This is a genomic window from Streptomyces sp. NPDC057565, assembly GCF_042801455.1.
GTDB lineage: Bacteria > Actinomycetota > Actinomycetes > Streptomycetales > Streptomycetaceae > Streptomyces > Streptomyces yanii.
This window is the reverse complement of the sequence record NZ_JBHVFU010000065.1, coordinates 1-43319: the sequence shown is the minus strand read 5'-3', so window position 1 is coordinate 43319 and position 43319 is coordinate 1. Positions and strand designations below refer to the sequence as shown.

The window sequence follows — 43319 nt, the reverse complement described above, 5'->3', positions numbered from 1 at the left end:
CACGCTCACGCAGTTCGTCGGAGTATTTCCGGGGGGCAGCCATGACGGGGATCCTTCCGGGTCTTCGATGTCTCCATCAAACCCAGGGCGATTCAGGGGGTACTCACCGCGCGCGAGCCCAGCCAACAGGGGAAGCGAGGGAGCCTCGGTGTCGGCCATCAGGGCGTCCAGGCCCAACTGGACCAGATAAGCGTCCGAGGGGCGCTGCCAGGGTTCCATGTTCAAGTCTGCAGCGGCCATGCGGATCAGGCTGATCGCTACTACTGCGTCCACGTTGTCGCCCCCTCGTCATCCTTCCGTAGAGGGAAGTCCTATCACCGAGAGCCCGGCGGTTGATCAGGTGGCCAGCAATACGCGCTTGCGTAGCAGGCTGAAACCGGCTCGGCCGAACATCTGGCGCTTCAGCATCTTGATGCGGTTGACATGCCCTTCGACGACGCCAGAGTTCCATGGCAGCGTGAGGCCGGCGATGACGGCGTCGCGGTCGCGGTCGATGCCTGCGGCGAGGGTGTGGAGGCCGGGCAGGTCGTCTTGGCGGACCGCGTCGAGCCACATAGCCCAACACACTGGTGAGGGCGAGGTACAAAGAACTCAGCAGGCACCTCACCAGATGAGAACGCCCCCACCCATCCCCTCCGCGCGCCTGGCAGCATCCTCGATGTTCGCCAACCTCTCAGAGATCTGGCGCTTGAGTTCCTCGACCGTCCTCACAGCCGGACTGCCAGCAACGATCTCCTCAAGGTGCTCGCGGAGCAAGGCACACTCACGGCGGAACTCCGGCACCTGGCCGGCCGCGACCTGCAAGTCGGCGTCGGCCAGGACCGGAAAGAACGTGGCTCCCAGCGAACGAACCACCTCCGAGCCCCACACAGAGGTACGCCAACGCTCGAATCCAGCCAGATCAGAGCATCCCTCCGGAACCTCCAAGACCTGCCTCTTGCCGTCCGCGTCAACGACGAAAACACTCACCAACAGACTCATGGCCGAAGTGGATCACACCCGCCATGCGGCGGTCCATGTGATTCAGCACCCTGGGCCGGGGAGTCAGCGCCGACGACGTCACACCCGAACGGGTGAAGTGCAGAGAAGCACCTCGACGCTGAAGCGAGACAAGGCCAACGTGCTGCTCATCGCGATCGTCGCCGCCCTCGGCCTGGACCGCCAGGCGCTCGTCATCAACTGCCTCGGCATCCGGGCCGCCGAATCCCCCGCGCGCAGCAGGAAATTGCCGCTGTCCATCGACGCCCGGACCAGCAACGGCAAGCGGCTCGTACTGACCTGGCACCCGATCTTCGCTCTGTCCGACACCGAGATCTGGCAGGAGATCGCAGCCGAAGGTCTGGAGTATCACCCGGCCTACGACGCTGCGTATGCCGAGGCGGGCGATCTGCCCTGGATCGGTGATCGCCGCGGGCAAGGGGTGTAGCGGTCGGGCGTTCGCGATGCCCTGGTGCGGCCTGTGCTCGTTGTAGAAGGACTCGAACTCGCGCAGGGCGTGCAGGAGATGGCGCTGGTTCCAGATCAAGGTTCGGTCCAGGAGCTCGCGGCGGCAGGTCTGCACCCACCTGTCCATGACCGAATTCATCCCCGGCATCCGGACCCCGCTGAGCACGACCTCGATCCCCGCGTCCTTCACGATCGCGTCGAACAGCTCGGGGAACTTGCCGTCCCTGTCCCGGATCATGAAGCGCGCTCGGCAGCCCGCGTCCTCGAGGTCCATGATGGGCGTTGTCACGTTGTCGAGGGTGTTGGCGCTTGGCGGGGCGTCGGGGCGTGCTGGGGTCGGGTTCCGGTTCCGCGCTCAGGCCGTGGCGGGCCGGCCGGCGGTGCCGGTGATCTGCTCCCAGATCGCGAAGCGGACGGTCATTTCGGCGCGGTGGTCGGTGGCGGTCATCAGGTGGCGTCGGGGCCGGAAGTGGGGTGAGATGCCGCTGAACGCGGACAGGAACCGTTGGGCTCCGCCGACGCTGCGGAAGCCCTTCATGGCGCGTTCTCGTTGCCGGGTCGGCTGGTGGGAGTTCTCGGCCCGGTTGTTGAGGCCCTTATCGGAGCGGTGCTCGACGGAAGGCATCACCTCGCGGTGGGCGGCCCCGTAACCGCGGAGCTTGTCCGTGACCACCACCCGCGGCACCGAGCGGGTCTTCTTGAGGAGCTTGCGGAAGAAACGCCTGGCCGCGGCCTTGTCGCGTCTGTTCTGCACGAGGATGTCCAGCACGTTGCCGTCCTGGTCCACCGCGCGCCACAGGTACTTCAGCTCACCGTTGATCTTGATGAAGACCTCGTCCAGGTGCCATGTGGCGCCGGGACGGGGACGTCGGCGACGCAGCGCGTTGGCGTAGGCCTGACCGAACTTCAGGCACCACCGCCGGACGGTTTCGTAGGAGACGACCACGCCGCGCTCGAGCATCAGTTCCTCGACCTCCCGGAACGACAACGGGAACCGGTGATACAGCCACACGCAGTAGGAGATGACCTCGACCGGGTACCGGTGCCCCCGGTACGACGGCGACACGGACGACACGCGCAGTCCCCTCCCCGATACGACCTCCACGAAGATCATCCCACGCCGGTCAACCAACGTGACAACGCCCTTCTGAGGCCACGTCAGCCGACTGTGTCGTAGCAGGCCCGGGCCCGGGTGAAACGGCCAGCGGCCAGGTCGTCCCGGCGAATCACCCAGTGGACCCTGCCCAGAAGATCACCGTCGTCCGCCCCGATCTCCGCGAGCAGCACCCAGTCGCCCGGGCCGTGGTCGTAGTCCGTGACGGGATCGTTGTTCCAGACCCAGGGGTAGCCGCCTATCTGCACCGATCCGCCCGTCTGTACATCGTCGGAGGTTTCCCACCACACCTCGCCCATCTCCTCACCGTGCGGGAACTCCTCGGTGTAGTCGCCGCGGTTGGGCAGCGAGGGATCGATCACCAGATAGAGATCATGGGCCGAGTGGACCTGCGGCGGCCACTCATCGCCCGGACCGCGTTCGGAGACTGGCCTGCCAACCGGGACATAGACGAGCCGGGACCAGTCGCGTCGTGTCCACGGGGTAGATTCAGATGTGTCCGCGAAGAAGAGCAGCGTGCCATCCTTCGGCAACGGGAGGTCCGTCGCGCCCGGTGGGATGGCCGCGAGGTCGACCGAGGCGAGGAACGGCAAGTCCGGCACGGGCTCGTCCTCGGGCATCGGCGGCAGCCCGCCGAGCCGTCCGACCATCGGGCCGTCAGTCGGCTCCCCTGCGCCCAGCATCGCGCACGGACGGACGGTTGCATCGAGCCACCGCTCGACCTCGTCCTGGGGTATGCCCTGGTCGCGGGCTAGGTCGCGGAACGGATCCATCGATCTCATATTCACAGAATATCCAGGGGCGATCATTGTCCGCCTACCAGGCGGCCGCACCGATCAATCCGGGTGGTCTCCGTTGCCACCCAGGTTCGCAACCATGCGCCACGGACCTGGCCGGCAAGACAGTCACACGTCGGTGCACCGGAAGTGGACGAGGAAGGTGCGGAGCGACACAGCGGGACATCAGGGCCACTTGTCCTCGGCTGACTCGTCACCACCGAGATGTTCAAGAGGCCCTGCTGCTATGCACGGCCGAGCCTTGATCGCCCGAACGAGTCCCGCTTGGACGACAGTTCGAGCAAGCCCCCTGCCTTCCGGTTTGGGAATCGCTTCTAAGAACCGTGCCCCGCACTTCGTCGAGGTGCACGGGCTATGTGTCGTCAGGCATCCGACTCGGCCCCGGCAATCCCGGTGTCGGTGTCGGTCGAAGGGGTTGTACGGGCGGAGGGGCCAATTCCGTAACCGTCCAGCGCACGCTCGATCACACCGCCTCCCCCGTACGTCACCTGCTCCCCGTGGCAGGGAAGGATGAGCCCACCATCCACCCTGCGGCCTGGGGCGTTCTCCCTCCGGGCCTGGTACTCAGAGGATCCATCCTTGATTCACCACCGGACGGCGACCCTGATTCTGGCGCTCTCGGGACTGATGCTCTCGGCATGCGCCTCGGGCTCACCCGCGCGACCGAAAACCGGCCAGCAGGTGGTCCGCGACCGGCTGGCCGCAGCCGACGACACCCCCTACTCGGCCGCAATCAAAGCCGTCACGCAGTCCGGACCCAGACGACTGCAACTCATGGTCGGACGGATCAACCTCAACGCGCCCTTGACGGGGCGCACGACGGACAAGACCGAGCAGTACACCGAAGACGTCGTGATCACCCGGCAGAAGGTGTACCGGCGTGCAAGCGGCTCCCACGGTGTGTGGCAGGAGTTCCCTGCGTCGGCGGCCAAGGGCGGCATTCCCACGGACCGGCTTCCGCAGTACGTGCACCTCATACTCGGTCACAGCGGCTCCGTGCACCGGGGGAGCGAACCCGTCCGTGTGTCGGCCCGCCTCACCCCGAAGAACATCGAATCGGTCGACAGAACCGTCGGGCGCAATCTGCGCCCCGCCACCGCAATCGACGCCGACGTATGGATCGACAAGGAGGGCCGAATCGTACGCGTGCGCCAGGACATCCACTTCGCGTCCGACCCCGACATTCAAAACACGCTCACGCTCACCGATTTCAAGAGCCCCGTTTCGGTGAGCGCACCGGTCGCAAGGTGAGCATCATCCAGGTCGCGGCGGGGTATTACGGCAACACCGTAGGCGTCCGTACGCGCAGCCACGTGCGCGCTCGCTCGTCGCCGCCTCGACGTCCTGTGGGCACTCATCCGCGACCAACGCCAATGGACAGTACGGCCGCCTCAACCGGAACCAGCCGGCGCATGACAATCACGTCCCTGTCGGCGGGACGCGGAAGCCACACCCGTCGGGGTCATTCCCGAGCGCCTGCCGTAGGTTCCCGGCCATGGACACGAACAGACAGCCCGATGCGATTGAGCTGATCCGGCTGGCCGACCCCGGCCAGAGCGTCAGCGTTCGTCTGCGTTCGACCGAGCCCACCCTCGAAAGCCTGGGCGTTCGGTACTACGACGCGGAGGCTGTCGTCACGAGCGGCTTCGTGAACGGAACTGTCTACCTCGGGTTCGACTCCGAGGACCTCTCGGACTGGGGCCGGCTTCTGGACGCCATCGAGGAGGCCGACCTCAACGAGCCGTTTACGGCGGACTGGCCCCGGTCAGGCCGCACCGCCTACCTCCGATTCATTTCCGACGACCCCTACGTGGTCGAAGTCCGTGACAGCACCAGCACCCAGATCGTCGTCTCCGTGCCGTTCGACATGGGCGACGAGTGGATAGCCGAATCCAGGGAGCGTCTGGCGGCGGTCCGAGCCGCTCTTGGCGTTGGTGCAGAGGATTACCGTGGCGCACGTCCCTGACCGCGAGCTCGCCCTCCCGCACCACACTCCGCTGGGGACGCTCGCGGTCGCCGGGGCCTGGTGGCTCGTACGGCGGATGACGGCCATGCGGATCGTGACCTCCGTGCTCGCCGTCCTCGTCCTGCTGGCTGGTGGCGCCGCCCTGTACCGCGTTGGGCCAATGCTGGCTTTGTCCACGAGAACGAGCAGCAAAAGTTCACCACTTCGGGAGGCGCCTGGGCGTCGGCAGATTCGAATGGTCGGTGAGTGTCGACAGCGTCTGGCGTCGTGCTCAGGCCCACCAGTCGTTACCGGAGTGCCAGTGCCGCACCCACTCCTCAAAGCCCCATGCCTCGTCCGCGGGCACCGGGATCGCACCGACGTCCGCCACCATCCAGACCTCGCCGCGGCGGGATCCTGCAGTCAGCAGAATCCAGAACGACTGCCCGTCTTCAGAGCCGAGAACGACCGAACCTTGGGTGTACACGGTGTTGATGCGCGGGTCGTCGTCATCGACGGTGTCGTCGTCCTCCCATGGCCAGGCTGCTTCAAGAGGGAACGGTTCTCCTGGCGTGCGAGGGCCAAGGTCCGGCCAGCTCGCCGGCAGCCACCCGAGGGGCTGCAGGCCACCGTCCTCGGCGGGGCCTAGGCTTGAGCCGTTACTGACCTCTGTGACGAATGTTCTGTACGGCTCCGGAAGCGTCACCCGGTTCTCGGCCTCCCACGTGGCGACGCCTTCCTGGCCCAGCGGGGGTTCGCGCCACTCCGGCGCGAACGCGGAACGCAGGAAGTCGACTGTGGCGTCATCAGGACGCTGATCAGGTGTAGTACTCACGGGAACATGCTGGCAGAAGAGACCACCATCCGTTCTCGCGTCCCATCACTGCCCCAGGCAGCGTGCTGGCCTTCTCGTGAACATCGAACAGGCGGCGGCAGCAGTGCCTCCCGAAGTGGTGAACATTTGCTGCTCGTTCTCGTGGACAAAGCCAGTTCGGTGCATCCGCCGAACGGGACAGCGACCGCCCGTTGCTCGTAAGCCGTTGAGGAACAGGGCATCGAGCTTCCGTGCCGGTCGGTGACCATCAGACTCATGGTCTTGACGGCCTCTCGCTTGCGCTCGAAAGAGACACGTAATGGTGGGCTCGGGTATTGGAACTCTCGGAATGCCTCTGCCGGGGACACCGCAGGCGGGATCACAGGTAGTCGAAGAAGCGGATCCACCACGTCGGGGGGTGCTCGGGCGGGTAGTAGGAGACGAGGTCGCTGACCCCGTCGTATCTCGTCCAGAGCAGGTGCTCTGAGATGACGGTGTAGCCGAGGGCTTCGAGTTCTTCCCCGACGCGGAGTCGGTCGGTGGCGTGAAAGAGCTCACGCTCCTCTTCCTCGTTGTAGCTCCCGGGATTGCCCAAGGTCACGACGGCCAGGTTCCCGAAGTTGCTGATGGTCACCGTGATGTGTTCGGCGCTGTCAGCGGCGGTTGCCGGGATCACGACTGTCCCGTGGTGGCTGGCGTCCTGGACCTGGCGGTCGACGGTGCAGGTGCACTGGAACCGCGCGTCCAAACGGGCTGCGAGCTGCTCAAACCGGGCTCGGGTGGTGTCGTGGTCGTAGCCGCGGGGAAATTCCATGTGCTGCGGGTCATCGAGTTGTCGGAGCAGAGCCCAAGTGCTCTGGTCATCGAGGGGCATGTACGTCTTCTCCTTGGAGGTGGCGGGTGGCGCGTTGGCTGATCTCTGCTGCGTAGGCGGCCCAGTCTCCGGCGGCGGCTCGCTGCCGCGACCCGCGCGCTCCTCTGACCTCCCGCCTCGCGCCGGGACGGGGTCACCGCATCCGCACCACCGTGAGCGTTCCGTGGCGGCCCGATCCCTCCAGAATTTCCACCGTGAGGTCGGTCTGGATCCGGGTGTATGTCTCGCGTTCCGTCCGTCGCTCACCCATCACCTCTGCACCGCTCAGGGCGGCGGTACCGATGTGTGCGGCGAGGACTGGTTCCAGGCGGGCCGACAGCCTTACCTGGCTGTCCTCGTCGCCGACCACCAGGGCCAGGTGATGCGGGCGGTGCCTGGGCCCCGTGAACCCGACGACCAAACCGTCGACGGTGTCAGCGTGGCGGACCTTCAGCCACCCACGGCCCCCTGACGGGTACGCGGCCGCGCCCTGCTTGGCCACCACTCCTTCCAGGCCCTGCTCCTGGAGTGCCTCATACCAGTATTCTGCTACGTCTCTATCGTCGGTTGCCGGTACGGGCTGGATCGGCGGGCCGACCTCGGCGAGCAGTTCAAGGAGCAGGGCGCGCCGCGTCGTGTAGGGGAGAGGTCGGGTGTCGCCGATTGCCGGGTCGGGGTGCTGCACCAGATCCCAGCAGGCATACGAGGCCGGGTACCGGGCGGCCAGCGCACGGGCCCGGGTCACGGACGACGCGGCCCTCGACTGAGCCGCTCCGAAATCGAGCCGCCCATCCCGCCAGATCACCGCCTCCCCGTCCAGCACCGTGCCCGGCCGCAGCGCCATGCCGGCCAGGGCCAGGTCCATCCAGTACGGCGTGACGACCCGGCCCGACCGGGCGTACAGGGTGACCGTGTCCTCGGTCCGCACCATGATCATCCGATGCCCGTCGAATTTCGGCTCGTACCACCAGCCCAGCCCGTCCGGCAGTACCGGTACGGCACGGGCCAGCGCCACGCTGATCGGGAGTTCCACAACTTTCATGCTGCAACCAGGCACTGATCACAGCGCGCCGAGTGCGGTGTCCGGCCGGCACACCTCGCAGGCCTGAATTCCGTCGGCGAGGGCGGCGAGGGCCTGCTCCCGGCTGAGCGCCCGCAGCTGCTTCCCGGCGGCGAAACAGTCGCCGCGGTGGACCTCGGACCGCGGGGTGCCGACACCGACGTCGGTGATGCCCCAGTCCGGAAAGGGACGCGGGCGCCGTTTCTCGCTCTCTCGTTTCTCGGCCGGCGCCTTCCCCTGCTCGCTGTCGCGCTGCCGCTGCGGCGCCCGCCGCTCCTGGCCCTGCCGTTCTTGGGCTTCGAGCTGCTGGATCCGGCCCCGGGTCTGGCGCAGCTGCCAGTCCAGCCACTCCTGAAGAGCCCGGAGCTTGTCGAGGCGGGACATCGACGCGGGGTCGGACACGGCTACGCCGCCTCGGCCCCGGCAGTTTCGTGTGCGGGTTTGAGCGCCATCCGCGCCGCCACCACGCCGCTGTCCAGGGTCGCCCAGTACGGGTGCGTCGCCACTTGGGTGCTCAGCCGGAGCAGCTCCGCCTGGTACCGGGCCACCTCTGCGGTCTGCTCGGCGGAGTAGCCGGGGCTGTCGGCCTTGCCGGAGCGGAAGCTGGTGTACAGCTGCCTTTCGCTGTCCCAGCCGGGCATCGGTTCGGCCGACCACGGGAGCGTGGCGGCGTATTGCTCGTATGCGGCGCGGGTCTGGTGCAGTGCGAGCTGGGCGTCGCGCAGGTCCTCGGGGAAGTCGTACGTGGGCACACCAGAATGGTATGCGTGTTCGATTTTCGAATGCGAGAGGCGCGCTGCCCATTCCTTCGTCGGCTGCGGGCAAGCCTGCGAGGACCGGCTTGCCCGGCGTCTGTAAAGCTTGCCTGGTATCTGTAAAGAGAGTGTGGTGGCGTCGCTTCCGGCCCCTGACGTCACCGCCCACGGGGGTAGCGTCCGATCGTGGCGATTGCCCCGGAACCGGAATGGCCGGCCTTGCCTGAGATGTCTCCGCCGCATCCCGAGATCACCTCTATAGGGTGCGCTCAGTGCGGGACGCAGATCGCGGGTCTCGATGGCCGGTACGCGTGTGCGGGTTGCGGCTGGGTCAACGACTGGTCCGCGGGCTACAGTCCGCTCCCTGGGACCGGGCGCCCGGCGTGAACTCTTTCGGCAGCGGAGCTCTGCTGGTCTGGAGCCGATGTGGGAAGCATGGCTGCCGACTGCCCGTGACGCGGGATACCGGACCAACGGATCCGTGGTTTCGTCCCGCCCCGCGGGAGCCTCCGGTTTAGGCCGTTGACCAGCGCTTTTTCGGTGTTGCGCTGGGTTGCATGATGACGTTCAAGCAAGTCAGCAAGGGCTCCGCATACAAGTACTACGGGCGTGAGGTGGCGGTCGGTGACGGACGTCGGCCGCGGGGGAGGAGCCTGGAGCAGGCGCAGGAGGAGGCGGGTCTCCTGCCGGGTGTGTGGATGGGCCGGGCGCTGCCCGCGGTCGGCCTGGTGGCCGGGGTTCGGGTCACCGAGAGGCAGATGCGGAACCTGTTTGGCGAGGGCCTCCACCCGGAACGCGGACCGCATCGTTGCCGGCCGTCTCGCTGCCGGCGGCGGTCCCGCGGCGGCCGCCCGGGCGGCCCGGCTCGGATACCAGGTGCAGAAGTGGTCCGGGGCCGATCTCGTGTTTCGCCCGCCGGGCAGCGTCCAGGTCCTGTGGGCGCTGGGCACACAGCCGGTCCGCCGGCTCATCGAGGACCTGCAGACCCGCGTCACCGACGAGGTCCTGGCCACCGCCGAGACCGACCTGCTGTGGGTACGCGTCGGTGCCGACAGCACCGTGCAACGCGCCCGTGCCGGTGTGATCGCCGCCCGCTTCCGCCACTACGAGAACCGCGACGGCATACCGCTGCTCCACGATCACGTGGTGCTGTCGGTCAAGGTCCGCCGCCAGGACGACCGGTGGGGCACCCTGCACACCCGCCCGTTCCTCGAGTACGCCGTCGCCCCCTCAGAGCTCTACAACCAACGCCTCCTGGAAGAGATCTGCCGCGCGCTCGATCTGGCGACCGCGCCCCGCTACCCGACCGCCGGACAGCGGCCCGTGACGGAACTCGCGGGAATCCCCGAGCAGCTCATCGACTGGGCCGCCACCCGCAACAGAGCCCGCCCTTCAATCTGGCGGCGGCTCCGGTGATCGAAGCCAAGGAGCTCGGGGAACTGCTGGGAGCCCAGGTGGTGCGGATACCGAGAGCTGTGGTCCGTACCGCACTGGCTGCTGCCTGGCGGATACATGCCGTCCCGGCCTCTCCATATCTGTTCGACGCGGTGCTTTGACTGCCGGTCCTGGACTGCGCTCATTTGACGCTGGTTCTGACGAGATGTCAGGTGTGGCCGCTCGGCGCCCGGCGACCGCCAACTGCTCTGCCTCACAGCCGCGATCGCCGCCGCTACGTTCGCCGTCCGCTTTCAGTACCCCTGGACACCTGGATACTGGTCCTGGACTTCCTCCAGGTCGAACCGGCCCGGTTCCCGCAGTACGCCGCTTTCTTCACCCTCGGGCGTCCTCGCCGACCGTCACGGCTGGCTCGACTGCTTCGACGCCCGCACCGGCTGGCCGGCCGTGACTGACTGGCGGCTGGCCACGTTGTTCCGGAAGGCCCTCATTGGCGGCGACCGCCTGACGCGGGAGCTGTCGGCAGATTCGTAAACCGTCTACGTCGTCCATCGCCTGCTCGTGGTGACCCTGCAGTACTACCTGGCGGGGCGCGGCCTGTCCGCGGCCGCCGCATGGGGCATCGTCTCCGGCACCGCCGTATCGACGGCTTCGCTGCTCGCGGGGGCTGCGCAGGATGCCGGGGTGCTGGCGGGTGCTGTGATGCTTGCGCTGCCGGTCGCTCAGTCGTCCTCGTCCTTCTTGTGCTTCCCGTGCTTGTTTCCCCTCTGCTCTTGCTCGGTTTTCCGTTCCGGACGATCTGCGGTGCTGGTCGGCAGCGATGCGGTGGATGAAGGGTCGGACGGGAAGCCGGTCGGCTCCTGAGTCGTTGTGGGGTTCGTGGTGCCGGGCGTTTCGGTTTGCGGGGCCTCTGCCGAACTGCGGCCTGGCGAGAACCACAGGATCCCGGTGAGCATCGCGGCCAAGAAGGTCACCACCCCGGCGGCCACGCCCGCGACCTTCGGCCGGTGCGCCACGAGTCCGCGGATCCCCGGGCCGACCCGTCGCCGAGGGCCACCTGCTCGACGCGTGTGCCTGGCGGAGGAGGGCAAGGCGTAGGTGGTCGCGGGGCCGGCCTCAGGGGTGTGCGGCAGCCGTCTGGAGGGGGCGCCATGTCCTGGTGACAGCGTGGATGCGGTCTCCGTCGCAGGGGCAGGGGCAGGGGCAGGGGCGGGTAGCGGCTCGGGTCGGCCCTGCCAGGCGCCGGTGGCGAACCAGTCAGCGACCTGTTGCGCGGTGGGCCGGTCCTCGGGCTGCTTGGCGAGGAGAGCGAGGAGGTAGTTCTCGAAGGCGGCCGAAATTTCCGCGCCCAGCTGCCGGGGCGGCACGGGGGAGGCGTCCAGGTGCTGGTGGAGGATCGCGACAGCGGTGTCGGCCTGGAAGGGCGGGCGGCCGGTGAGGAGCTGGTAGAGCACACAGCCCAGGGCGTACACGTCGCAGGCCGGACCGGCGGGCCGGCCGAGGGCACGCTCGGGGGCAAGGTAGAGGCTCGTGCCGACGATCTGTCCCGTCGTGGTGAGGGCGGCGGCCGGATCGTCGACGAAACGGGCGATGCCGAAATCACCGATCTTGAGTGTGCCGTCGGCGTCCAGAAGGAGGTTGGCGGGCTTGATGTCGCGGTGCACGATGCATTGCTGGTGGGCGGCGGCGAGCCCGGCGGCTGCCTGCGCGGCGATCCGCGCCACCTGCTTGGCGGGCAACGGGCCGGCGGTGGTGAGGTGGCGGGCGAGGCTGTCGCCCTCGACCAGCTCCATTACCAGGAAGAGACGGTCCTCGTGCTCGCCGAAGTCGAAGACGCCCACCACATGGGGGTGGCTGAGTCTCCCCGCGGTCTGTGCCTCCAGGCGGAAGCGTGAGGCGGCCGTGGGGTCCGTGTCCTGGGGAAGCAGGAGTTTGACGGCCACCGGTCTGCCGAGGGTCTCGTCGAAGGCTCGCCAGACCTCTCCCATCGCGCCGCGTCCGATCGGATCGTGCAGCCGGTACCGGCCCGCTATCAGCACCTGTGTTTCATCCTCATGTCGTGAGACGTCTGGACGCCGCTGGCTGTCACTCACCACGTGGGCTCGGGTGACGGTAAGGGTTCCGCAACCGCCCCAGCCTACCGGCCGTGGCGAGAGGGACCTGGCGAGCCGCCGAGGGTGAGCACAGGCCGGCGAGGTTGCGGTGGGACGGAAGCTGAGGGTGGGCTTTCGGAGCCTGGCCTTGATGGAGGCGGGCTCTTGTCGAGTGGGTGGGCCGGGGCACACCTGGGACTACAGTGCGGCGTCGACGCCTATGGATGCAGGCCGTGGCCTCCAGATCGCTTCGGAGTTCTTCCTGCCTGCGCTGCGGGCGTCGGCCCTGCGCTTCGTGGCAAGGGCCGAGTGGCCCGGCTGGGCCGGGCCGTCATCATGTACCGCGCGTGCTGGTCATTGGCCCTCTGGGTGGCGACCGCCGGGCTGCGGTCCCGGGGTGGGGCTGCCGGCGGCTGCCGACCAGGGCGTCTGCGCTCTTGATCACTCTGGTCTGGCTGGTGTTGACCGTGCGGGTCATGCGGCTGGCCCCGTCCTGCCCGGCACCCGGTGGGGGCGGCGCGCCTGGGGGTGCGGGAGTTCGGGAGCCTAGTCGCCTGAAGCCGTGCCCGCCGGGAGGGCCATCGCCTTGCCGCCGCCCGAGGACCCGCACGGCGGCGCCGCGGCCGTGGGACCGCCGGTCCGTTCAGCCGGGCGTCACAAACCAGCTGGTGGGGGAAGAGCGGCAGGGCAGCTCGCCGCCTACTCGAAGCGGACCCTGCCCCGCGTGGGTGTGCGCCGATGCCACCGTGTCACTCCAACGACTGCCACGTCGCTGAACCGACGGCCGTACCTCGCGAGTCGGGTCGGACGCTGTCTAGGTGTTCTGTCCACGGAGGTTGGTGACAGGGTTCACGGCTGATTGATCTTGAAATGGGTGAGGGCCTTCTGGCCTGGTGTGGATTGCGACATCTGCACCGGCGACCAGAAAGGCCCTCGTGCCCCACCGTAATGCACCCCTGACCGAGACCGGACGGCTGCGTCTGGCCCGCTGCGTGGTCGAGGACGGCTGGCCCCTGCGCAGGGCCGCCGAACGCTTCCAGGTCTCCCCGACCACGGCCAAGCGGTGGGCCGACCGCTACCGCGAGCTGGGCGAGGCGGGCATGAGTGACCGATCCAGCCGCCCGCACCACAGCCCGCGCCGGACCCCGACCCGCACCGAGCGCAGGATCATCAAAGTCCGCGTGCTGCGCCGCTGGGGACCAGCCCGCATCGCCTACCTCCTGGGCCTGAACCCGGCAACCGTCCACCGGGTCCTGACCCGCTACCACCTGGCCCGCCTGACCCACCTGGACCGTGCCACCGGCCGCGTCATACGCCGCTACGAACGCGACCGGCCAGGCGAACTCGTCCACGTCGACATCAAAAAGCTCGGCAACATCCCCGACGGCGGCGGACACAAAACCCTCGGGCGCCAGGCGGGCCGCAAGACCCGCTCCGGCGCCGGCTACAGCTACCTCCACAACGCCGTCGACGACCACTCCCGCCTCGCTTACAGCGAGATCCTCGCCGACGAGAAGAAAGAGACCGCTGTCGCGTTCTGGCAGCGGGCCCACGCCTTCTTCACCCAGGCCGGGATCACCGTCGAACGCGTCCTGACCGACAACGGCTCCTGCTACAAGAGTCACCTGTGGCGCAACTCCCTCACCGCTCAGGGCATATCGCACAAGCGGACTCGCCCTTACCGGCCCCAGACCAACGGGAAGGTCGAGAGGTTCAACCGCACCCTCCTGGACGAATGGGCCTACGCGCGGCCCTACCGGACCGAGGCCGACAGACGTGCCGCCTACCCGGCCTGGCTGCACACCTACAATCACCACCGCGGACACACCGCGCTCAAGGGTCAACCACCCGCCAGCCGCGTCCCCAACCTCACGGGTCAGTACATCTAGGGCCGGCTGGAGGGGCCCTTCGGCGGCTTGGCTTTGGCGCTCGGCATGCCGTGGCCTTTCCCGGTCTTGTTCGCCTTCGTCGGCGACGAGGTGGCCGTGTCTGCTGAGCCCGTCAACTGGGCGCAGTAGGTCGCCACGTGCTGTTTGCCGCCTGCAGCACGGATGAGACGCTGCCATGCCGTGGCGCCCAGGGCGTGTCCACGGTTCTTGACCCTCTCGTAGGCACGGCAGTGCGCCTCGACGTCCTTCGTCGTTCCGGGGTGTCGGGAGGGGGTGGTCGGTGCCGTGCTGGGCCCGGAGGAAGGAGAGCTCTGTTCGCGGGGCGTGTGTGCCGGCGGAGTGCTGTGGCTGGTGCCGGTCTTGGGAGTGTCGTGCTGCCGCGTGTCCACCACGCCGATGGAGGCGAAGGCGATGCCGCCCAGCAGGGAGCTCGTCACGAGGGCGACCGCTCCGCCGCGCGCCCAGCGGTGCTTCTGGGGCCTCGGGCGCCAGTCGTCGCGGCGCCGGGTGCTCAGGGTCCGATCGCGTGCCTTGCGCGCGCTTTGGAATGCGGCGATGGCGGCCTGCTCCGCAGTGTCGTCCACGGGTTGCTGCCGCAGGGCCGCACTGATCCGTTCGGCCGTCCTTTCGGGGGTGGATGGGTCGTCAAGGTCGTTCGCGGGGCCGACGTCCTGAGGTGTTCCAGGGGGCGGGATGGCGTCGCGCCGACGGGCCTCGCCGCTCAACCGCTCATCCCCGTTTCGATCGGTGCTCATCTCGGTTCCCCCAGGGTCCGTGGCGCATGAGGTGTCAGATCGTCAGGGCGGAGCAGACGGGCAAGGCTCCTCAAACCGCGGCGGGCCAGCATCCGTACGACAGTGCGGGGCCTGCCCATCACTTGGGCGGCTGCACGTTCGTCCAGGCGTACGGCATGGCGCAGAAGGACCGCCTCGGCTTGGGCGCGGGGCAGCCGGGCGACCAGAGCCTGGGCCGTCTCGGCGGACAGCGTTGCTCCGGGCAGGGTGTGGGCGATGTTGTCCACGGTCGGCGGCGTCCAGGGGCTTCCCGGAGAACCGGGCGCTGCCCCGTGAAGCCGGAAGTGGCCCCGCGCATGCCGCCGGGCGATACTCGCCGTCCAACCGCGGAATCCGTGCCCGTCGCCGCGAAACCGTGGTAGCTCGCATGCGATCTCCCGCCAGGCAGCGGCGGCGATGTCCTCGGCGTCCTCGCCCGCGATCCCGCGCAGGTAGCTGAGCAGACCCGGTTGGACCAGCCGGTACAGCACGACGAAGGCGGCCTCGTCACCGTCCTGGGCCCGAACGACCGCCGTACTCAGCGCGGGATCATCGGCCGAAACGCGCTGAGCGTGCCCTCCTCGTCCCACGATCCGTCCCCCCACCGGCCAACCAACGCCCCCGGAGCGTACGACAGGTCGCATCGGCGTCCCAAATACTCGGTGGCCACTCCACATCACGGACACCGATCATGCGAGTGGAATGTTGTCCTTCGCTCTGCCCTGCTGCCGGCGACGCGTGCAGGGGCAGACCCATCACGGGGGGAAACGATCCTGTCCCTTGACTTGACCTCCCGGCACAGCTGGCAGATCCGCCGGTGCTCGGGCAACTGGCCGGTCAGTCGTCCGGGTTCTGCCGTGGTGTGCACCAACGCCTCGATGGCCAGGTCATACCGTGCCCGGGTCCGGCCGCGGGTCATGGCATAGGGGCGCACCAACGGGCTGTGGCCACCGCCCGCCCGTATCGCGTGGCCAGGCTGCCCCTGTTCCCGGGACTGTTCACGTCGCCCGTCCTGTCCTGGAGGTCAGGGTTTCGGTGGGGCTCCTGTTCACCGGCCCAGTCGTCGTGTCGCCGCGGCGGCATCAACGCGGCCCGGCTGCGTTCTTGGACAAGGAGGACGCGGAGTGGACCGGCGTGCTGGCGCAGTCTCCGGCCGGCCGTGGGCAGCGCCAAGCCGAGTCGGCAGAGGCTGTCTGTGCCCACTGTGGTTGCTGCGACGTCTTGTCATCGCATGCGGGGTTGTGCGGCGGATGGGGCTCACTGGAGGTCACTTTCTGTTTCTGATCTGGAGGGAGGGCCCTCCGGAGGGGCCCGACCGGTGATCCGGGCACGGATCAGGCGGTGAAGTCCTGCCGCTGTCTCGGTGGCTCCGACTGGACTGCTTCCGGCCCGATCAGTGCTGCCGCCTGGTGCAGCGCCTGTTGGGACGCGCGGTGGGCTTCTGCCAGAACGTCGCCGCATTCGCGTACCAGGCCCTCATAGATGGGCAGGTGATCGTCTCGGTCTGGGTTTCGTGTCACAGTGCCGGTCCTTCCGCTGCGGCTGGGCCACCTGACACAGCCCCAGGGCGGGGTTGCTGCGCGATCATCAGGGAGTCTCCGTGTCGGCGCGCTGCGGCCGGCACGAGGGGTCATGGGCGCTGCGACAGCGCCGAGTCATTGCTCCGCTGCCCGCGTACGACGGTGCGGGCTGCTGTCCGTACTCGGACGGATAAGAAGTTGCGAAGAGATAGTGAACGCCGCTGGTCCCTCGACCGGATGAGAGCCGAACTGGTTCATGCCTGGTTCAGCCGCGCAGCGATTCCATGGCCGATCAGCATATACATCACGGCCGGCAGGCCGTAATTGAGGATAATTCGCAGACCTTCTGTGTCCATCGTGAAAATGTCCTGTGACCACCAGGCCAGCAAGTCGGCCGCTCCGTGCACAAACGCGACGAAGATATTGGCCTGGTTGGCACCCAGTAGATACAGCAGGACCCACAGGGCAAGGCAGCCGGCGGCGATATCGGCGATCGTGCAGACAGCCAGAGCTACCCGCCGTGGGGCGCCTTGGCGGCGGACGGAGCGGGGTGAGCCGCCTTGGTGCTGGTCATAGGTCTGGTATCCGGGCACCGGGTCAGTACTGCTCACAAGAAATCCAATCTGGCGTATTGCGTTCGGCAGGGAGAGCGCCCTCTCGGAGGAACATGGGCCTTCTCGGGCGCACGGGTCGTTTGCCCGCTCCCTGTATGTCTGCGCCATGCCAGTGCCGTTGTGTTACACGTGCGCTGCGATATCCAGATTATGGGTACCTATTCCGGCACTTACTCAAATGTTTGTGCGCATGCTCACTTTTGCGGATGGTCAAGAAGGCTTCCGAACGTCACCGTCACCTGGCAACTGCTGCTATCGACAAGCACCTCACCCGAGATCCAGTACCTTCTGCCGGACGCGGCTGCTGGACCGCCATGCGGTGTGCTGGAGGCTGCTTGTTTCGGGGACGGTGAGCTTGCCGGAGGTTGAGGACCGGAGTCTGGCGATCAGCCTGGCTCCATCGATGGGAGCACGCTCAGCCTGCTCGGCGCGGCAAGCAGGCTCATGCTGACCACGGGCACGAGTGTTCAGATGACACGGGCGAGGCTCGAGCCGTACATCGCGGCCAGGCTGGGGTGATAGGTGTGTTGATGTACGGGGTCAGGCTGTAGGCCGTGGTTGTCCCCCCAAGCTTGTTGTGTGGAACAGTCATTGTGTGATCTGCGCCTGTGAATTATGTGGGCAGCATGCTGGCTTCGTGTAGATCATGTGACGGATCCAGCTACCCGTGGGTCACCCGTGACACTTCCGTCGTATCAACCGCTGAAGAGAGTGCCCCGAGTGGGGGCAGGCGCCTGCTCTTCGTGGGGGAGGTACGCGGGCGCCATCGTGCAGGGGCAGACCCGTTTCCCCCCCCCGTGACAGGTCTGCCCCTGCTCGCAAGAGCCCGGCCTGGGTGCCCGACCGACACGTGGCAGGGGCACCCAGGCCGTTCCCCGGACGGGCAGAAGGCCGTCCCGCATCGGAGAGTCGAAGGCCTGGCCAGTTTTAGGGAATGCTGGGAATGGGGCTGTCTGTGGCTGGGGGCGGGCCGAGGTTCTTCCCTCCCGAGCGCATGAGCTGGCCGTTCCAGCCGCGGTGGCCTGGTCACACCCGGTGTGCAGGGGCAGGGCGCGTCCTCCCGTGCCAGGCAGCCTGCCCCTGCTCTCCACATCGGCCGACACGCCAGTCCCCGGTCGAGCGGTAGGTGCGGCCCCGCCGCCCTGGGGGATGTACGCGCTGCGCACCGGGAGACGGGGCCGCAGACCTCGATACCCGGCCGAGGGGCATGGGAGCGAGGTGTGCAGAAACGTACAGCTGCTCTGTGTGGCTGTCGTTCCTCCCCAAGGACGAACCGCTGGCCACACGTTCGCCGGTAGTGATCATTTGCCAGTCGTTGGGTGACCGGATCGGTGGCGGTCTTGAAGGCGTCCGCCGGCGTCTGCCCCCTGATGAAGATCGTGGCCGCGCGGACGGCGTAATGGGCTGATCCTCGGGCAGGGGCGTGCGGTCGATGGGCACCGGCCGCCCAATGATCGGTGACCACTCCACGCAAGCATGCCCGTGGCCGCATGCCTGGAGGCGAAGCCGTGTCAGCCTCGGTCTGCGGTGCCGTCCTTTGAAGTCGCCCAAGCGGGTCGGGCGGGCGAGGTCGTCTGCCGCGGTCGCCGCCGTGGCAGGCCGGGGCGCGAGCCGGAAGCAGGGGCGGCGGCGCCCGGTCGCGGCGGACTGGGCGCGGGCACGGGCACGGGGGTGTGCTGCCCTGCGCTTTGCTCTGTGCCGGCGGTCGCCGAGCTGCGTCGTGGCGTGAAGTGGGCCACTTCGCTCGGGGGCATGCCGAGTAGACGCGCGGCGTCACCTTGGCTTACGTGCAGCTTGTCCACGAGCTCGTGAACAGCGGCGGCGATCGCCTGGTCCTCGGCGGCGACCGCGGCCGCCCGACGGTGCCGCGCTTCGGCTACCGGACCGAGCACGGGCTCGAGTTCGGGCACCACCATCTTCAGGACGATCAGGTCCGCGGGGGCCCCGACGGCTTCGGCGACGAGACCGCGCGCCAGGTCCTCCGCACCTTCAAGTGTGCGGCACTGGGTGTGGAGGTTGAGACGGGGAATGTCGATGGCCCACCACCGGCCGATGCGGCGCAGGAGGACTTGGAATTCGTCGCGGGGACTCATGGGCTCTGCCTCCTCTCCTTCCCGTCGCCTGGGACTATTGCCCACAGACTGGCACACGGCCCGCGAACTTCGAAAATCGTTCGACTGGGAACGGACCGGGTGCAGGCGTGGTCAGCTGAGGCACAGTCCGAGTAGACAGACGTCCGTCGGCGACGTCGGCACCCGTGCAGGGCGAGTCTGGGACGGACCCGCGTCCGTGCCGTTAGTGGGCGCGGGCGTCGACGGCTGTTGCGCCGTTGTATCGGAGCGGTCGGGAGCCGTATCTCCGGCGGAGGGGGCGGTGCTGTGCGGCTGCAAGGTCGGCGTCGCGGCCGGGCGGCCAGGCACGGCGGCCTCCGGCCGGTCGATCGGCGGCGTCGTACGCGGCGAGACCACGAGCGCCTGCTCTCGCGGGGCATTAGTCCTCGCCGACGGCTGCGGCTGGGACGCGGCGTGTGACGACCGGTGAGTACCCTGACTGGTCGCTGGCGCGGACGCCGAACGATTCTGCTCGGGCGTCTGCTCCTCCACGGCACCGATGCTCGGGTCGTCCGGTGCCACGGCCGCCTCGACCCGGTCGGCGGAGGATCCGTCCATCATGGCGATGGTCAGGCCGCCTCCGACGAGTGCGACAGCGCTGGCGACCGCCGCCCGGCGCTTGTTCTTCTTCCAGCGGACCAGCTGGCGCCGACGTGCCGCACGCCCCTGCCGCACAGGCGGCAAGTCCTCCACATCGGGGGCAACATGCGGAGCCACGCTCGTGGAATCGCTGGACTCCGCCTCGCCGTCGAGGAGCATGTCATGCCACGTGTCGGCGGTCGCAGTGTCCCGGTAAGCCGTTGTGGCCGGTGCGGTGCTCGCCATCGCCGGGGCCGACTCGCTGCAGCCGCCGTTGGCAGGCGGGGCGATGTCCGGAGCGTAGGCGCCGCACCCGGGGCACACCAGGGCGCCATTGAGATGCCGACGGCATGAGGAGCAGTAATCCATCCGCAGTCTTCCGGTCTTCCTGGTTCGACGCGCCGTCGGCCCACCTGGGCCACAGCCTGGTCACGTTCGCACATGTAATCGAGCAACCAGTAACGCTAACAAGGCTTTCGAAACACTGTGTGCAGCATGTGTGATGCTCCTGCGCGGATTCCTTATGTGGTGACGGGATAGGTGGACGTAACCTCGCCAAGTCCACCTACGGCGGCGACCCGTGCTACTCCGGCTAACCAGCCGCAGAGGCTCCGGCCGAGGGCCGCTTCCTCGGCGGGACGTATGGCGGGGCGCCCTTGGTCACAGACCGCAGGAGCCGCGGTCGAGGTGGAAGTACCGGGCGTTGGCCCAGCGACACAGCCGGATACCGACGATGACGCCGACGATGGTGACCAGGGCAGGCAGGTATCCGCTGGCGACCTGGATGATCGGGATTGCAGGGCACCCACCCGAGATCGCCCAGCCCGTACCGAACAGCACCGCGCCGGGGATCACGCCGGCGTGGATGCGCCCTGGGGTGCGGCGGACCCGCAGCAGAGCGAATGCGCACACGATGATCACCACGGCGCCGGCGAAGGAGAGGAGCATGCGCAGGTCCTGGAAGGTGAACATGCGGTTCAGCTCGGCGTAGTCGCCGAAGCCGATGTTGGTGACGGTATAACCGAGGGCCAGTCCGGTGATGATGCTGGCCAGCAGAATCGCGCCCCGGGTACGCATCAGATCACCTTCCACAGGAGGAACGACACCACGATGGCGGTGCCGAAGAAGACGGCGGTCGCGACGATGCTGACCGGGCGTAGACGGCCGCAGCCGCTGAGTCCGTGGCCGGAGCTGCACCCACCGGCCAGCCGAGTGCCAAAGCCGACCAGCACGCCTCCCACGAACAGCAGGGCGATCATGGTGGTCGGATTGGCGGTGACCAGGCTCCGGAAACCCGGGCCCATGTCGTAGCGGAGGTGGAACCGCCCGGAGGTGACCGCGGCAATCAATCCGCCGAGGAAGATCGATATCAGCAGGGCAGCCTGGGTGACCAACGGGGCCGGGCCCGGGCCTGTGGTCGAGGTGTTCTCACTCACCGTCGGTTCGACGTCCGTTTCGAGCAGCTGTGACTCCCCGTACGGAACCGGCGGAACGGTAGACGCGCCAGGGCCGGTGCCGAATTGCTCCGCTGTAGCTGCGGCGAGAGCGTCAACAAGAGCACGATCGTCGGTGAACTCCTCGTCCATCCGCTCGAGGCGGCGTTCGCGTCGCCAGTGCAACACGCGATCCCACGCGGACGACACCCCAAAAGAACGATCGGTGATGAGGGTGTAGTTGATCGTGACCAGAGCGAGCCCGGCAGCGCCGGCCCACCAGGGCCAGTAGCTACTCATGCGGGGCCTCCCATCCATTCGGAGAATCGAGCCCACCAGCCGCGCTTCGAGCTGGGCGCTTGCCGCGCGTGTCGAGAGGGGCGGGTATGAGGCTGGGGAATCTGTGGGGGCGGTGACGGTTGGTCATGCGTGACTGGTATCGGCGGAGATGCCGCCCCCCACTGAGTCACGCTCTCCGGAGCCGCAATCCCAGGTTCAGACGGCTCAGGTGGCCAGGCCGGCGCTGGCTGCGACCAAGACGCGCTCTCCGGTGACGTCGGATTGTGCCGTGGCGGCGGGGCCTGCCGGGATACCTGCCCTGGGTCGACAGCGCCGGACCGGCCCGTGTTGACCGCGTCTTCGAGATGTCGTGCGCTAGCCCCGTTGGGCAGCAGGCTGATCGGCACGCGCTCGCCGGTGAGTGACATCTGGTAGCGCGCACAGCCGAGCCACTGATCCTCGCTGTCGCAGTAGTAGTCGCGCCAACCTTGCAAGCTCGCCCTAAGCAGCGGGAACAGGGGGCATCCTACGGCGTGCGAGCAACCCACGTTGCTCCCTCCTGATCGGCGCACACCACCCACTCGGAGAGGGCGGTTGCCGTTCTCGATTTCATGCCCTTGCCGCGCCAGGTCGACGATCTCAGAGCGACGCGGTGACGGCCTGTCACAGCTACGGAGCTGTGTCTCCATTTCTTCGACCGGGCGTGATGCAACCACCGTTTCGGTGTCCCAGGCAACCTCAGGGGGATTCTGACCGTGACCGCTTGACATCACTGAGTGAGATATGCCTCGTGATGTTTATGCGTCTTTGTCTCTTGTATCTGAATATTTACGGTCGGCGGTGAGGCCGCTTGGGGCGTGATTGGACTTCGGGGCCGACCCTCGTGCTGGCGGTGAGTCAGTTGTTCTGAGGTTCTGAGAGGGTGTTCGATACCGTTTCATGCTGCCGCAGGCGGTTTCGGGCGGAGGTATTGTCCGATTTGACTCGGGCTCGCGGTCAGCCTGCTGACCATGGAGTTGACCATGGCCCAATGGATCATCGAACGGGACCGCTCCGGCAGCGCCTCGTAATCGCGGTGCAGACGCCGGTAGCGGCTCATGATCCCGAAAGTCTGCTCCACGCGCCAGCGGACCTTCTGGACCACAAAACCCTTCTGCTCCGCAGCACGCGAGACGACCTCCACCTCGATGCCCAGACCGGCGGCATGCGTGATCATCTTGGACTTGCACCCGGCATCCACCCACGCCTTCGTCACCGTGGGCAACTTGGCGGCCAGGGCATCGGCGACGAGTTTGCCGCCGTTGGTGTCCTGTACGCCGGCGGCCGTGATGATGAGAACCAGCAGCAACCCGAGCGTGTCAGTGGCGATATGCCGCTTGCGGCCCTTGATCCTCTTGCCACCGTCGTACCCTTGCGTGCTCTCCGGCGCATTCGGTGATGCCTTCACCGTCTGGGCGTCGATCACCGCGGCGGTCGGCAGGATCCGGCGCCCCTTCTTCCTCCGTAACTGCTCACGCATAGTGTCGTGAATCTCCTCGGTGGTACCGTCCGCTTCCCACGCCTGGAAGTAGCCGTAGACCGTGGTGTGCGGCGGGAAGTCATGGGGCAGATACCGCCAGGCCACCCCCGTCCGGGCAACGTAGAGGACCGCGTTGACCACCTCGCGCAGGTCGGTGGTGGGCTCCCGCCCCTCGGCCCGGGCAGCCCGCCACGCCAGCAACAGCGGCTCGATGAGCTCCCATTGATCGTCCTTGAGGTCCGAAGGGTAGGCACGTCGCTCAGTCACAGAATGATCGAAACCGATGACCCAGGTGTCGCGCTACGAGATCATGGAAACAGTCCGTCTCGCCGCAGCGCGGATCGGACGGACGGATAGGGGGGGTCCCCTATCGAACGCCCTCTCAGACAGAAGGTACGTAAGTCAGCGCGGTCGGGACGCCACCGTTGATGCCGTCGGACAGGTGCAGCAGCCCCCAGCGCAGGCCCGCCCCGTCCATCGTCACCCGCCACGAGCATCCCGATACTGTCCTGGCAAGAGACCTGGTGCCTCCCCAATTCATCTGGAGCGGTGACCTCATAGGGTGGCCATCCGGACGTTGCATGCAGTGCGCTGGGGCACTTAGGACATCAGGAGTGGGCCATGGACGCGATCGAGTCGGTAACGGCACTCTCTCGCCTCGTGCCGACTACGCATGGCCGGGACGAGGAGATCGACTGGAGCGAGGTGGAGGCGGCCTGGCCCTCCCGCTTCCCCTCCGACTATGCCCTCTTCATGCAGACCTACGGCGCGGGAACGTTCAGCGAAAGCGTCGTCGTCTTGCTGCCCACGCTGGGTGTCGATGGGTACCCGGGTGGGTCAGGCCTGGAGGACGAGACGGAAAACGCGCGCTACACGTGGGAGATGGAACGCGATTTTGCCGACTTCGATCTGGACCCCTCATCCATCGTGGCATGGGGCGTGACGTCGGGCGCCGATATCTACTGCTGGGTGACCACGGACGACAATCCAGACAGGTGGCCTGTCCTGGTGTGCGGGAGGCACACCAACCCGACCTTTCAGTTGCACCCCTTCGGGATGGTGGAGTTCCTCCACAGGCTTCTCGGCGATGCCTCGTTCCAGGAGCAGACGATCAGCGTAGTCCTGCCGGAAGAGGCGTCCTTCGTCAACTGGCGAGAGAAACAAAGGATCCGGTCGCCCCGCCCCTGACGCGGCCCCGCGGGCGTTGTCACGTTGTTGGGTGCGTGGGTGTCTGACGGTGTGTCGGGGCGTGGTGGTGCCGGGTGCCGGCCTGGGTTCAGGCCGCGGTGGGTCGGCCAGTGGCGCCGTGATCTGATCCCAGATTGCGAAGCGGACGGTCATCTCGAGGCGGTGGTCGGGGGCGGTCATCAGGTGGCGGCGGGGCCGGAAGTGGGGTGATATGCCACTGAACGCGGACAGGAACCGCTGCGCTCCACCGACGGAACGAAAGCCTTTCATCGCCCGTTCGCGTTGCCTGGTGGGCTGGTGGCTGTTCTCGGCCCGGTTGTTCAGGCCCTTGTGCGAACGGTGCTCGGCCGACGGCATCGCCTCGCGGTGGGCAGCGCCGTAGGAGCGGAGCTTGTCGGTGACGATCACCCGCGGCACCGCCCGGGTCTTCGTCATCAGACGGCGTAAGAAGCGCCTGGCCGCGGCCTTGTCCCGCCGGCTCTGGACGAGAATGTCCAGGACGTTGCCGTCCTGGTCCACAGCCCGCCACAGGTACTTCAGCTCGCCGTTGATCTTGATGAAGACCTCGTCCAGGTGCCACTTGTCGCCGGGACGGGGACGCCGGCGACGCAGCGCGTTGGCGTAGGCCTGACCGAACTTCAGGCACCACCGCCGGACGGTCTCGTGGGAGACGACCACGCCGCGCTCGAGCATCAGCTCCTCGACCTCCCGGAAGGACAGCGGGAACCGGAAGTACAGCCACACGCAGTACGAGATCACCTCGACCGGGTACCGATGGTCCTTGTACGACGGCGACATGCCCTCCACGGACGATCCCCTCCACCAGCAATCAACCCGAAGATCATCTCACCCTGCCAGTCAACATGACAGCGCCTACAGGAAGGGTGGAACCCAGATGCGCATGCCGAGTTGCCGATAGGCGTCTGCGTTATCGCGGATCGTCCACCAGTTCCGGCGGGTGAGTTGCAGAGAGGTCGACTGGCCGGGGTGGCGCTTGCCCAGGGCCGAGCAGATCTCTGTCAGGTCGGGCGGGAAGGCCAGGACGCCCGTCACGACGAACGCTTCGTAGACGACGAGCGCGTACCAGCCGACGCCGGGGATGCTCCGCACAGTGTGCTCGTTCGGCCAGTCGGAGAGAGGGTTGGCGAGGTACTTGACCTGTACGTACTCGCCGTCGGCCGATATCAGGTCGTATTTCGCCTGCACTCGGGATTCGGCGAGTCGGCCTTGCCACAGGGCCGCGACCAGGTGCTCGGCGAACTCGGCGAGGGGGTCCCGGTTCGACTGGCCGAGTCCCAAGGTCCCCAGCAGGGTTTGCCGCGCCAACCGGTAGGAGTCCAAGGCGCCCAACAGTTCGGATAGGACAGGACCACTCGGCGCGGGCCGAAGAACGCTATCGCTCACGCAGCCACTATTTCGCACCAGGCCGCAGGCCCGCCAGTGGCACTGTGACACCGGAAGAGTCTGGCCGTTGCCCGCTGCGGCGGCAGTCGGCCTGGCCGCGCTCGGCGACGCGGTGTTGGGTCACCAGCCGTGTACGGCCGCCTCGCGGGCCTTGTCGGTTCCAGCGTCTGCGGCAAGCCGACCGGCCAGGAGGCGATGCGGTCACCGGTCACGCAGGCGGTTGATCACCGTTTGTGCTGCGGCGAGAGCGTCCTGGGCAGCCCGGGCCTGGGTGAGGGTGGCCGAGCCAGCGCCCGTGGTGGCCGGCAGCGGGCGCCGTCAAGTTGGCTGGCTGAGTGGGATGATCTTCGGGTTGATCATGCTGGTGAGGGTTGTCCGTGGGGGACGTGTCGCCGTCGTACAAGGACCATCGGTACCCGGTCGAGGTGATCTCCCACTGTGTGTGGCTGTACTTCCGGTTTCCGCTGTCCTTCCGTGAGGTGGAGGAGTTCATGCTCGAGTGCGGCGTGATCGTCTCCCACGAGACCGTCCGGCGATGGTGCCGGAAGTTCGGGCAGTGCTACGCCGGCGCGCTGCGCCGCCGGCAGCCCCGGCCCGGCGACAAGTGGCATCTGGACGACGTCTTCATCAAGGTCAACGGTGAGCGGAAGTACCTGTGGCGGGCCGTGGATAACGTGACAGCGCATCCTGGACATTCTGGTGCAGAGCACGCGTGATGGCCGGGCTGCGAAACGCTTCTTCCGCATGCTGTTGAAGGATCTTGAGTACGTACCCCGTGTACTCGTCACGGACAATCTCCGCAGCTACGGCGTCGCCCACCGCGAGGTCATGCCCTCGGTGGAGCACCGCAGCTCGAAGTGCTTGAACAACCGTGCAGAGAACAGCCATCAGCCCACGAGGCAGCGCGAGAGGGCTATGAAGAACTTCCGCTCAACGGGTGCGGCGCAGGGATTCCTCGCCGCGTTCTCAAGGATCTCGACACTCTTCCGGCCCCGCCGGCATCTGATCACAGCGAGTGACTACCGTGCCGAGATGACCGAACGATTCCGCCTCTGGAAGACCGTCACCGGCGCGGCCGTGCACGCCTGAGCACCGTGCACGGCACGGCACCCGAGCGCCATCAGTACGCCACAACTCACCTGCCACACACGCAACTTGACAAGGCCGGCCCGGGCCGTGGAGGGCCAGCGGCGGCGCGAGGAACCGGCCCGGTGGGAAGCCACCTGGGAGTGTCCGTCCTGCCAGGCCGATGTCGAGCCCGGCACGGCGGGCCCGGCCGGGTATCGCCCCGCGGAGGGCGGGCTGTGCCCGGCCTGCGAACACACCGCCGCGAAGAGGTGCAGCAGAGCGTCGCCGCTGAGGGCGCTGAGGGCGCTGAGGACATGGCCAGCACAAATGGTATTTTTGCCCGCCTGAAGGCCCGGGCCGAAGGGCGGTAACCGGAGTCAGCGCGGCAGCGTGCCGGTCAGTGGTCGGACAGCCAACGGCCCAAGGGACACTCCCCTCGGTTTCGGTGTGTTCGTACGGCTTGCCAACCCAGCGGTGGGCAAGCCCCGGCCTGCTGGGCAAGCCGCCCAGCCACATGCCGCGCCGACTCATACTGCGGCGCGCTCTGTGATGCGCTGGTGGCACCGCTGCGCGCGGCCAGCCAGTTCGTCGCCCGCAGCAGGACGGCACCCGCCCCCGCGTCCCTCACACGCCGTCCAACTCCGCCCGCACCAGCCCCTCCCGCAGGGCGATCGCCGTCGCCCGGACGCGGCTGTCGCAGCCGAGCTTGTCGAAGATGTGCGCGATGTGGGTGGTGACGGTACGGACACTGAGCACCAGTCGGGCGGCGATCTTCGGGTTGGAGTCGCCCTCGGCGACCAGGGCCAGTACGTCGATCTCGCGCGGGGTGAGCCCGTATGGGATGCGACAGGGCCGCTCCGCCAGGACGGCGCAGTCGGGCGCGCCATCGACCGGCAGGGCCGAGCGGACCAGGTGCAGGTCCCGCCAGCATCCGGTGTGGTCCTGCCATAGTCTTCTGCGGTGGGACTCGCCCGAGGAGAGGAACTCGCGGGCCAGGTCGGCCATGCGCGGTTCGCCCGCGATCGCCTCGGAGTGCGGTCTGCCCGTCAGCGGGTGGTGCCGTCCGGTGGCGTCGAACGCCAGGGTGCCGCACCCGCGGGGCAGGCCGAGCGGATCGGGGTGGCTCAGGACATCGGTGACGTGGGCGAGCACCGGCGTCACTGCCCGGATCACCTCGCTGGTCCCCTCGTCGAACGCCTCCGGGTCGCGGGCGCTGAGGTGGAGCAGGCCGGTGTAACGGCCGTCGCGCAGGAAGAGCGGTGCGGTGAGACCGGCGCGCCAGCCGTAGGGGGCGAGGTGGTTCCGGAAGTAGGAGGTCTCGGCGAAGTCGTCGTCCGGCCCGTTCATCCGGGACGGACCGCCGAGAGTGATGACCTCCCGGAACGTCTCGGTCCGGGTGAAGTCCACGGCACCCACCTGGGGGTTCTCCGGTTCGTAGCCGTCGAACGTCAGGCTGCGGTGGTAGTTGGCGCCCGGATCGTACACGACCAGTTCGTAGGCCTCGGCCGGGACGATCTCCCGGAGCGCGGTCATCGCGTCGGTTCCGGCCGTCGCCCCGTGGCCCCGGGCGGCGCGGAAACCGACTTCGGCGAGTACGTCCATACGGCGGGCGCCCAGGCGGCGCACGTCGGCCCATGAGTCCATCGGCTCTCCCCGGTGTGGTGGCGGGAGGTTAGCAGGGTGCGGCCACCCTGCCCACGAGCCGTGTCCGCCCCGTGAGCCGGTCGTATCCGCCCTGTTAAGGACAGGTGGGTCGTATGTCCGGTCTCTGACCGCATATACGTAAGCCGGACGATGTCGCTGCCACCTCGATGTTTCCTAACGTCCGCCCCACGTCGATCGTCGAGAGGGGCGAAAGTGATCAAGGGGCTGCGCATCGGCCACTGGACCGACCGGGACGCGGGCACAGGGCTGACGGTCTTCGTCGTTCCGGAGCAGGCAACGGTGGCGGCGGCACCCCGGGGACAGAACCCCGGGACGCTGAACCTGGCTACCTACGACCAGTACGGCTGTTCCGACACGGTCGACGCCATCGTCCTGACCGGAGGCAGCTGTTACGGCCTGACCGCCGCGTCGTACCTGCAGAACGCGCTGGCCGAGCGGCAGCGCGGGGTCACGGTGCCTGGCGTGGTGTCCGCGGTGGTGTTCGACCTGGAGGTCGGGCGGGTCGACTGGCCCGAGCTGCACGCGGGCCACATGGCGTACGAGGCCGCCGTTGTGGCCGGTGAGGAGGAGGTGGGCACCGTCGGGGCGGGCACCGGCGTGACCGCGGGGTCCGTCGACGGGCCGGGCGGAGCGACCAAGGGCGGCTTCGGGCGGGCCTCGCGCCGTACCGCGCAGGGTCCGACCGTCGCCGCGTGGGCCGTGGTCAACCCGGTCGGCGACGTGATCGGCGAGGACGGCCGGGTGCTGGCGGGCCTGCGCCGCGACGGCCACTTCCACCGCGTCACCGAGGCGTTCGCCACCGACGTTCAGCCCGAGCAGGAGTGGGGCAGGGCCACCACCCTGGTCGTGGTCGCCGCCGACGCCAGGCTGACCAAACGGGAGGCATGGCGGCTGGCGCACGCCGGTCACGGCGGCATCGCACATGCGGTCACGCCGTGTGCGACGGGCCTGGACGGCGACACCTCGTTTGCCGTGGCCACTGGCGAGGTTGAGGTCCGCAACATGCTCGCGCTGGAGGGCGTCGCCGCTGCCGTCACCGCCGAGGCGATCCGTGACGCCGTACGGCAGGCCACCGGGCTGCACGGCGTACCCGCGCTGCGGGAACTGGGCCCGGAGGGCGACGCGCGTGTCTGAGGCGCCCTACACGCTCGTCCGCGCCCGCCGCGTCCACACCCTCGCTGACACCGGGACCGAGGCCGACGCGTTCGTCGTCGCCGGCGACCGGATCCTGGCCGTCGGCGACCGGCGGGACCTGCGCGCGCTGCATCCCGCCGCCGAGCCCGTCGACCTGGGCGACGGGGTGGTCGTACCCGGCCTGCACGACGCGCACGTCCACCCCACAGCGATCGCCGACGAGTCCTTCCAGGTGGACCTGTCCGCATGCACGACCCCCGAGGAGGTCGCCGCGGCCCTGCGCGACCGCGCGGAGGCCACGGGCGCCGGTTCCTGGGTGCTGGCCACCCGCTACGACCACGGCAAGTCCACCGGCGGACGCGTCCTGGACCGCGACGACCTGGACCGCATCTGTCCCTCGTGGCCCGTCCTGGTCATGCACATCGCGGGCCACTGGGCCGTCGCCAACACCCGGGCCCTCGAACTCGCCGGGCTGACCGACCACTCGGTGCCGCCGACCGGTGGCTCGTACGGGCGTGACGACGCCGGCCGGCTGAACGGCGTGCTGTACGAGCGGACGATGGCGCCGTTCGCGGTGGGTGGCGGCCTGGTGCCCGAGCCGGACCTCGCCGGCCGGCTGACCGCGCTCGGCGCGTTCCTCGGCAAGCTGAACGCCGCCGGGCTCACCTCGCTCTGCGACACCGACGTCAGCCCCCGGGGGCTGCGGCTGCTTCAGGAGGCCCGCGACCGCGGGCTGCTCACCGCACGGGTGGGCGTGCTCGTCAACCACGACTTCTTCGCCGCTGAGCGCGACCTCGGTCTGCGCACCGGGTTCGGCGACGCGACCCTGCGCTTCGTCGGCGTCAAGCCGTTCCTGGACGGCGCGGTCGGCGGCGGCACCTGTCTGCTGGAGCAGCCGTACGAGGACGGCGGCGGTCACGGACAACAGGTGCTCGGCGAGCGGGAGTTGGAGCGCGTCCTCACGGTGCACGAGGCCGGCTGCCGGCTCGCCGTGCACGCCAACGGCGACCGGGCGATCCGACTGCTGCTCGACGCGTTCGAACGGCTGCAGAAGGCGTCGGGCCGCCCGGTCGCGGGCCACCGCAGCGAGCACTGCTCGCTGGTCGACGACGAGATCCTCGCCCGGATGCGCGCACTGGGCCTGATCGCGGTCCCCTTCGGCAGCCATGTCGCCTTCCACGGCGAGAAACTGTCCGGTTACTACGGCGACCGGCTCTCCCGCATGTTCGCCCACCGCTCCCTGCTCGACGCGGGCATCGCGGTGGCGGGCTCCTCCGACTACCCGTGCGGCCCCTACGAACCGCTGCTCGCCCTGCAGTCCTGCGTCACCAGGCAGACGGCACGCGGCGAGGTTCTGGGCGGCGAGCAGCGCATCACCGCGGCCGGGGCCCTGCGGCTGTACACCACGGGCGCCGCCCTGGCCTGCGGGGAGGAACGCGACAAAGGCCGCATCGCCCCGGGGTTCCTCGCCGACTTCACCGTCCTGGCCGACGACCCGCTCCGCGTCCCGGCCGACCAGCTCTCCGCCCTCCCCGTCACGTCCACGTGGCTCTGCGGCCGCCAGGTGTGGCCCCGCCCCTGTGACCTTCCGACCTTCCGACAGGAGTTCCGACATGACACACAGCACACGCAGGACCCGCGCCACGCGATGTGCGTCGGCCGGGCTCGTCCTGGTGACGGCGGCCGCCTGCAGCGCCGGCCAGTCGGGCACCGGGTCCGCCACCGGCAAGGCCGTCGAGCTGGTCGTCGACACGCCTGCTGCCAAGGGTGAGGTCGACTCGGTGCGGTGGAACCTCGGCACGGAGCCGAACTCGGTGGACTGGATCTACAGTTACGACTACCCGCCCAACACCGTCATCGCCAACGTCTGCGAGAGCCTGCTGCGCCTCGGCCCGGACTTCTCGATCCGTCCCAACCTCGCCGAGAAGGTCGACCACCCGGATGCGAGGACCTGGGTGTACACGATCCGGCAGGGCGTCAGGTTCCACGACGGCACCACGATGACCCCCGAGGACGTCGCCTACAGCCTGCGCCGTCACATGGACTCCAAGCTCGGTTCCTACTGGGCGGAGGTCTACCGCAACGTCACCTCGGTCAAGGTGACCGGCGCCCACCGGGTGACGGTTAGACTGACCCGCCCCGACTCGCTGTTCAACCAGCTGATGGCGACGCCGCCCGGTGTCGTGGCGAGCAAGGCGTATGTCGAGAAGCAGGGGTCGAAGTTCGGCACCCCGGACGGCGGCCTCGACTGCACCGGCCCGTTCAAGCTCGCCAAGTGGACCAAGGGTCAGTCGATCACCCTCACCCGGTTCGACGGCTACTGGGACACCGCCCACGCGGCCAAGACCAAGAACCTGGAGTTCGCCTTCCTCGCCGACCCCTCGACCGAGGCCAACGCGCTGGTGTCCGGCGAGGTCGACGGCTCCTACAACATCGTCGCCACCAGCCTGCCCAAGCTGCTCGCCTCGGGGAAGGGCACGGTCTACTACGGCCCGACGACCTCCTCGATCAGCCTGGTCGTCTCCGGCCTCAAGGGCGCGCTGGCCGACCAGCGCATCCGTAAGGCACTCTCCCTCGCCATCGACAGGAAGGCGCTGCTGAAGACGGCGTACGCCGGACACGGGGAGCCGGCCAAGGCCGTCGTGTCCGACTTCACCTGGGGACAGGAGCCGGCCAAGTCCGTCTACCAGAAGGCCTACGACGCCCTGCCCTCGGTGGAGCAGGACCTCGCGCAGGCCAAGAAGCTGGTCCAGGAGGCCGGCGCTCCGTCCCGGCCGATCGTCATCGCCGCCAGCAGCTCGGATCCGATCAACGCGTTGATGTGCACGGAGGTCCAGGCCGCGGGCAAGCGCGTCGGCCTCGACGTGAGGATCAAGACCGTCGCGCCGGACGCCTACAGCTCCTTGTTCAGCGACCCCAAGGCACGCGCGGACATCGACCTGTTCCCCACCAGCTGGTACGGCGACATCGCCGACCCGCTGGACGTGTACGTGAACTGGCGCAGCGACAGCTTCGCGAACTACGGCGGCTACAAGAGCGCCGAGTACGACAAGCTGATCAAACGGGCGATCGGTGAGGACGACGCGGCCAAGCGCGCTGCGACCGTCGTACAGGCCCAGAAGACCGTGAGCGAGCAACTGCTCTGGATCCCGCTGCTGCAGACCCCCAACATGCTCTTCCTCAGCAAGCGCGTCACCGGCGCGCCCGCCACCAACGCCTACCTCTACTACCCGTGGGCCGCGCAGATCGGATCGGCGCAGTGACGAGATTCCTCCTGACCAGGCTGGGCGGGCTCGCGCTCACCCTCCTGGTCACCTCCTTCGTCGTATTCAGCCTGGTCCACCTGGCCCCGGGGGACCCGGCGTCGTTCCTGACCAAGGGCCGCTCGGTCTCCCCGGAGGCCATGGCCGCCCTCCGGGCCCAGTACCACCTGGACGACCCGTTCTTCGAGCAGTACGGCCGCTGGCTGGCCGGCGTCCTGCACGGCGACTTCGGCCGTTCGGTGCAGCACCGGCAGGAGGTCTCCTCGCTGCTGGCCGCCCGGCTGCCCGGGACGTTCTACCTCGTCGCCTACACCCTCCTGCTCAGCGTGACCGCCGGCACCCTGCTCGGCCTGGTCGGCGCCCTGCGCAAGGGCGTCGTCGACACCGTCCTGATGATGGTCACGACCGTCGCCACCGCGCTGCCCGCCTTCGTCGCGGGCATCGTCCTGATCGGCCTGTTCTCGGTGAAGCTCGGCTGGTTCCCGGTGTTCGGCGACGGCAGCGGCTTCTGGCGCCGGGTCTGGCACCTCACCCTGCCCGCCGTCGCGCTCGGCATGTCGTACGTGGGCCTGCTGTCCCGGATCACCAGGTCCACCGTGCTGGAGGAGATCCGGCGCGAACACGTCGAGGTCGCCCGCTCGCGCGGACTGGCCGAGAGCCGGGTGATCCGCAGGCACGTGGTGCGCAACGCGCTGCCGCCCGTGGTCGCCATGACCGGCCTGCTCGCCGCCGGTCTGGTCGTGCTCACCTCGGTCGTCGAGGTCGTCTTCGGTCTGTCCGGGATCGGCTCGCTGCTCATCCAGTCGGTCACCACCAAGGACTTCCCCGTCGTCCAGGCGGTCTGTCTGCTGGTGGTGGTCGTCTTCGTGGTGGCCAACACGCTGGTGGACGTGATCGGTTCGGTGCTCGACCCCAGGGTCCGGCTCGGCGGCGGAGCGGGGAGGAAGGCATGAGCGTCACCACCCTGAACCGCTTGAACCGCCGCGCGCTGCTCGGGCGGCTGCGGGCCACGGGCTTCGGCCCGGTGTTCTGGACGACGGTCGCCGTCCTCGGCCTGCTGGTCCTCGTCGGTCTGCTGGCCCCCCTGCTCGCGCCGCACGACCCCGACTACGCCGACCTGACCGCGTCGATGTCACCGCCGTCCGCCGACCACCTGCTCGGCACCGACTACTCCGGCCGGGACGTCCTCTCCCGGCTGATCCACGGCACCCGGCCGAGCCTGTTCGCCCCGTTCGTCGTGGTCGTTATGTCCACGGTGCTGGGCGTGCTGCTGGGCCTGGTCTCGGCCTGGAAGGGCGGCCTGGTCGACGCCGGCATCGCGCGCCTGCTCGACCTGGCCTTCGCCTTCCCCGCACTGCTGGTCTCGATCCTGGTGGTGGCCATGGTCGGCCCGGGACTGACCGCGCCGGTGATCGCCATGGGCATCGCCTACACCCCGTACATCGCGCGTCTGGTCCGGGCCACCGCTTCGACCGAGCAGGGCAAGCCGTACATCTCCGCCTACCGCGTCCAGGGTTTCTCCGGCTGGACGATCTCGCTGCGACACGTGCTGCCGAACATCTCCGGGGTGGTCTTCGCCCAGTCCACGCTGAACTTCGGCTACGCGCTCATCGACCTCGCCACACTGTCGTACCTGGGCTTCGGTGTGCAGCCGCCCGGCGCCGACTGGGGCAACGAGATCAACCAGGCGCAGCAGGCCATCCTGCTCGGCGCCCCCTTGTCGGCGCTCGTGCCCGGCCTCGCCGTGGTGCTGGCCGTGGTGGCGTTCAACATCGTCGGCGAGGGTATCGCCGACCAGGTCACCCGCAGGGAGCGATAGATGACTCTCCTCAGCATCGAGGATCTGACCATCACCCTGCCGTTCGGGCAGGCCGCCCGGCCCATCCTCGACCGGGTCTCGATCACGGTCGAGGAGGGCGAGACCGTCGGCCTGGTCGGCGAGTCCGGGTCGGGCAAGTCGGTGACCAGCCGCGCCGCGCTCGGCCTGTTCCCGGCTGGCGCAGCCACCGCCGGCACGATCCGGGTCGCGGACCAGACCGTCCTCGACTCCACGGTCGGGTACAGGATGGACAAGGCCGGGCTGCGGCGGATGCGCGGCGGCATGGCGGCGATGGTCTTCCAGGACCCGCGGGCGTCGGTCAACCCCCTGCACCGCGTCGGCGACTTCCTGACCGAGGCGATGCGCACCAACCGTGGTCTGACCCGTCGGGAAGCCGAGTCCCGGGCCGCCGAACTCCTGGAGTCGGTGGGCATCACCGATCCGGGTGGCGCTCTGCGGCGGTGGCCGCACGAGTTCTCCGGCGGCATGCTGCAACGCGTCGTGATCGCCGCGGCGCTGGCCGCCGACCCACGCCTGCTGCTCGCCGACGAGCCGACCACCGCCCTGGACGTGTCCACCCAGGCCGAGGTCATCGCGATCCTTGCTCGACTGCGCCGCGAGCGCGGCATGGGCATGCTCTTCGTCACCCACGACCTCGACCTCGCCGGAGCGATCTGCGACCGGATCTACGTGCTGTATGCGGGTCAGGTGATGGAGACCCAGCCCACCCAAGGCCTCTTCAGGACTCCGCGCCACCCCTACACCGCGGCCCTGCTGGGCTCCCGCCCCCACCTGGACGGCCCGGCCATCCGCCTCGACGCGATCAGCGGCCTCCCCCTCAGTCTGGACCAGGCAGTGCCGGGATGCCCGTTCGCACCTCGCTGCGAACGGGTCACGCCCGACTGCGAACAGGACCGCGTCCCACTGACCACGCACGACGGCGCCGAAGTGGCGTGCCTGCGCGCACAGGAGGTTTCCCGGTGACCCTGCTCGAAGCGGAGGGCCTGCGCAAGGACTTCGGCCCGGTGCGCGCGGTGAACGACGTCTCCTTCCGGCTGGAGGAGGGCAGGTCGCTCGGCATCGTCGGCGAATCGGGGTCGGGCAAGACCACGATCGCCCGCATGCTGGTGGACCTGGAGACCCCGGACGCGGGAAAGGTACTGGTCGACGGCAGGCGCCGGCGCAATGAACGGCTCGCGCGAGCCCGTGAGATCCAGATGGTCTTCCAGGACCCGTACCTCTCGCTCGACCCGCGTATCACGGTGCACGACTGCCTGGCCGAGGTACTTCGCCTTCACCTCCGGCCCGGCCGGGCCGAGATGGAGGGGCGCATCGCCGAACTGCTCGACCAGGTCGGCCTCGGGCCCCGGGAGGCCGGGTGCCTGCCCCGGCAGCTGTCCGGCGGCCAGCGCCAGCGCGTGGCCATCGCCCGTGCCCTGGCCTGCGAGCCGCGCGTCCTGATCCTGGACGAGGCCGTCGCCGCCCTCGACGTCTCCGTCCAGGCGCAGATCCTCAACCTGCTCTGCGACATCCGCCGCGACACCGGCATCGGCTACCTGTTCATCAGCCACGACCTGGCAGTGGTCCGGTACGTGACCGATGACGTTCTGGTCCTTCACCGCGGCACCGCGGTAGAGACCGGCTTCACCGAAAGCGTCCTGATGGCACCCCGCCACCCCTACACGCGGCTGCTCCGCGAGTCGGTCCCCAGGCCCGGCTGGGACCCGTCGGCGATCGCCCGCGCCCGCCGACGGCTGGCACAGCGACGCTAGGTCACGGCGCAGGGCCCGGTCGGCGGTTCACCGGCTGGGCTCTCGGGGGTGACTCCGCGTTAGAGTCCATAAATTTCAGTTTAATGAATCTGGCCAACTCTCCTGGGGGACTTGATGGCAGTCACGCCTACCGCAAGACCCGGCGACTGGCCACCGGCAAGGGCTTCGCCGCCGACTCCGTCGGCGTGTTGTCGATGGTCTTCCTGGGGCTGGCCTCGGCCGCACCGGCCTAGAGCATCACCGTCGCGCTCGGCCTGGTGGTTCTCACGATCGGCCTGCTGATCTGCGCCTACTACAACGCCACCGCCTTCGCCTGCGTCTGGTACATCAGCCGCGAACTGTGTTCCCCCATGGTGCTCCCGACCAGTTGCCTGCTCCTCCGCTTCTTCCGCGAAGGCCGACGCACGGTCGCCGAAGCACGCGTCACCGAGAAGCGAACCTTCCCCTTCGGCCCCGCCGACACCCATGAACCGCCCACCACTCGCACGGAGAGCCCCGCATCATGACCCTCAGCACCCACCTGAGCACGACCGAGACCCTCCCCGCCCACCACACCCCCTCCGGCCGTCCCCGGGCGCGCGCCCTCGGCATCCCGCTCGACGGCACTCCCGGACCCTGGAACGCGATCACGGACGTCCCGGGCGTCGAGGTCGGGCACGTCACCCTGATCGAGGGCGAAGGCGTCCGCACCGGCGTCACCGCCCTGCTGCCGAGGGGGCGTAACGGGGTTGGCACGCCCTGCGCGGCCGGCTGGTACTCGCTCAGCGGCAACGGCGAGATGACCGGCACCACCTGGATCGAGGAGTCCGGCGGCTTCAACCTGCCGATCGCGCTCACCAACACCCATGCCGTCGGCGCGGTCCACACCGGCGTGGACCAGTGGGTCGCCGAACACCACCCACGCCTCGCCGCGCAGTGGATGCTTCCCGTGGTCGCCGAGACATGGGACGGCTACCTCAACGACATCAACGGCCGCCGTGTCCACCCCGAACACGCCATCGCTGCCATCGAAGCGGCCGCCTCCAGCCCACTGGAGGAGGGATCGGTCGGCGGCGGCACCGGCATGAACTGCTACGGCTTCAAGGGTGGTTCGGGATCCTCCTCCCGTACCGTCGAGTACGGGCCGGACACATGGACCATCGGCGCCCTCGTCCAGGCCAACTTCGGCGACCGGCGCGAACTCGTCATCGCCGGCGCGCCAGTGGGCCGCTCCCTGCTCGATGACAACCCGCTGGAGGACGACGACTGGTTCCAGCGGGACCTGGAAGGTACGCCCGGCCGCGTACCGGGCGGGGCGGGTTCCGTCATCGTCGTCCTCGGGACCGACGCGCCCCTGCTCCCCGGCCAGTGCAAGGCCCTCGCCCGCCGCGCTGCCCTTGGCCTGGCCCGCACCGGCACCAGCGGCGGCCACTTCTCCGGCGACATCTTCCTTGCCTTCTCCACCGCCAACGCCGGTGCCCTCAACAGCACCTTCCCCGAGGGGGATCCGACCGAGGAGGACTACGACAACCTCCGCTTCGTCCCGTGGGGCCGGATCGATCCCTTCTACGAAGCGGCCGTGCAGTGCGTCGAGGAAGCGGTGCTCAACGCCCTCGTCGCCAACGAACCCATGACCGGCCGTCGGGGACACCGCACACCGGCCCTCCCGCATGACCGGGTCCGCGCCCTGCTCGGTCTCGCCTGACCCGATCCGAGCGCCATGCCGCCGCCCGCCGTGCGCGGACGGCGGCCTGCGGCCGCGCGGTCAGCTGGCCTGAGCGGTGGGCATGATGGTGACCTGCTGCAGGTTGGCCCGCGGCGGGAGGCTCGTCAGGAAGGCGACGGTCTGGGCGATGTCCTGCGGCGTGAGCCACTCCATCGACTCCTTCGCTCCTTCCAGCCACTCCAGCGTGCCCTTGTCGGTGACGTGACTCTGCAGTTCGGGAGCGACGATGCCGGGCTCGATGGCCGCCACGCGCACCCTCTTCGCTCCGAGTTTGGCCCGCAGGGTCCGAGACAGGTGAGTGACGTACGCCTTGGTGGCAGCGTAGACCGCGAAATACGGGAAGATGTTCTGCGCCGCGACGGACGAGGTGTTGATCAGGTCGGCCACACCACGCTCGTCGGCGGCCCGCACCAACTGCGGGGTAAACGCGGCGATGGTGTTCATCAGACCGGTGACGCTGAGGTCGATCTAGAGCTGCCACTGGTCGGTGGCCAGCTCCTCGATCGGGGCGGGCAACATGACACCCGCGTTGTTGAACAGCAGGTCGGCGCCGCCCAGCTCGGACACGACCCGGTCGGCGGCCCCAGCTGCCCGACATTCCCGACCCACGCGCCGACGACCTGAAGCCCTTCCTCGGCAGGGGGAGCCCTTACGGCCCCTAACACGACACCCGCGCCCGTACGCGGCTGGGGTGATGTTCGCTGCCGCCTCAACCACACGCCTTCGAGCACATGGTCAGCGTGAGGCCACGGCTCACCGGCTCCAGGGGGGAGGCCGATAGCTGCACGCCAGCCTCACTCCGATGCGGTGCGTAGCCGTCTCGCAAGCCCAGAATAGCCGCCTCACCAGCGGAAACGCCGCCAAGAACCAGCGACCGCTGGGGAGAATCAGGGAGAATGAAGTCGCTCTGGGGAGCGGCTGGGGAGAATCGACTGCGTAAAACGGCGTCACCGTGAAAGCACCGGAAACAAGCAAAGCCGCAGGTCAGCACGCCTCGTAAAGCGATCTGCACAGGTCAGCGCCCTGAGAGCGACGACTTCAAGAAGATCTCGTTGTGGGCGGCCATCCTCTTTGCGCCCACGCTGGTGGGAACGATCTACGGCACGAACTCAAGGTCATGCCTGAGTTGAGCTGGAGCTTCGGATACCCCTTCGCGATCGGCTTGATGGGGGTGGTTTGCGTCAGTAGCCCGTGGCGCGTCGGCGCGCGAGCAGCGTGTGGCGGTTCGGACGAGGAAATCTGCGACTCCCGGTACGTATCGCCCCGCCCGGACCGTCGGCTCACAGTGGCGGACGGTCCGCGCGGTTCCCGTGCGACAGCGCGGTGCCGTCCGTTCCACCGCGACGGGACGGTGGAACGGACGGCACCGCGTGGCGGTCGCATGCACCCGGGACCGCCCGGATGCGACCTCGGTCTCAGTTCTCTTCGGTCTCCTTGAGCCACTCGGGCGTGCGGAACGTGCCCCCGTACATGGGCAGTTCGATCGTCGATCCGTAACGGGCCAGCTGGCTCCAGGGGCAATTGATGCCCGCGGAGCCGTACCGGCGCACCCGGGTGACCGCGTCCAGGTCCAGGACGTCGACGAGGATCTCCTCGCCCGTGCCCGCCTGCTGGCGGACGGTCCCCTCGGGGTCGACGATCGCGCTCGCGCCGACGCCGGCCGGGTCGGAGGCGTTGACGTTGACGACGTAGAGCTGGTTGGTCCAGGCGTTGGACCGGGCGCAGACCAGTTCCATCTCCCGGTCGCGGGTGGTGGTCAGGGTGGGCTGGACGACGACCTCGGCACCGAGCCAGGCCAGCTGGCGCATGGTCTCGGGGAAGGAGCCGTCGTAGCAGATGGCCAGGCCCATGCGGCCCACGTCCGGGATGTCGAAGACGGTGAAGGAGTCGCCCGGTTCCGCCCCTTCGTAGGGCTGCCAGGGGAAGACCTTGCGGTAGCGGGCGGCGATCTCGCCCTGCGGGGAGATCGCCAGGGCGGTGTTGTGGATCGTGTCGTCGTCCGTGCGCTCGAAGACAGAGCCGGGGACCAGCCACAGACCGGTCTCTGCGGCGAGCTCGCAGAGCCGGTCGGTGAGCGGCCCGGGGAGGGTGACGGCGGCCTGTTCCATCCAGTTCTCGGGGCGCTCGCCGAGCAGCGGCCCCTCCGCGGCGAGGAACAGCTCCGGCACGACGACCAGCTGGACGTGGGGGAAGACCTCACGGACCGTCCGGACCTGGTGGGCGAACCGGGACCAGCTCGCTTCCAGGTCGTAGGCCACGGGGGCGGTCTGCAGGGCGGCTATGGCCAGGGTGCGCATCGGGATCAGCTTTCGTTGACGGTCGGTCGGACGACGGAGGTCTTGCCCTCGCGGAAGAAGCGGGGGAAGTAGCGGCGGACGAGCAGGACGAGTGGGATGCCTAGGACGACGGAGCCGATCCCCAGCAGGAAGACACCGCCGATGCCGTGGAAGGAGGTGCTTCCGTAGTCGGGGGCGATCATGTCGTAGGCGCTGCGGGCGAAGGCCGCGAGCATCATCAGACCGCCCAGCAAGGGCAGTACGCCCTTGAACAGCAGATCGCGCCCGGACGCGCGCAGACGGTGCCGGAAGTGCCAGACACAGGCGAACGCGGTGGCGCCGTAGTAGCAGGCGATCAGCAGGCCGATGGAGAGGATCGCGTCGCCCAGGAACCGCGGCGAGGCCAGCTTCAGCACCACCAGGGTCACGGCGGTGGCGGCTCCGAAGAAGACCGTGCCGACCGTGGGCGTCCTGTGCCGCAGGTGGATACGGGCGAAGACCTTCGGCAGCGCGCCATGGGCGGTCATCGACAGACACCCGCGCCCGCTGCCGACCAGGCAGGTGACCATCGCGGACAGGGCGCTGACGCAGACGGCGAGCTGTACGACGGTGGCCAGCGCGTTCCCGACGAGGGGTGGGGCCAGGGCGGACAGGAAGTCCGTGGCGTTGGCGGGGTTGCCCAGCCCGATCCCGGTGGTGCCGGTTCCGGCGTAGCCGACCGCGGCGAAGGCGGTGAACAGGTAGGTGGCCAGCAGTACGAAGGTGGAGATCAGCACGGCCCGGCCTGGAACGCGGTCGGCGTCGTTGCTCTCCTCGTTGACGGTGATCAGGGCGTCCCAGCCCCAGTAGATGAACAGACACAGCAGCACCGACTCGGCGAACGGCCCGGCGCCCTGGAAGGCGAAGGGGTTGAGCCAGGACAGCGACGGGGTGGCGGCACCGGGCCGGGTGAAGGCGGCGAAGCCGATCCCGAAGAGCGCCACCAGCTGCAGTCCGAGCAGCGCGTACTGGACGGCGGTGGCGATCTGCAGGCCCCGGCGGGCGAGGACGGTCGCACCGGCGAGCAGGACGAGACCGGTGACGGTCACGGCGGTGCCGTCGCCCGCCAGGCCGTCGAGGCCGACGATCGAGAGCAGGTAGCCGGCGCTGACCTGGGCTAGCGCGGTCATCGCGAAGAGCGAGGCCATTGTGGGCACCCAGCTGCCGATCAGCCAGCCCGTCCAGGGGCCGAAGGCGCGGGTGTTCCACACGAACGTGGTCCCGCAGTCCGGCATGTCCCGGTTCAGCTCCCGGAAGGCGAACGCGGTGAACAGGATTGGCACGAAGCCGATCAGCAGCGCGGCGGGGGCGAGATGCCCGACGGTCATCGTGACCAGGCCGAGCGTGACGGCGATGGAGTAGGCCGGGGCGACGGAGGACAGCCCGAGCGCGACGGCGCCGAGCAGGCCCACGGTGCCGCTGCGCAGGCCCTTGCCCGTGGAGACGGGGGAAGCGCCGACTCGCGCTCCGGAGTCGGTGTCATGCGGGTTGAGCGTCACGGCGGGGCTCCTCACGTGCGACGCCATCTGTTAAACGCAGATTTAAGAAGTGGTAGGCAAGTGCGTCAAGACCTGGGAGGATATTGTTAAATAAGAATGAAGATGGTGGACGGGTGAAGGTGGGCAGGTCATGGCAGCGAAGAAACAGGGCAAGGAGGCCCGTCGGGCGGAACTGGGTGCGGCCGTGCAGCGGGCGCTGCTAGCGCGCGGCCTGGACGGGCTGCGGCTGCGCGACATCGCCGAGGAGGCCGGGGTGACGCCCGCGGCCGTGCTTTACTACGGCGACCTCGACGCCCTCGTCCACGAGACCTACCAGCAGGCCATCGAACGCTACAGCCAGGAGCGGGAACGGGCCGCGGAGCGCTTCACCGACGCCCGCGACCAACTGCGCGCTTGCATCGACCACGGCCCGGCCACCGGCCCCGAGGACGCGCTGACGCGGTTGCTGTACGAGTACTGGCCCCGCTGCCTGCGCGACGCCAAGGCCGCCGCCCTCGACAGCGCGCTGACCGAGCGCCAGATCGCGGTGTACTACGGCGTCCTGGTGCTGGGCCAGGCCCAGGGCCACTTCGTCCTCACGGACCCGCCCAGGCTCCTCGCGGCGAACTTCGTCGCTATGGAGGACGGCTATCAGATGGAGATCCTTGCCGGTCGGCGCACCCGCGTGGAAGTCGTCGCCGCCCTGCGGTCCTATGCACGTGCGGTGACCGGACACGACATGGGTTGATGTCCGTGCCCGTCACGGCGAGTGACTGTGTGGTTGATCCTCAGGAAAGGCTGCTGTCATCCGCCTGGCAGATCAGCGGTTTGGAGTCGTCCAGCGCGACGAACCGTTTGCCGTGCCACCGGCTGCCCGCCAGCACCTGCTCGGCGGGAAGGCCAGCCGGGAAGGCGAAACCCCACAAGAAGCAGAGAATTGACGATACGTCGACGATCCCGAGGTCCGACAGGGGGGTGTGTCAATTTAACGGCCCTGTCTCATATTCGGTGGTGACGTAGAGTTGTGAGGGGTCGTTGACATCAGTGTGATGGATGTCAACGAGCTTGTGCAGACGGTGTTTTCGGGACTGTCCCCGCTGGTCATCGAGGATGTGGCCGCCGAGGGTGAGCGGATCGTGGTGCGGGCACGGACTCCGAAGGACACCGCGGTCTGCCCGACATGCGGGCCTCGTCGGGACGCGTGCATGGCTATCACTGGCGGACCGTGGCAGACATACCGGTCGACGGTCGACGGGTGGTGGTCCGCGTACGGGTGCGGCGCCTTGTGTGCCCCACGCGCGGCTGCCGCCACACCTTCCGCGAGCAGGTGCCCGGAGTCCTGGAGCGATACCAGCGACGCACAGCCCGTCTGACCAGGCAAGTCAAGGCCGTGGTCAAAGAGTTAGCGGGCCGGGCGGGAGCACTGTGGGTGCCGATAACTTCATCCGCGCAGTTCAAGCGGCATGTTGATACTCGTGCAGGATGCCGCCGAGTCGATCACGTCTGCGGATGTCGAGGT

39 protein-coding genes and 9 pseudogenes are annotated in these 43319 nt (G+C 68.5%); 21 read left to right on the top strand and 27 right to left on the bottom strand.

Features of this window, described 5'->3' with window-relative positions; translation table 11 throughout:
- The 3 genes and pseudogenes from ACFU8W_RS44740 to ACFU8W_RS44730 all read right to left on the bottom strand — a co-directional run.
- A pseudogene (locus tag ACFU8W_RS44740) lies at positions 1–273 on the bottom strand (hypothetical protein); the annotation flags it as partial.
- Between the two features lie 63 nt (positions 274–336).
- Positions 337–552: pseudogene (locus ACFU8W_RS44735) on the bottom strand (transposase); the annotation flags it as partial.
- A gap of 51 nt (positions 553–603) precedes the next feature.
- Complete coding sequence (locus tag ACFU8W_RS44730) at positions 604–981, bottom strand: hypothetical protein (RefSeq protein WP_384050755.1); 378 nt, start codon at positions 979–981, stop codon at positions 604–606.
- Between ACFU8W_RS44730 and ACFU8W_RS44725 the strand changes: the two genes are divergently transcribed.
- Positions 980–1426 (top strand): phosphoadenosine phosphosulfate reductase family protein, encoded by a 447-nt coding sequence (locus ACFU8W_RS44725; RefSeq protein WP_384050767.1) that lies wholly within the window; start codon positions 980–982, stop codon positions 1424–1426. The two genes, ACFU8W_RS44730 and ACFU8W_RS44725, sit on opposite strands and share 2 nt — an antisense overlap.
- A gap of 12 nt (positions 1427–1438) precedes the next feature.
- On the opposite strand, the pseudogene ACFU8W_RS44720 reads toward ACFU8W_RS44725, so the two are convergent.
- The 3 genes and pseudogenes from ACFU8W_RS44720 to ACFU8W_RS44710 form a co-directional block, all read right to left on the bottom strand.
- Positions 1439–1684: pseudogene (locus ACFU8W_RS44720) on the bottom strand (integrase core domain-containing protein); the annotation flags it as partial.
- Positions 1685–1801: 117 nt separating this feature from the next.
- Positions 1802–2560: an IS6 family transposase gene (locus tag ACFU8W_RS44715; RefSeq protein ID WP_384050752.1), complete on the bottom strand. Its 759-nt coding sequence runs from the start codon at positions 2558–2560 to the stop codon at positions 1802–1804.
- A gap of 44 nt (positions 2561–2604) precedes the next feature.
- On the bottom strand, positions 2605–3342 hold the full coding sequence (locus tag ACFU8W_RS44710) for a DUF1963 domain-containing protein (protein ID WP_384050749.1): 738 nt from the start codon (positions 3340–3342) through the stop codon (positions 2605–2607).
- 594 nt (positions 3343–3936) lie between these two features.
- On the opposite strand from ACFU8W_RS44710, the gene ACFU8W_RS44705 reads away from it, so the two are divergent.
- Positions 3937–4608, top strand: coding sequence for a hypothetical protein (locus ACFU8W_RS44705; RefSeq protein ID WP_384050746.1), 672 nt, complete (start codon positions 3937–3939; stop codon positions 4606–4608).
- A 244-nt stretch (positions 4609–4852) separates the two neighbouring features.
- Entirely contained in the window at positions 4853–5323 is a 471-nt protein-coding gene (locus ACFU8W_RS44700; protein WP_384050743.1) for a DUF5959 family protein, read from the top strand.
- Between the two features lie 271 nt (positions 5324–5594).
- Here the strand turns inward: ACFU8W_RS44700 and ACFU8W_RS44695 are convergent, their stop codons facing one another.
- The 5 genes from ACFU8W_RS44695 to ACFU8W_RS44675 form a co-directional block, all read right to left on the bottom strand.
- Positions 5595–6137 carry an SMI1/KNR4 family protein gene (locus ACFU8W_RS44695; RefSeq protein WP_384050740.1) on the bottom strand — a complete coding sequence of 181 codons (543 nt, stop codon included), beginning with the start codon at positions 6135–6137 and terminating at the stop codon, positions 5595–5597.
- Positions 6138–6495: 358 nt separating this feature from the next.
- Positions 6496–6990 carry a hypothetical protein gene (locus ACFU8W_RS44690; protein ID WP_384050737.1) on the bottom strand — a complete coding sequence of 165 codons (495 nt, stop codon included), beginning with the start codon at positions 6988–6990 and terminating at the stop codon, positions 6496–6498.
- 133 nt (positions 6991–7123) lie between these two features.
- Entirely contained in the window at positions 7124–8002 is an 879-nt protein-coding gene (locus ACFU8W_RS44685; RefSeq protein ID WP_384050734.1) for a hypothetical protein, read from the bottom strand.
- A gap of 27 nt (positions 8003–8029) precedes the next feature.
- Positions 8030–8431, bottom strand: coding sequence for a DUF6233 domain-containing protein (locus ACFU8W_RS44680; RefSeq protein ID WP_384050731.1), 402 nt, complete (start codon positions 8429–8431; stop codon positions 8030–8032).
- A gap of 2 nt (positions 8432–8433) precedes the next feature.
- Positions 8434–8781 (bottom strand): hypothetical protein, encoded by a 348-nt coding sequence (locus ACFU8W_RS44675; RefSeq protein ID WP_384050728.1) that lies wholly within the window; start codon positions 8779–8781, stop codon positions 8434–8436.
- A gap of 560 nt (positions 8782–9341) precedes the next feature.
- Here ACFU8W_RS44675 and ACFU8W_RS44670 point away from each other — a divergent pair.
- A pseudogene (locus ACFU8W_RS44670) lies at positions 9342–9548 on the top strand (hypothetical protein); the annotation flags it as partial.
- Between the two features lie 7 nt (positions 9549–9555).
- Positions 9556–10200 carry a MobF family relaxase gene (gene mobF / locus ACFU8W_RS44665; protein ID WP_384050725.1) on the top strand — a complete coding sequence of 215 codons (645 nt, stop codon included), beginning with the start codon at positions 9556–9558 and terminating at the stop codon, positions 10198–10200.
- Between the two features lie 701 nt (positions 10201–10901).
- Here the strand turns inward: mobF and ACFU8W_RS44660 are convergent.
- Positions 10902–12218: a serine/threonine-protein kinase gene (locus ACFU8W_RS44660; RefSeq protein WP_384050722.1), complete on the bottom strand. Its 1317-nt coding sequence runs from the start codon at positions 12216–12218 to the stop codon at positions 10902–10904.
- A 989-nt stretch (positions 12219–13207) separates the two neighbouring features.
- On the opposite strand from ACFU8W_RS44660, the gene ACFU8W_RS44655 reads away from it, so the two are divergent.
- A complete protein-coding gene (locus ACFU8W_RS44655) occupies positions 13208–14161 on the top strand; it encodes an IS481 family transposase (RefSeq protein ID WP_384050719.1) in 954 nt (317 codons plus the stop codon).
- Here the strand turns inward: ACFU8W_RS44655 and ACFU8W_RS44650 are convergent.
- The 8 genes and pseudogenes from ACFU8W_RS44650 to ACFU8W_RS44615 form a co-directional block, all read right to left on the bottom strand.
- Positions 14158–14916, bottom strand: coding sequence for a hypothetical protein (locus ACFU8W_RS44650; RefSeq protein WP_384050716.1), 759 nt, complete (start codon positions 14914–14916; stop codon positions 14158–14160). The two genes, ACFU8W_RS44655 and ACFU8W_RS44650, sit on opposite strands and share 4 nt — an antisense overlap.
- Positions 14913–15524, bottom strand: a complete 612-nt coding sequence (locus ACFU8W_RS44645; RefSeq protein ID WP_384050713.1) for an RNA polymerase sigma factor — start codon at positions 15522–15524, stop codon at positions 14913–14915. The genes ACFU8W_RS44650 and ACFU8W_RS44645 overlap by 4 nt, the downstream gene beginning before the upstream one ends.
- A gap of 191 nt (positions 15525–15715) precedes the next feature.
- A pseudogene (locus tag ACFU8W_RS44640) lies at positions 15716–15892 on the bottom strand (DUF742 domain-containing protein); the annotation flags it as partial.
- Positions 15893–16708: 816 nt separating this feature from the next.
- Positions 16709–17065, bottom strand: coding sequence for a hypothetical protein (locus tag ACFU8W_RS44635; RefSeq protein WP_384050710.1), 357 nt, complete (start codon positions 17063–17065; stop codon positions 16709–16711).
- Between the two features lie 1514 nt (positions 17066–18579).
- Complete coding sequence (locus ACFU8W_RS44630) at positions 18580–19161, bottom strand: hypothetical protein (RefSeq protein ID WP_384050707.1); 582 nt, start codon at positions 19159–19161, stop codon at positions 18580–18582.
- Between the two features lie 1257 nt (positions 19162–20418).
- Positions 20419–20835, bottom strand: coding sequence for a YeeE/YedE thiosulfate transporter family protein (locus ACFU8W_RS44625; protein WP_266990003.1), 417 nt, complete (start codon positions 20833–20835; stop codon positions 20419–20421).
- A complete protein-coding gene (locus ACFU8W_RS44620) occupies positions 20835–21491 on the bottom strand; it encodes a YeeE/YedE family protein (protein ID WP_384050704.1) in 657 nt (218 codons plus the stop codon). Before ACFU8W_RS44620 ends, ACFU8W_RS44625 begins: the two co-directional genes overlap by 1 nt.
- A 916-nt stretch (positions 21492–22407) precedes the next feature.
- Positions 22408–23256 carry an IS5 family transposase gene (locus ACFU8W_RS44615; RefSeq protein WP_384050702.1) on the bottom strand — a complete coding sequence of 283 codons (849 nt, stop codon included), beginning with the start codon at positions 23254–23256 and terminating at the stop codon, positions 22408–22410.
- A 354-nt stretch (positions 23257–23610) separates the two neighbouring features.
- Between ACFU8W_RS44615 and ACFU8W_RS44610 the strand changes: the two genes are divergently transcribed.
- Positions 23611–24177 (top strand): SMI1/KNR4 family protein, encoded by a 567-nt coding sequence (locus ACFU8W_RS44610; protein ID WP_384050700.1) that lies wholly within the window; start codon positions 23611–23613, stop codon positions 24175–24177.
- Between the two features lie 108 nt (positions 24178–24285).
- On the opposite strand, the pseudogene ACFU8W_RS44605 reads toward ACFU8W_RS44610, so the two are convergent.
- A pseudogene (locus ACFU8W_RS44605) lies at positions 24286–24975 on the bottom strand (IS6 family transposase); the annotation flags it as partial.
- A 75-nt stretch (positions 24976–25050) separates the two neighbouring features.
- The gene (locus ACFU8W_RS44600; protein WP_384050697.1) at positions 25051–25518 is read right to left on the bottom strand and encodes a hypothetical protein; all 468 of its coding nucleotides are present in this window, start codon (positions 25516–25518) and stop codon (positions 25051–25053) included.
- Positions 25519–25958: 440 nt separating this feature from the next.
- Here ACFU8W_RS44600 and ACFU8W_RS44595 point away from each other — a divergent pair.
- Positions 25959–26670 (top strand): annotated as a pseudogene (locus tag ACFU8W_RS44595) (IS6 family transposase).
- A 603-nt stretch (positions 26671–27273) separates the two neighbouring features.
- On the opposite strand, the gene ACFU8W_RS44590 reads toward ACFU8W_RS44595, so the two are convergent.
- Complete coding sequence (locus ACFU8W_RS44590) at positions 27274–28293, bottom strand: response regulator transcription factor (RefSeq protein ID WP_384050695.1); 1020 nt, start codon at positions 28291–28293, stop codon at positions 27274–27276.
- Between the two features lie 213 nt (positions 28294–28506).
- Here ACFU8W_RS44590 and ACFU8W_RS44585 point away from each other — a divergent pair, with 213 nt between their 5' ends.
- The 10 genes from ACFU8W_RS44585 (at position 28507) to ACFU8W_RS44540 (ending at position 37986) form a co-directional block, all read left to right on the top strand.
- The gene (locus ACFU8W_RS44585) at positions 28507–29448 is read left to right on the top strand and encodes a P1 family peptidase (RefSeq protein WP_384050692.1); all 942 of its coding nucleotides are present in this window, start codon (positions 28507–28509) and stop codon (positions 29446–29448) included.
- Positions 29441–31219, top strand: coding sequence for an amidohydrolase (locus ACFU8W_RS44580; RefSeq protein WP_384050689.1), 1779 nt, complete (start codon positions 29441–29443; stop codon positions 31217–31219). The genes ACFU8W_RS44585 and ACFU8W_RS44580 overlap by 8 nt, the downstream gene beginning before the upstream one ends.
- Positions 31122–32711 (top strand): ABC transporter substrate-binding protein, encoded by a 1590-nt coding sequence (locus ACFU8W_RS44575; RefSeq protein WP_384050764.1) that lies wholly within the window; start codon positions 31122–31124, stop codon positions 32709–32711. Before ACFU8W_RS44580 ends, ACFU8W_RS44575 begins: the two co-directional genes overlap by 98 nt.
- Positions 32708–33664 (top strand): ABC transporter permease, encoded by a 957-nt coding sequence (locus ACFU8W_RS44570; RefSeq protein WP_384050686.1) that lies wholly within the window; start codon positions 32708–32710, stop codon positions 33662–33664. The genes ACFU8W_RS44575 and ACFU8W_RS44570 overlap by 4 nt, the downstream gene beginning before the upstream one ends.
- Positions 33661–34530 (top strand): ABC transporter permease, encoded by an 870-nt coding sequence (locus ACFU8W_RS44565; protein ID WP_384050682.1) that lies wholly within the window; start codon positions 33661–33663, stop codon positions 34528–34530. The genes ACFU8W_RS44570 and ACFU8W_RS44565 overlap by 4 nt, the downstream gene beginning before the upstream one ends.
- Positions 34531–35514 (top strand): ABC transporter ATP-binding protein, encoded by a 984-nt coding sequence (locus ACFU8W_RS44560; RefSeq protein WP_384050679.1) that lies wholly within the window; start codon positions 34531–34533, stop codon positions 35512–35514. It begins immediately after the preceding gene.
- Complete coding sequence (locus ACFU8W_RS44555; RefSeq protein ID WP_384050676.1) at positions 35511–36302, top strand: ABC transporter ATP-binding protein; 792 nt, start codon at positions 35511–35513, stop codon at positions 36300–36302. Before ACFU8W_RS44560 ends, ACFU8W_RS44555 begins: the two co-directional genes overlap by 4 nt.
- A gap of 83 nt (positions 36303–36385) precedes the next feature.
- Complete coding sequence (locus ACFU8W_RS44550; RefSeq protein WP_384050673.1) at positions 36386–36535, top strand: hypothetical protein; 150 nt, start codon at positions 36386–36388, stop codon at positions 36533–36535.
- A 24-nt stretch (positions 36536–36559) separates the two neighbouring features.
- Entirely contained in the window at positions 36560–36808 is a 249-nt protein-coding gene (locus tag ACFU8W_RS44545) for a hypothetical protein (RefSeq protein WP_384050670.1), read from the top strand.
- The gene (locus ACFU8W_RS44540; protein WP_384050667.1) at positions 36805–37986 is read left to right on the top strand and encodes a P1 family peptidase; all 1182 of its coding nucleotides are present in this window, start codon (positions 36805–36807) and stop codon (positions 37984–37986) included. Before ACFU8W_RS44545 ends, ACFU8W_RS44540 begins: the two co-directional genes overlap by 4 nt.
- A 60-nt stretch (positions 37987–38046) precedes the next feature.
- On the opposite strand, the gene ACFU8W_RS44535 is transcribed toward ACFU8W_RS44540, so the two are convergent.
- The gene (locus tag ACFU8W_RS44535) at positions 38047–38475 is read right to left on the bottom strand and encodes an SDR family oxidoreductase (RefSeq protein ID WP_384050761.1); all 429 of its coding nucleotides are present in this window, start codon (positions 38473–38475) and stop codon (positions 38047–38049) included.
- Positions 38476–39044: 569 nt separating this feature from the next.
- Here ACFU8W_RS44535 and ACFU8W_RS44530 point away from each other — a divergent pair.
- A pseudogene (locus ACFU8W_RS44530) lies at positions 39045–39193 on the top strand (CorA family divalent cation transporter); the annotation flags it as partial.
- A gap of 229 nt (positions 39194–39422) precedes the next feature.
- On the opposite strand, the gene ACFU8W_RS44525 reads toward ACFU8W_RS44530, so the two are convergent.
- Both ACFU8W_RS44525 and ACFU8W_RS44520 read right to left on the bottom strand, forming a co-directional pair.
- Positions 39423–40304: a carbon-nitrogen hydrolase family protein gene (locus tag ACFU8W_RS44525; RefSeq protein WP_384050664.1), complete on the bottom strand. Its 882-nt coding sequence runs from the start codon at positions 40302–40304 to the stop codon at positions 39423–39425.
- A 5-nt stretch (positions 40305–40309) separates the two neighbouring features.
- Positions 40310–41821, bottom strand: a complete 1512-nt coding sequence (locus ACFU8W_RS44520) for an APC family permease (RefSeq protein WP_384050661.1) — start codon at positions 41819–41821, stop codon at positions 40310–40312.
- A 130-nt stretch (positions 41822–41951) separates the two neighbouring features.
- Between ACFU8W_RS44520 and ACFU8W_RS44515 the strand changes: the two genes are divergently transcribed.
- A complete protein-coding gene (locus tag ACFU8W_RS44515) occupies positions 41952–42548 on the top strand; it encodes a TetR/AcrR family transcriptional regulator (RefSeq protein ID WP_384050658.1) in 597 nt (198 codons plus the stop codon).
- Positions 42549–42588: 40 nt separating this feature from the next.
- Here the strand turns inward: ACFU8W_RS44515 and ACFU8W_RS44510 are convergent, their stop codons facing one another.
- A complete protein-coding gene (locus ACFU8W_RS44510; protein ID WP_384050758.1) occupies positions 42589–42756 on the bottom strand; it encodes a GXWXG domain-containing protein in 168 nt (55 codons plus the stop codon).
- Between the two features lie 84 nt (positions 42757–42840).
- Between ACFU8W_RS44510 and ACFU8W_RS44505 the strand changes: the two are divergent.
- Positions 42841–43319 (top strand): annotated as a pseudogene (locus ACFU8W_RS44505) (transposase family protein); the annotation flags it as partial.

Excerpts from the sequence above, each read along its gene's own strand:
- ACFU8W_RS44560 (WP_384050679.1), top strand. The coding sequence starts at position 34,531 with ATGACTCTCCTCAGCATCGAGGATCTGACCATCACCCTGCCGTTCGGG.
- ACFU8W_RS44620 (WP_384050704.1), bottom strand. The coding sequence starts at position 21,491 with ATGAGTAGCTACTGGCCCTGGTGGGCCGGCGCTGCCGGGCTCGCTCTG.
- ACFU8W_RS44730 (WP_384050755.1), bottom strand. The coding sequence starts at position 981 with ATGAGTCTGTTGGTGAGTGTTTTCGTCGTTGACGCGGACGGCAAGAGG.
- ACFU8W_RS44650 (WP_384050716.1), bottom strand. The coding sequence starts at position 14,916 with ATGAGCACCGATCGAAACGGGGATGAGCGGTTGAGCGGCGAGGCCCGT.
- ACFU8W_RS44710 (WP_384050749.1), bottom strand. The coding sequence starts at position 3,342 with ATGAGATCGATGGATCCGTTCCGCGACCTAGCCCGCGACCAGGGCATA.
- ACFU8W_RS44590 (WP_384050695.1), bottom strand. The coding sequence starts at position 28,293 with ATGGACTCATGGGCCGACGTGCGCCGCCTGGGCGCCCGCCGTATGGAC.
- ACFU8W_RS44610 (WP_384050700.1), top strand. The coding sequence starts at position 23,611 with ATGGACGCGATCGAGTCGGTAACGGCACTCTCTCGCCTCGTGCCGACT.
- ACFU8W_RS44540 (WP_384050667.1), top strand. The coding sequence starts at position 36,805 with ATGACCCTCAGCACCCACCTGAGCACGACCGAGACCCTCCCCGCCCAC.
- ACFU8W_RS44630 (WP_384050707.1), bottom strand. The coding sequence starts at position 19,161 with ATGAGTCCCCGCGACGAATTCCAAGTCCTCCTGCGCCGCATCGGCCGG.
- ACFU8W_RS44725 (WP_384050767.1), top strand. The coding sequence starts at position 980 with ATGGCCGAAGTGGATCACACCCGCCATGCGGCGGTCCATGTGATTCAG.
- ACFU8W_RS44700 (WP_384050743.1), top strand. The coding sequence starts at position 4,853 with ATGGACACGAACAGACAGCCCGATGCGATTGAGCTGATCCGGCTGGCC.
- ACFU8W_RS44625 (WP_266990003.1), bottom strand. The coding sequence starts at position 20,835 with ATGCGTACCCGGGGCGCGATTCTGCTGGCCAGCATCATCACCGGACTG.
- ACFU8W_RS44515 (WP_384050658.1), top strand. The coding sequence starts at position 41,952 with ATGGCAGCGAAGAAACAGGGCAAGGAGGCCCGTCGGGCGGAACTGGGT.
- ACFU8W_RS44550 (WP_384050673.1), top strand. The coding sequence starts at position 36,386 with ATGAATCTGGCCAACTCTCCTGGGGGACTTGATGGCAGTCACGCCTAC.
- ACFU8W_RS44690 (WP_384050737.1), bottom strand. The coding sequence starts at position 6,990 with ATGCCCCTCGATGACCAGAGCACTTGGGCTCTGCTCCGACAACTCGAT.
- ACFU8W_RS44525 (WP_384050664.1), bottom strand. The coding sequence starts at position 40,304 with ATGCGCACCCTGGCCATAGCCGCCCTGCAGACCGCCCCCGTGGCCTAC.
- ACFU8W_RS44565 (WP_384050682.1), top strand. The coding sequence starts at position 33,661 with ATGAGCGTCACCACCCTGAACCGCTTGAACCGCCGCGCGCTGCTCGGG.
- ACFU8W_RS44715 (WP_384050752.1), bottom strand. The coding sequence starts at position 2,560 with ATGATCTTCGTGGAGGTCGTATCGGGGAGGGGACTGCGCGTGTCGTCC.